This is a genomic window from Streptomyces sp. NPDC058674, assembly GCF_042716505.1.
Taxonomy (GTDB): domain Bacteria; phylum Actinomycetota; class Actinomycetes; order Streptomycetales; family Streptomycetaceae; genus Streptomyces.
The window spans coordinates 1-56915 of sequence record NZ_JBHXSC010000018.1 but is presented as its reverse complement, the minus strand read 5'-3'; the positions used below and the strand labels follow the sequence as shown (position 1 = coordinate 56915).

Genomic DNA, 56915 nt, shown 5'->3' with positions numbered 1-56915 from the left:
TGACGCTTTCCCTCATGCCTGTCGTACGTGATCTGCGCGTACTCCTGCGCCTGAGGGACTTCCGCAACCTGCTCGCCGTACGGCTGTTCTCCCAGGCGGCCGACGGCGTCTACCAGGTCGCTCTCGCCACCTACGTGGTCTTCTCCCCGGAGAAGCAGACCTCGGCGGCCGCCATCGCCTCGGCCATGGCGGTGCTGCTGCTGCCCTACTCCCTCGTGGGCCCCTTCGCGGGAGTGCTGCTCGACCGCTGGCGCCGCCGCCAGGTCTTCCTCTACGGCAACCTGCTGCGGACCCTGCTCGCCTGCGTCACCGGGATGCTGATCGTCGCGCACGCGCCCGAATGGCTCTTCTACGCCTCGGCGCTGTCCGTGACCGCCGTCAACCGCTTCGTCCTGGCCGGTCTCGCCGCGTCGCTGCCCCACGTCGTGGAACCCGGCCGGCTGGTCACCGCGAACGCCCTCTCACCCACCGCCGGCACGCTCGCGGCGGTCGCCGGCGGGGGACTGGCCGTCCTGGTGCGCGTGCTGGCATCCGACTCGGACGCCCTCGTCGTACTGCTGGGCGCGGGCCTCTACCTGTGCGCGGCCCTCGTCTCCCTGCGCCTGGCCATCGGCCTGCTCGGACCCGACCACCCACCCGGCCGGCGCCACCCGTCGGTCGCCGAGGGAATCCTGCTCACCGTGCGGGGGATGACCGAGGGCCTGCGGCACCTGGCCGCACGGCGCGAGGCGGCCAGGGCCCTCACCGCCATGACCCTGATGCGGTTCTGCTACGGGGCCCTCTTCGTGATGCTGCTCATGCTGTGCCGCTACTCCTGGTCGGCGGACGAGGCCGAGGGGCTGGCCCTCCTGGGCATCGCGGTCGGCGTCTCCGGCGCCGGATTCTTCGCCGCGGCCGTCATCACCCCCTGGCTGGTGGGCCGGCTGGGCACGCTGGGCACGATCACCGTCTGCGCCCTCGGCGCCGCGGTCCTGGTTCCGGCCCTCGGCCTGTTCTTCACACCCGGACCGATGCTGATCGCCGCATTCGTGCTCGGCCTCGCCACCCAGGGTGCCAAGATCTCCACCGACACCGTCGTGCAGTCACGGGTGGACGACGACTACCGCGGCCGGGTCTTCGCCGTCTACGACGTGCTGTTCAACATCGCCTTCGTCGCAGCGGCGGCGGTGGCCTCGCTCATACTCCCCGCCGACGGGCGCTCCGTGCCCCTGGTCCTCGGCGTCGCCGCCCTCTACGCCGCGACCGCGGCCCTGCTGGAGCGGCAGGGGCGACGTTTCACGTGAAACACCGCGCCCACCGGTCCGGCGCACCCGGTTCCGCGTGGGTGTTTCACGTGAAACACCCACGCCGTCCCGCCCTACTCAGGACTGCGCGGCCCACCACTGCCTGAGCGCGGCGACAGCGGCGTCCGGCTCCATCGGACCGTTCTCCAGCCGCAGCTCCAGCAGGAAGGCGTATGCCTTGCCGATGACCGGTCCGGGGCCGACGTCCAGCACCCGCATGATCTCGTTGCCGTCCAGATCGGGCCGGATCGCGTCCAGCTCCTCCCGCTCCTGCAACTGCGCGATGCGCTCCTCCAGGCCGTCGTAGGTCCGGGAGAGGGCATTGGCCTTGCGCTTGTTGCGCGTGGTGCAGTCCGACCGGGTCAGCTTGTGCAGCCGCTCCAGCAGCGGGCCCGCGTCGCGGACGTAGCGCCGCACCGCGGAGTCGGTCCATTCGCCGTCCCCGTAGCCGTGGAAGCGCAGGTGCAGCTCCACCAGCCGGGACACGTCCTTGATCATCTCGTTCGAGTACTTCAGCGCGGTCAGGCGCTTCTTGGTCATCTTCGCGCCGACCACCTCGTGGTGGTGGAAGGAGACCCGGCCGTCGCTCTCGAACCGGCGCGTGCGGGGCTTGCCGATGTCGTGCAGCAGGGCGGCGAGCCGCAGCACCAGGTCGGGGCCGTCCTCCTCCAGGGCGATCGCCTGCTCCAGCACGATCAGGGAGTGGTCGTAGACGTCCTTGTGCCGGTGGTGTTCGTCACGCTCCAGACGCAGCGCCGGCAGCTCCGGGAGCACCCGGTCCGCAAGACCCGTGTCCACGAGCAGGCCCAGACCCTTGCGCGGGTGGGCGGACAGGATCAGCTTGTTCAGCTCGCCCTGCACCCGCTCCGCCGAGACGATCTCGATCCGGTCGGACATGGCCTTCATCGCCGTCACGACCTCCGGGGCGACCTCGAAGTCGAGCTGCGCCGCGAAGCGGGCCGCGCGGAGCATGCGCAGCGGGTCGTCCGAGAAGGAGTCCTCGGGGGTACCGGGCGTGCGGAGCACCCCCGCGGCCAGGTCCTCCAGGCCGCCGTGCGGGTCGATGAACCGCTGCTCCGGAAGGGCCAGGGCCATGGCGTTGACCGTGAAGTCGCGCCGGACCAGGTCCTCCTCGATGGAGTCGCCGTAGGAGACCTCGGGCTTGCGGGACGTGCGGTCGTAGGCCTCCGAGCGGTAGGTGGTCACCTCGATCTGGAAACCGTCCCGCTGCGCGCCGACGGTGCCGAAGGCGATGCCGACGTCCCACACGGAGTCCGCCCACGGCCGGACGATCTTGAGTACGTCCTCGGGGCGGGCGTCGGTGGTGAAGTCGAGATCGTTGCCGAGACGCTCCAGCAGGGCGTCGCGGACGGACCCGCCGACCAGGGCGAGGCGGAATCCCGCCTTCTGGAACCGGCGGCCGAGCTCGTCGGCGACAGGGGCGATCCGCAGCAGTTCGCTCACCGCGCGGCGCTGCACCTGACTCAGGGCACTGGGGCTGTCTTCGTTGGCATTCGGCACAACAGAAAAGGGTACGTGCCCGGCCCGGCGCGGGCTTCCGCGTTTTACGGCCCCCGGTACACGGCCGTCCCGGGGCGGAGCCGATCATGTGGAGCAAGGCGCGGCACTCGCGCACAGCGGGCCTCGTTACCATGCGTGGACGCAAAGACGACGACCACTGACACTTCGAGGGACGGGCTAGCGCGTGGCCGAGGCGGCAGACATCCAGGGGGCGTCGCCCGCCCCTGTCCGGCGCCGCTGGCTGCGACGCGCGGTGATCCTGATCGCCGGGACCCCCGTACTCGCCGGCCTGGTCTACTCCCCCGCACCCGAGGCCCAGGCCGCCCCCGCCTCCCCCGTCGACGTCCAGCTGACGTCGCTGGCGCCGGCCGCCCCGGTCAAGGGGGACACCCTCACCATCTCCGGCACCGTGGTCAACACGGGTGCCGACACGGTCAAGGACGCCCATGTGGGACTGCGGGTCGGACCCGCGCTGACGGACCGGGCCTCCATCGACGAGGCCGCGGACCGCAGCGGCTTCCGGGCCGGCACGGACCCGGGCGAGATCGACGCGGCCCACGCCGTGAAGATCCCGCCGCTGCCCGCGAGGGCGTCCCGGGAGTTCACCCTCACGGTTCCGGTGGACAAGCTGGAGCTGGACAAGGACGGCGTCTACCAGCTCGGCGTCTCCCTGTCGGGGGCGACCGACAGCAGGCCCTCCGAGCAGGTCCTGGGCATCGAGCGGACCTTCCTGCCCTGGCAGCCGGAGGCCGCCGCCAAGCGGTCCCAGCTGACCTTCGTGTGGCCGCTGATCTCCCACACCCGGGTGAGCGCGGAGACGGGCTCGGACGAGCTGCAGACCCCGGTCTTCCTCGACGACTCCCTCGCCGAGGAGCTGAAGCCCGGAGGCCGTCTGGGCCAGATGGTCTCCCTCGGCAAGGACCTGCCCGTCACCTGGGTCATCGACCCCGACCTGCTCTCCACGGTCGACGCGATGACCAAGGGCTACCGGGTCCGGGGACCCGACGGCAAGCCCGTCGAGGGCAGGAACAAGGCCGTCGCCGAGCAGTGGCTGAACTCGCTGGAGGCCGCCGTCCAGGGCAAGAAGGTCGTCGCCCTGCCCTTCGCCGACCCCGACATCGCCTCCCTCGCCCACCAGGGCAAGGACGTCTCCGGCTCCCTGGGGCAGCTGCGGCCGGCCACCGACAAGGCCAAGCAGGCCGTCGAGACGGTCCTGCACGTCCCGGCCTCCACCGACTTCTCCTGGCCGGTGGACGGGGCGATCGACCCGTCGATCGTGAACGTCGCCACCTCGGCCGGCGCCCACAACATCCTCACCAGCAGCGACAGCCTCCCGGAAACCGGTGCCCTGGGCTACACCCCGTCGGCGGCCCGGCCCATCGGCGCGGGCACCACGGCGGTCGTGGCGGACTCCCAGCTCTCCGACGCCTTCGAGGGCGACATGCTGAACGCCGAGAGCTCCACCCTCGCCGTGCAGCAGTTCCTCGCCCAGAGCCTGGCGCTCAACCTGCAGAAGACCGACGAGCAGCGCAGCTTCGTGGTCGCCCCGCAGCGGATGCCCTCCACCAGCCAGGCGAACTCAATGGCCACCGCCCTACGGAGCCTGCAGGCGGGACGCTGGACCCAGCCCGGCGACCTCGAAGCCGCGGCCGCCGCCAAGCCCGACCCCGGCGCCGCCACCCAGGTACCGGGTGCGGGCCAGTACCCGGAGGCCCTGCGCAAGCAGGAGCTGCCCGTCTCGGCCTTCGAGAAGATCCGCACCACCCAGAACACCCTCGACCACTTCAAGGTGATCCTCGCCGCACCCGACCGCGTGGAGATCCCCTTCGGCAACACCACCAACCGGGAGATGTCCACCTCCTGGCGCGGCCGGCCCGACGAGGCGCGGCTCTACCGGGACCAGGTGCAGGAGTACCTGATCGGCCTGACCGAGAAGGTCAAGGTCATCCCCAAGTCCGACGCGACCCTGTCCGGTCACAGCGCCACGATCCCCGTCAGCGTGCAGAACAGCCTGGTCCAGGACGTCCACAACCTCGTGCTGCGGGTGAAGTCGGCCAACCCGACCCGCCTAATGTTCGGGGACGGCGGCCAGGCCGAGCAGGAGGTCACCGTCCAGGGCGGGCACAGCCAGACCGTGAAGTTCACCGCCAACGCCACCGCGAGCGGTCCGGTCGAGGTCTCCGCGCAGCTCTTCACCAAGGACGGCGTCCCCTACGGCAAGGAGCGGACGTTCACCGTCGAGGCCACCGAGATCACCCCCACCGTGATGCTCGTCATCGCGGGCGGAGTGCTCCTCCTCGTCCTCGCGGGCATCAAGATGTACGCGAGCCGCAAGCGCGTGGCGGCTCGCGCGGCCGCCGGGGAGAGCACGCAGCCGAGTGACGAGTCCCCGGACACCGGACCGCAAAGCACCGGCGCGTCCGGCGCGGGTGAGACAGTGGACCGTTGAGCGACGCCGTGGCCGGTCGGCCTGGGGACGATGAGGTGGGGTTTCGATGAACGCGCCGTACGAAGGCGACCGCGCGCAGGGCACTGGCGGGTCCGCGCCCGGCCAGGGCACTGCACCGGGCACCCCGGTGCCCGGGCAGGTTCCCGCGCCCGCACCCGCGCCGGACCGCGACCCGTATGTCCAGGACGCCTACGACTACGACCCGTACCGGTCGCAGGACCTGTCGGCCCAGGACCCCGTCGCCGAGGTCCTGTACGACCGGGCCTCGCACCCCCCGCCGCCTCCCGGCACCTACCAGGAGCCGGGCCCCCTGTACGCGGCCCCGTCCGCGCCCGCCTACGCCCCCGACCCGCGCGTCTGGGCCCAGACGCCGCCGCCCGAGCCGGACGGTCCCTCCCGCCACATGCCGTACGGCGACCGCGCCAGCACCACCCAGTTCGTCGGGGTGGACTCCCTGGTGACCGGGGCCGCCGACCAGCAGCCCGAACCGGACGCCTTCGCGCACCTCTACCGGGACCAGGAGGCGGCTCCCCGCACGCCCGTCGTGGAGCCCCCCGCGGCCGCCCCGGCGCCGGCCAAGCCCGCGGGCCGCGCCTCCAGCCTGCTCAAGTCCAGCGCGCTGATGGCCGCCGGCACGATCGTCTCCCGCATCACCGGATTCCTGAGGACCCTGGTCATCGCCGGCGCCATCGGCGTCGGCACCTTCAACGACACGTACCAGATCGCCAACACCCTGCCCACGATGATCTACGTGCTGGTCGGCGGCGGCGCCCTCAACGCCGTCTTCATCCCGCAGCTGGTCCGGGCCATGAAGAACGACAGCGACGGCGGCCAGGCCTACGCCAACCGGCTGCTGACCCTCGTGGTGGTCCTGCTCGCCGCCATCACCACCGTCTGCGTGATCGCCGCACCGGTGTTCATCACGATGATGTCGCCGAAGATCGCTTCGAATCCGCAGCAGATGGACGTCGCGGTCGCCTTCGCCCGCTACTGCCTGCCCACGATGTTCTTCATGGGCGTGCACGTGGTCCTCGGTCAGATCCTCAACGCCCGCGGCCGCTTCGGCGCCATGATGTGGACCCCGGTCCTCAACAACATCGTCGTCATCGCCACCTTCGGTGCCTTCATCTGGGCGTTCGGCGGCTTCACCACCTCCGGTGTCAACGCCACCACCGTCACCTCCGACGGCGTCCGCCTGCTGGGCCTGGGCACCCTGCTGGGGCTCACCGTCCAGGCCCTGGCGATGCTGCCCTACCTGCGCGAGGCCGGGTTCACGCCCCGTCTGCGCTTCGACTGGAAGGGCCACGGGCTCGGAAAGGCCGCCCGCCTGGCCAAGTGGACGTTCTTCTTCGTCCTCGCCAACCAGATCGGCCTCGTCGTCGTGACCCAGCTCGCCACGTGGGCCGGCTCCGTCGCCGAGCAGCAGGGCCACCCGGGTACCGGCATCACCGCCTACAACTACGCGCTGCTGCTCTGGCAGATGCCGCAGGCGATCATCACGGTCTCCGTCATGACGGCCGTACTGCCCCGCATCTCCCGCTCCGCCCACGACGGGGACGCCGCCGCGGTCCGCGACGACATCTCCTACGGGCTGCGCACCTCGGCCGTCGCGATCGTGCCCTGCGCCTTCGCGTTCCTCGCGCTCGGCGTCCCCATGGCCACCCTGCTCTACGCCGGGTCGGGTGCCGGCGCCCAGAACATCGGCTACGTCCTGATGGCCTTCGGCCTCGGGCTGATCCCGTACTCCGTCCAGTACGTCGTCCTGCGCGGCTTCTACGCCTACGAGGACACCCGGACGCCCTTCTACAACACCGTCATCGTCGCCGCCGTCAACGCGACGGTCTCGGCCGCCTCCTTCTTCGTGCTCCCGGCCCGCTGGGCGGTCGTCGGCATGGCCGGCGCCTACGGCCTCGGGTACGCCGTCGGCGTCGGTGTCGCCTGGCGCCGCCTGCGCACCCGGCTCGGCGGAGACCTGGACGGCGCGCACGTGATGCGCACCTACGCCCGCCTCACGGGCGCGTGCGTCCCCGCGGCCGCCGTGGGAGGCGCCGCCGCCTACGGTGTCACCCAGTGGCTCGGCAGCGGAGTCACCGGCTCCGCCGCCGCCCTGGTGGCCGGCGGAATCGCCCTCGCGGCCGTGTTCCTCATCGCCGCCAAGCGGATGCGGATCGAAGAGCTCAACGCGATGGTCGGGATGGTCCGCGGACGTTTGGGGCGCTGATGCGCACAACCGTCGGGCCCCATCGCGTGTCGTGCATAGCGTCGGACTGTGGGCACAATTGGCATGGCTTCGCAGACTGGCCTACAGCGCGCAACGGATGGGGAGGCGGGACCGACGGTGGCGGAACGTAGTACGGCTGCCGTCGACGTGGCCGACAACAGCGGCGACGAGCCGCTGGCCGCAGCAGCGGCCAAGGCCACGGCCGACGGGGTGGACACGCAGAACGGACGAACCGCGGACGGACCTGTGCCCGACAAGGACGGCGACCGGAGCCCGGCGGCCCCCGCGACCGCGCCCGAACTCCACAGCGGCCACAAGCTCGCCAGACGCTACCGCCTCGAGGAGTGCGTCACCCGTGTGGACGGCTTCAGCAGCTGGCGTGCGATGGACGAGAAGCTGCGCCGGGCCGTGGGTGTCCACCTGCTGCCCGCCGACCACCCGCGGGCCCGTTCCGTCCTGGCCGCCGCCCGCTCCTCGGCCCTCCTCGGCGACCCCCGCTTCGTCCAGGTCCTCGACGCCGTGGAGGAGAACGACCTCGTCTACGTCGTCCACGAGTGGCTGCCCGACGCCACCGAGCTCACCGCGCTCCTCGCCGCCGGTCCGCTGGAGGCCCACGAGGCCTACCAGCTCGTCAGCCAGGTCTCGCAGGCGATGGCCGCCGCACACCGCGAAGGCCTCGCCCACCTGCGGCTGACGCCCAGCGCCATACTGCGCACCTCCTCGGGCCAGTACCGGATCCGCGGCCTCGCCGTGAACGCCGCCCTGCGCGGCATCACCAGCGATACCCCGCAGCAGGCCGACACCGAGGCCATCGGCGCGCTCCTGTACGCCGCCCTCACCCAGCGCTGGCCGTACGAGAGCGATGCCTACGGCCTCACCGGCCTGCCCAAGGGGGTGGGCCTGATCGCCCCCGACCAAGTGCGCGCCGGGGTGCACCGCGGGCTGGGTGAGCTCGCCATGCGCGCGCTCGCCAACGACGGGGCCACCGCCTCCCGCCAGGAGCCCGCCTGCGCCACCCCGGAGGAGCTGGCCAAGGCCGTCGCCGCGATGCCCCGCATCCGGCCGCCGGAGCCCGCGTTCACGGCGCCCCCGGAGTACCAGCACACCACCTACCAGCAGGGCATCTACGGCCGTCCCACGCCCCCCGGCATGGGTCCCGCCCAGTCGGCCCCGGTCGTCCCCCCGCCGGCCCCGCTGCAGAGCCGCACCGGACGCGCCCTCAAGTGGGGCGTCGCCGCCCTGCTGATCGCCGCCCTCGGCCTGGGCAGCTGGCAGCTCGCGGACACCCTGCTCGACCACGGCAACCAGGGCGACAGCGGCACCAACCAGACGCCGGCCGGCCCCCAGGACGCCCCGAAGAACCCGGCACCGGCCGAACCCCTGAAGATCAAACGGGCCTCCGCCCTCGCGGCCGTGAGCTCGCAGCGCGCCGCAGCGAGCGTCGACGGCAATCCCGACACGGCCTGGTACACCCCCCAGTACTTCAACTACGCGAAGTTCGGAAACCTGCTGGACGACGGCAGCGGCATCATCGTCGACCTCGGCAGCGCCCAGGACGTGACCGGCGTCAACCTCGACCTGTACGCGGCGGGACAGACACTCGAAGTCCGCGCGGCGCCCGCGGAGGCGTCCGCGCCCGACTCCGTCCGCGACTTCGGCCAGGTCATCAGCAAGCTGGACACGGCCGGCCGGAAGTTCGAGACCACGCTCCCCCTCGCGGTCCACACCAGGTACGTCCTCATCCACATCACCGAGCTGCCCTCCGACGGTGAGGGCGGCTACCGGGGCGGGATCAACGAAGTAAAGATCCTCGGCACGCCGTCCTAGGTCCTGTCGTCAAAGTCCCGCCTGGCCCGCGGCGCCCGGCACGGCGGGCCCTCGTCATTCCCCCGACCAGGCCGTAATCTCCCTCCGGGAGGCGAGGTGTGATGCACGACGCGACCACCGGCGACGACAGCGACGCGGAACTGCTGGCCCGGCATGCCGGCGGGGACGCCGAGGCCTTCGGCGAGCTCGTGCGGCGGCACCGCGACCGGCTGTGGGCCGTGGCCCTGCGCACGCTGGGGGACCGCGAGGAGGCGGCCGACGCCGTCCAGGACGCCCTGGTCTCCGCCTATCGGGCGGCCCACACCTTCCGGGGGGAGTCCGCCGTCACCACCTGGCTGCACCGCATCACCGTCAACGCCTGTCTGGACCGCGCCCGCAAGACCGCCTCCCGCCGGACCTCACCCCTCGACGACACGGACCGCCTGGAGCGGCTCCTGGAGCCCCACGAGTCCGCCGAGGCCCCGGCGGAGCGCCAGGACCTGCACCGCGAGCTCCTGGCCGCCCTGCGCACGCTGCCGGCCGAACAGCGGGCCGCGCTCGTCCTCGTCGACATGCAGGGATACCCCGTGGCCGAGGCCGCCCGCATCCTCGACGTCCCCACCGGCACCGTGAAGAGCCGCTGTGCACGCGGCCGGGCCAAACTCGTCCCGCTCCTCACTCATCTGCGCACGAATGCCGGGGATAACACGGTCGCCCAGCGGGGAGGGAACCGGACGCCGGGTCCACCCGTCCCACCCGCGGCAGAACCCAGGCATCCAGACCCAGACGCTGTGAAGGGCGGAGGTGGACGACCGTGAACCGCACGACCGGCACGACCGGCACGATCGGGCACCCGGACGTCTCGGAGATCTCCGACCTGGCCGAAGGCCTGCTCTCCCCCGCCCGTGCCGCCGAGGTGCGCGCCCACCTCGGCGGCTGCGCCCTGTGCGCCGACGTCCGCGCCTCCCTCGACGAGATCCGCGGCCTTCTGGGCACCCTCCCGGGCCCCGCCCGGATGCCCGTGGACATCTCCGGCCGCATCGACGCCGCACTCGCCGCCGAGGCCCTCCTCGACGCCACGCACCCCGCCCGCCCCTCCACGGCCGGCCCCCGGCCCGGTCCGGAGCGCGGTGTTTCACGTGAAACACCCGCCTCCACTCCGGGCGGAGCGGGCGCCGAGCGGCCCTCCGGTCACCCGGCCGGCCCATCCGGGCCCGGCCGCCGTCGCGCCCGACGCCGGATCGCCGTCCTCACGGGCCTGGCCGGAGCCGGCGCCTGTGCCCTCGGGGTCTTCCTGTTCGCCGACTTCTCGGGGCCGCCCGCGCACGACACCACCGCCCGCAGCGATGCCGCGAGCTCCAGCGCGCAGCCGCCGGCCGCGAACGGCGCGTACACCCGGCAGGGCCTCCAGGGCAGCGTCCGGCAGCTCCTGGCCTCCGGGCCGGGCGCGAAGACCGCCCCGGGGGAGCAGAACACCTACGGGCTGGAGAACACCGCTCCGGGCCCCGGGCTCGCTCCCGGCGACGACCGCGCGGCCGCCCGGGTCCCCTCCTGCGTCCAGGACGGCACCGGCCGGACCGAAAGCCCCCTCGCCGCCGAACGCGGCAGCTACCAGGGCGCCGCCGTCTACCTCCTCGTCCTGCCGCATCCGGGCAACGCGACCCGGGTGGACGCCTACGTCGTCGACAGCGCCTGCGCGTCCGCCGCCTCCGGGACCCCCGGAAAGCTCCTGCTCACGAGCACCCACCCGCGGGGCTGACACCCCGGCGCCACCGGGCGAACGGCCGGGGAATGCACGCGCCGTAGGATCGGTTGGGTGGGGTGAGAGTCCGCACCGGCCCCCGGTAGACAGCAGGCAGTCCGCAGAAACGAGGAAGAAACCCGTGAGCGACGTTCGAAACGTGATCATCATCGGCTCCGGGCCGGCCGGTTACACGGCCGCCCTGTACACCGCACGTGCCTCGCTCAAGCCCCTGGTCTTCGAAGGTGCCGTCACCGCCGGCGGCGCCCTGATGAACACCACCGAGGTGGAGAACTTCCCCGGTTTCCAGGACGGCATCATGGGCCCGGACCTCATGGACAACATGCGCGGCCAGGCCGAGCGCTTCGGCGCCGAGCTGGTCCCCGACGACGTGGTGTCCGTGGACCTCACCGGCGAGATCAAGACCGTCACCGACACCGCCGGCACGGTGCACCGCGCCAAGGCCGTGATCGTCACGACCGGCTCCCAGCACCGCAAGCTCGGCCTGCCCAACGAGGACGCCCTCTCCGGCCGCGGCGTCTCCTGGTGTGCCACCTGTGACGGGTTCTTCTTCAAGGACCACGACATCGCCGTCGTCGGCGGGGGTGACACCGCGATCGAGGAAGCGACCTTCCTCTCCCGGTTCGCCAAGTCGGTCACGATCGTCCACCGCCGCGACAGCCTGCGCGCCTCGAAGGCCATGCAGGACCGCGCCTTCGCCGACCCGAAGATCACCTTTGCCTGGGACAGCGAGGTCGCCGAGATCCACGGCGAGCAGAAGCTCTCCGGCCTCACCCTGCGCAACACCAAGACCGGTGAGACCTCCGAGCTGCCCGTGACCGGCCTCTTCATCGCCGTCGGCCACGACCCGCGCACCGAGCTCTTCAAGGACCAGCTGGAGCTCGACGACGAGGGCTACCTCAAGGTCGCCGCCCCGTCCACGCGGACGAACGTCACCGGCGTCTTCGGAGCCGGCGACGTCGTGGACCACACCTACCGTCAGGCCATCACCGCCGCGGGCACCGGATGCTCCGCCGCCCTCGACGCCGAGCGCTTCCTCGCCGTCCTCGCGGATGCCGAGAAGGCCCACGCGACCGTCTGACACTCGCACCCGCCCCCACCCAACACCCCGCAGGAATTAAGGAGGCCGCTGTGGCCGGCACCCTCAAGAACGTGACCGACGCTGACTTCGACGCCGAGGTCCTCAGGAGCGACAAGCCCGTACTGGTGGACTTCTGGGCCGCCTGGTGCGGACCGTGCCGCCAGATCGCGCCGTCCCTCGAGGCCATCGCCGCCGAGTACGGCGACCAGATCGAGATCGTCAAGCTGAACATCGACGAGAACCCGGCCACGGCCGCCAAGTACGGCGTCATGTCCATCCCGACCCTGAACGTCTACCAGGGCGGCGAGGTCGCCAAGACCATCGTCGGCGCCAAGCCGAAGGCGGCCATCCTGCGCGACCTGGCCGACTTCGTCCAGGCCAAGGCCGTCTGAGCCGAGGTCAGGGCCGTCTGACGGCCATGGTGTTCCACGTGAAACGGGGCCGCCCTCCGGGCGGCCCCGTTCTGCGCGTCCGGATCACAGCGGGCGCAGGGCCGGCTCCTTGCGCGCCCCGCCCAGCAGCCGGTCCAAGGCGAGCTCCACGTCCTCCTTCCACGACAACGCGGAGCGCAGCGCCAGCCGCAGCCGTGGATGCACCGGGTGCGGCCGTACCGTCTTGAATCCCACCGCAAGGAGATGGTCGGCCGGGAGCAGACAGGCCGGACCGTCCCACCGGGCGTCTCCGAACGCCTCGATCGCCCGGAATCCCCGCCGCAGCAGGTCTTTCACCACCGTCTGGACCACGACCCGGCCGAGACCCTGGCCCTGGTACTCCGGCAGGATCAATGCCGTGATGAGCTGCACCGCATCCGGGGAGACCGGACTGGTCGGGAACGCGGTGGCCCGCGGCACGTACGCCGGCGGCGCGTACAGCACGAACCCGACCGGCACCTCGTCCACGTAGACCACGCGGCCGCACGATCCCCACTCCAGGAGGACGGCCGAGATCCACGCCTCCTTCTCCTGCTGGGGAGTTCCCGCCTTCACCGCGGCCGCCCCGCTGACCGGGTCCAGCTCCCAGAACACGCAGGACCGGCACCGCAGGGGCAGGTCCGCGAGGTTGTCCAGCGTGAGCGGTACCAGCCGACGACCCATGACCGCATCGTATCGAGTGGCCGTTCCTTCCACGACAGCGCAGCGCCCGCGCCGGGCACGGCGAAGGGGCGGACCGCGCCCGTTCACACCGGCACGCTCCGCCCCTCGCGGCCGGGGTCACTCCCCGGCGGAACCCTGCTCCAGCACCCGGCCCTCGCCCGGCGCCAGTGTTCCCAGAATCCGCTCCAGATCCTCCATCGAGGCGAACTCGACGGTGATCTTTCCCTTCCTCTGGCCCAGATCCACCTTCACCCTGGTCTCGAAGCGGTCCGAGAGGCGCGTCGCCAACTGGCTCAGTGCCGGAGCGACCCGCCCGCCGGCCCGCGGCCCCTTCGGCTTCACCGGGCTGGAGGGATCTGAGGCCATCAGCGTCACGATCTCCTCCACCGCCCGCACCGAGAGGCCCTCGGCCACGATCCGGTGGGCCAGCCGGTCCTGCTGCTCGGAATCGTCCACCGACAGCAGGGCACGTGCGTGTCCCGCCGACAGCACCCCCGCGGCCACCCGGCGCTGGACCGACGGCGACAGCTTCAGCAGTCGCAGCGTGTTGGACACCTGCGGGCGCGAACGCCCGATCCGGTCCGCCAGCTGGTCGTGCGTGCAGTGGAAGTCCTGGAGCAGCTGGTCGTACGCGGCCGCCTCCTCCAGCGGATTCAGCTGCGCCCGGTGCAGGTTCTCCAGCAGGGCGTCCAGCAGCAGCTTCTCGTCGTCCGTCGCCCGGATGATCGCCGGGATGGTCTCCAGACCGGCCTCGCGGCACGCCCTCCAGCGGCGCTCGCCCATGATCAGCTCGTAGCGCCCGGAGGCCGCCGGCCGCACGACCACCGGCTGGAGCAGACCCACCTCCTGGATGGAGGTCACGAGCTCGGCGAGGGCGTCCTCGTCGAACACCTCGCGGGGCTGCCGGGGGTTGGGCGTGATCGCGTCCATCGGAAGCTCCGCGAACGTCGCCCCCGCCACCGCACCGGCCTCCGGAGTGGCCTGCTCCGGCAGCCGCACCACTGCGTCCGCCCCCGATGTTTCACGTGAAACATCCGCCTGGACGAGCGAAGCCAGCTTCGCCGCCGCGATTCCGCGCTCCGACGTCAGCACCGGTACCGCCGACGGTGATGCGGACGGCGAGGCCGAACCGCTGATCACCGGCGGCGTCTTCTCCTGCGGCGCCGCGGGGATCAGCGCACCGAGACCCCGCCCCAGACCCCTACGTCGCTCACTCACTGGATCCCCTCCGCCACACTCTGCGTGCTGTTCATGCCCGCGCCCGGGTGGGCGTGCTGGGCTTCGTACTGCATTCCGACCCCGCGGTAGGCCATCTCGCGCGCCGCCTCCAGGTAGGAGAGCGCGCCGCTGGAACCAGGGTCGTAGGTGAGAACCGTCTGCCCGTAGCTCGGCGCCTCGGAGATGCGCACCGACCGCGGGATGCTCGTGCGCAGCACCTCCTTGCCGAAGTGGGTGCGCACCTCCTCCGCCACCTGCGACGCCAGCCGGGTCCGGCCGTCGTACATCGTCAGCAGGATCGTCGATACGTGCAGCGCGGGATTCAGGTGGGCCCGCACCAGGTCGACGTTGCGCAGCAGCTGTCCCAGTCCCTCCAGCGCGTAGTACTCGCACTGGATCGGGATCAGCACCTCCGCACCCGCCACCATGGCGTTCACCGTCAGCAGCCCCAGTGAAGGCGGGCAGTCGATCAGGATGTAGTCGAGCGGCTGCTCGTACGCCTGGATCGCCCGCTGGAGGCGGCTCTCCCGCGCCACGAGCGACACCAGCTCGATCTCGGCGCCGGCCAGGTCGATGGTGGCGGGAGCACAGAACAGGCCCTCCACGTCCGTCACCGGCTGGACCACCTCCAGCAGCGGCCGGCTGTCGACGAGCACGTCGTAGATCGACGGCACATCGGCGTGGTGGTCGATGCCCAGCGCGGTGGACGCATTGCCCTGCGGGTCGAGGTCGACCACCAGGACACGCGCCCCGTGCAGCGCCAGCGAGGCCGCCAGGTTCACGGTCGTGGTGGTCTTGCCCACGCCGCCCTTCTGGTTGGCGACCACGATGACCCGGGTCTGCTCCGGCCGGGGGAGCCGGTCACCGGTGCGCCCCAGCGCCTCGACCGCCTGCTGGGCGGCCCGGCCGATGGGGGTGTCGTTGTCTACAAGGGGCGGAGGCGATGTTTCACGTGAAACATCCCCGCTCGCCGATTCAGAGCGGGGACCGGGGACCGGGTCGGCCATCGGCCCCGCGAGGTTGGCGTCGGACCGCACGGTGGCACTCTCCTCGACATCGGACTCGCGATGGACAGAGCCTGCCATGTCACCCGGGTCGCGAACCAGCGGGGCCCGTACTCCTGTGGATGAATCCACCGTTGTGGACAACTCCGTCCCCCTCTCGTCCTTGCGGTGGCGGGAGGACGTGGCCGAGCGACCGCGGCTGATGATTCCGTGCAGCAGTGAGGGACGTTTCACGTGAAACACGATGCCCGGACCATGTCTCCCGGCCCCTGCGACACTCCGAAATCCAGCCCTATGCCAACACGGACGAAACACCTCTGCGGATCTTCCGAACCGTCTCCGTCAGCGGCGGCGGCGGACCCGTCCCACCCGGGCAGCCTTGGCACGCTTGGCCGCGAACCTCACCCCACCGGGGCTTTCGCCGACCTCCACCCGCACCACCGTCGACAGCGGATCCACGACGCCCTCACCCACCTGGAGCACCGACGTCTTCACCACACCGAGCTTCGTCAGCGCGGTCTTCGCCGCCACCAGCTCCTCCTCGGCCGTGTCGCCCTTGAGCGCCAGCATCTCCCCGTACGGACGCAGCAGGGGCACGCCCCAGCCGGCCAGCCGGTCCAGCGGAGCAACCGCCCGCGCCGTCACCACGTGCACGGGCTGGAACTTGCCCAGGACCTCCTCGGCCCGCCCCCGCACCACCGTCACGTGGTCCAGGCCGAGCAGCTCCACGGCCTCCTGGAGGAAGTTCGTCCTGCGCAGCAGCGGCTCCAGCAGCGTGATCTTGAGATCGCGGCGCACCAGGGCCAGCGGGATGCCGGGCAGACCCGCGCCCGAGCCCACATCACACACGGTGACGTTCTGGGGCACCACTTCCGACAGCACGGCGCAGTTCAGCAGGTGCCGCTCCCACAGCCGCGGTACCTCGCGCGGCCCGATCAGGCCCCGCTTGACTCCCGCATCGGCCAGCAGCTCCGCGTACCGCACAGCTTCCGGGAAAAACTCACCGAACACCGCGCGCGCCTCTTCGGGCGCCGGGGGAAGCTCAGCTGCCTCCGTCACGGGGACCGTCCTTCCTTACCGCATGGTTCTTGGGAACCACGTCTTCACGATGGGGCGTCGTTCACATGCCAGGCTGACAAACATCGGCCCCGCCTGCGACACAGACGGGGCCGAGCACGCGTACTGCGGTCAGGCGGGGAGCACGACGACGAAGCGCTGCGGCTCCTCGCCCTCGGACTCGCTGCGCAGACCCGCGGCCGCCACCGCGTCGTGGACGACCTTCCGCTCGAACGGGGTCATCGGAGCCAGCTTCAGGGGCTCGCCGGACGCCTTCACGTCCGAGGCCGCCTGGGCGCCAAGGACCGCCAGCTCCTCGCGCTTCTTCGCCCGGAACCCGGCGATGTCCAGCATCAGCCGGCTGCGGTCCCCGGTCTCGCGGAGCACGGCGAGACGGGTCAGCTCCTGCAGGGCCTCCAGGACCTCACCGTCGCGCCCCACGAGCTTGCTCAGGTCACGGCCGGCCAAGTCGCTGACGATCGACACCGCGGCCCGGTCGGCCTCGACGTCCATGTCGATGTCGCCGTCCAGGTCGGCGATGTCCAGCAGACCTTCGAGGTAGTCGGCCGCGATCTCGCCCTCCTGCTCCAGGCGGGTCAGGGTGTCGCCACCCTCAGCGGCGGCGGTGGTGGTGCCTTCCGTCACGGGAGGGGCTCCTTCTTACTTCTTGGATGAGGGCTTGCTGGGCGTCTGGCGCTGCGACTTCGACTGCCGCTTCGGCTGCTGCCGCTTCGCGGCACCACCGCTCGCCGCATCCGACTCCGCCGTGGCTTCGGAACTCTTGATCACGGAGCCGTCCGCCTGGGCCGCCAAGCCCTGCTTCGTCAAAGCCGTGATGAACTTGCGCTCGTTGTCGTTGCGGTCCGGGCCCTTGGCCACGATCGCCGCGACGACCTTCTTCTTGCCCCGGCCCCTGACGTCTCCGTGCGAGCTGATGTGCTTCAGCAGGCGCGTCAGGTACTGGTCCTGCGCCTTGCTGCCCGGCGTCGGGTTCTGGTTGATCACGTACATCTGCTGACCCATGGTCCAGACGTTCGTGGTCAGCCAGTAGACGAGGACACCGACGGGGAAGTTGATGCCCATCACCGCGAAGATCAGCGGGAAGATGTACATCAGCATCTTCTGCTGCTGCATGAACGGCGTCTTGACCGACAGGTCGACGTTCTTCTGCATCAACTGGCGCTGCGTGTAGAACTGCGACAGCGACATCAGGATGATCATGATGGCGGTGACGATGCGCACGTCGGTGATCGAGGCGTCCAGCGCCGCGACCTTCTCCGCACTGTCCGTGAACTTGGCCGCGAGCGGGGCTCCGAAGATGTGCGCCTGGCGGGCGCTCTCCAGCAGCGGCTGGTCGATGACACCGACGGTCTTACCGCTGGCGATGCTCGACAGCACGTGGTAGAGCGCGAAGAAGAACGGGGACTGCGCCAGGATGGGAAGGCACGAGGAGAGCGGGTTGGTACCCGTCTCCTTGTACAGCTTCATCATCTCTTCGGACTGGCGCTGCTTGTCGTTCTTGTAGCGCTCCTGGATCGCCTTCATCTTCGGCTGGAGCGCCTGCATGCCACGCGTCGACTTGATCTGCTTCACGAAGAGCGGGATCAGGCAGATACGGATCAAGATCACCAAGGACACGATGGACAGGCCCCAGGCCCACCCACTGTCCGCACCGAAGGCCGCGCCGTAGATGCTGTGGAATTGGACGATGATCCACGAGACGGGTGTGGTGATAAAGCTGAACAGACCGGCAATCGTGTCCACTAATCAGGCTCCTTGAGCATTGCGAGATCTACGCAACGCACTGCGCAGCTGCTCGTGCCAACGCGGGCGTTTACGGGGTGGGACGTGATCCACACCGCCCGGGGACCACGGATTGCACCGCAGGATCCGCCAGGCGGTCAGGACCGTCCCCTTCACCGCACCATGCCGGTCGATGGCCGCGTACCCGTAGTGCGAGCACGACGGGTAGTAACGGCACACCGGGCCGAGCAGCGGACTGATGGTCCACTGGTACAGCTTGATCAAAGCGAGCAGCGGGTACTTCATCGAGCCACGCCTCCCAGGAGCCGCGTCAGAGCGGCATCCAGGTCCCGGGCCAGTTCCTCGGGGCCGGCGTCACCCGCTCCGGGCAACGCACGTACCACCACCAGGCTACCGGGGGGCAGCTGGGTGAGCCGGTCCCGGATGAGATGGCGCAGACGGCGCTTCACCTTGTTGCGGACGACGGCGATGCCGACGGCCTTGCTGACGACGAAACCCGCACGCGTCGAGGGATCGATCTCCCCCGGCTCGTGCGGGTCCGTTGCACCGCTTGTACGTAGGTGAACGACGAGGAGCGGGCGACCGGCCCGGCGCCCTCGGCGTACCGCGCTCGCGAAGTCCTCGCGCCGCCTCAGCCGATTTTCGGGAGACAGCACGACGTCACGACCTGCGTTGTTGGTTACGCGGAAAGGGCTGCGCGGCCCTTGCCACGGCGGTTCGCCAGGATCGCGCGACCGGCACGGGTACGCATCCGGAGACGGAAGCCGTGGGTCTTGGCACGACGGCGGTTGTTCGGCTGGAAGGTGCGCTTGCTCACTCGGGGGCTCCAGAGAATGAATCGTTGTGGCGGGACATCGCCTGGCTGTCACCGTGCGCCCACGAGGAAACTCGCGTGTACGCCCGAGTGGCACCGCTACATGACCACGATCAGTGATCTTCGCCCATCGGTAGGCAGGCGGCAGCAGCCATCGACAACTCGACCTCGTTACGGTACGCGCGGCTACGCCATCCGGTCAAACCGAGCCGACGGTGCCCCACACTGTGCACAGGCTGTGGACAACGACTTGAACCGTACCCGTCGCCCTGACTACCGTTGTCCGACCCCGGATTTTTTGTCCCGACCGTCCCAAAGAACCACACATTCGTGGGACCCCCTGTGAGAGAGCGTGCTCTGTGGCTGACGTACCTGCCGATCTTGCCGCAGTGTGGCCAAGGGTGCTCGAAAAGCTCCTCGGGGAGGGACAGCCGGGCATCGAGCCCAAGGACAAGCAGTGGGTGGAGCGCTGCCAGCCCCTCGCGCTCGTCGCCGACACCGCGCTGCTGGCCGTCCCCAACGAGTGGGGGAAGCGGGTCCTCGAGGGCCGGCTCGCCCCGCTGATCAGTGATGCGCTCAGCCGGGAGTGCGGCCGCCCCATCCGGATCGCCATCACCGTGGACGACTCCGCCGGCGAGCCCTCGCACCCGGCCCCGCCCGCCCAGCAGCGCGACGCGTACGAGCCCTACGGCGGCCAGCGCCCCGGCGGCGGCCCCTCCGACGACCAGCTCCCCACGGCCCGCCCCGCCTACCCGGACTACCAGCAGCCGCGCCCCGAGCCCGGCTCCTGGCCCCGGGGCGGCCAGCAGGACGACTACGGCTGGCAGCAGCCCCGCCTCGGGGGCTTTCCCGAGCGCGACCCGTACGCCTCCCCGCAGCCGGGCTACCTCCAGCAGCCGGAGCCGTCCGGGTACGACCAGGGCTCCTACGAGCAGCAGAAGTACGAGCAGTCCCCGTACGAGTCCCAGCAGCCTCACCAGTCCCGTCAGTACGAGCAGCAGAAGTACGAGCAGCCCCAGCAGCGCCAGGCCCCGGGCCGGCCCGCGGCGCCGCCGTCCGGCGGCTCGTCCTCGGGCCCGCCGGAGCCGACCGCCCGGCTGAACCCCAAGTACCTCTTCGACACCTTCGTCATCGGCGCCTCCAACCGCTTCGCCCACGCCGCCGCGGTCGCCGTCGCCGAGGCCCCCGCCAAGGCGTACAACCCGCTCTTCATCTACGGGGAGTCCGGCCTCGGCAAGACGCACCTGCTGCACGCCATCGGGCACTACGCCCGGAGCCTGTACCCCGGCACCCGCGTGCGGTACGTGAGCTCCGAGGAGTTCACCAACGAGTTCATCAACTCCATCCGCGACGGCAAGGGCGACGCCTTCCGCAAGCGCTACCGCGAGATGGACATCCTGCTGGTCGACGACATCCAGTTCCTCGCGAGCAAGGAGTCGACGCAGGAGGAGTTCTTCCACACCTTCAACACGCTCCACAACGCCAACAAGCAGATCGTCCTCTCCTCGGACCGGCCGCCCAAGCAGCTGGTCACCCTGGAGGACCGGCTGCGCAACCGCTTCGAGTGGGGCCTGATCACCGACGTCCAGCCCCCGGAGCTGGAGACCCGGATCGCGATCCTGCGCAAGAAGGCCGTCCAGGAGCAGCTGAACGCCCCGCCGGAGGTACTGGAGTTCATCGCCTCCCGCATCTCGCGCAACATCCGCGAGCTGGAGGGGGCGCTGATCCGGGTGACGGCCTTCGCGAGCCTGAACCGGCAGCCGGTCGACCTGGGCCTCACCGAGGACGTCCTCAAGAACCTCATCCCCGGCGGCGAGGACAGCGCTCCCGAGATCACGGCCTCCGACATCATGGCGGCCACCGCGGACTACTTCGGCCTGACCGTCGACGACCTCTGCGGGTCCTCCCGCAGCCGGGTCCTGGTCACCGCCCGGCAGATCGCCATGTACCTGTGCCGGGAGCTGACCGACCTGTCGCTGCCCAAGATCGGGGCCCAGTTCGGCGGCCGGGACCACACCACCGTCATGCACGCGGACCGCAAGATCCGCGCCCTGATGGCCGAACGGCGCTCCATCTACAACCAGGTCACGGAGCTCACCAACCGCATCAAGAACGCCTGAGCCGGCCCGTCAGGGGCCGCTTCAGGACCCCTTCACACGCACGCAGAGGGCGCTCCCGGTCCACAACGGGGGCGCCCTTCTTCGGTCGCACGCCCCTGACCTGTTCGAATACGCCCCCCGCGGAGCAAGTCATCCACAGATTCCCGGACTTTCTTCCGTCCACAGCCTGGGGACGCGTTCCTTCACCCACAATCTGTCCACAGGGGTGCCGGGTGAGGGTCCATCAGGGCAGGTCAGCCCCCTGTGGAATTGTGCGCAACCCCTGTCCACAGGCTGTGGACAGATATTTCGTCCACAGGGCTGTGCACGCCTCTGTCCACCGGCAGCCCACAGGTTCGCACCCCCTGTGCACAGGTTCCGAGGACTTCTCCACACCGTTGTCCACTGTTCGGCAACGCGCCACCCCCCGTCACCGCCGCGAGTGAAAGCGGTCACACGGAAGTAGACGTTTGGGTTGTGGAGTACCGGGGGAAAGCTGGGGACACACCTGTGGAGTAGTCGGGGTCTCCTGGGGACGGGCTGTGCAGAACTTTTCGTTCTCCACAGCGACACCGTGTTGTCCACCGGTGCCGCCCACAGGCGCGGTGGATAAAAAACGCGGGCTGACCTGCCCATACGGTGTTATCCACTGTATCCACAGGCCCTACTACTACCCCCATAGAGAGTTAGCTCGGATTCGGTTTTCAAGCAGGTCCTGTGCACAACTCGGTGGGCGGCCTCTCCGCCGCCTCGCTCCCGACTTGACCGCCGACCGCAGCGACTGTCGGCGCCGTACGTCAGACTGGTCCCCGGCATCGGTCGAGGCATCGACGAGCCGACGACGAAGGCCGGCAGACGAGCGAGCAACAGCAGGAGGCGGTTCCGGTGAAGATCCGGGTGGAGCGCGACGTACTCGCGGAGGCGGTGGCTTGGGCGGCCCGCAGCCTCCCGGCCCGGCCGCCGGTGCCCGTCCTCGCGGGCCTGCTGCTGAAGGCCGAGGAGGGCAAGCTGAGCCTCTCCGGCTTCGACTACGAGGTCTCGGCCCGGGTCTCCGTCGAGGCCGACGTCGAGGAGGACGGCACCGTCCTGGTCTCCGGCCGGCTGCTCGCCGACATCTGCCGCGCCCTGCCCAACCGCCCGGTGGAGATTTCCACAGACGGTGTACGGGCGACCGTGGTCTGCGGCTCCTCGCGGTTCACACTCCACACCCTGCCTGTGGAGGAGTACCCGGCGCTGCCGCAGATGCCGACCGCGACCGGCACCGTGCCCGGTGAGGTCTTCGCCTCCGCCGCCGCCCAGGTCGCCATCGCCGCTGGCCGCGACGACACGCTGCCCGTGCTGACCGGTGTCCGCATCGAGATCGAGGGCGACCGCGTCACCCTCGCTTCCACCGACCGCTACCGCTTCGCCGTCCGCGAGTTCCTGTGGAAGCCCGAGGACCCCGCGGCCTCCGCCGTGGCCCTGGTGCCCGCGAAGACCCTGCTGGACACCGCCAAGTCCCTGACCAGCGGTGACACCGTCACCCTGGCCCTGTCCGGCTCCGGCCAGGGTGAGGGCCTGATCGGTTTCGAGGGCGCCGGCCGCCGCACCACCACCCGCCTCCTGGAAGGCGACCTGCCCAAGTACCGCACGCTCTTCCCGACCGAGTTCAACTCCGTCGCGGTGATCGAGACCGCCCCGTTCGTCGAGGCCGTCAAGCGCGTGGCCCTGGTCGCCGAGCGCAACACCCCGGTCCGGCTGAGCTTCGAGCAGGGCGTGCTGATCCTGGAGGCCGGCTCCAGCGACGACGCACAGGCTGTGGAGCGCGTCGACGCCACGCTGGAGGGCGACGACATCTCGATCGCCTTCAACCCGACCTTCCTGCTGGACGGGCTGAGCGCGATCGACTCGCCCGCCGCCCAGCTCAGCTTCACCACGTCGACCAAGCCGGCGCTGCTCAGCGGCCGTCCCGCGGTGGACGCCGAAGCGGACGAGGCCTACAAGTACCTGATCATGCCCGTCCGCCTCTCCGGCTGACCCCTCGCAGCTCAGGCCCGGTTTCGCGGTTCGCGGAGCCGGGCCCGTCCGCGTCGGGCGCCCCACGCGCCCCGTGGAGCCGGGCCGCGGCTCCCGGCGTAGGCTCGGGGGCCTGGGGTGTCTCGGGGAAGCAGGAGACCCCCGGCACAGACGGCCACAACGCTTAAGGAACCACCTGATGGAGCTTGGTCTCGTCGGTCTCGGCAAGATGGGCGGCAACATGCGCGAGCGCATTCGCCGCGCAGGCCACACCGTCATCGGATACGACCGCAACCCGGACCTCGCCGACGTCCACAGCCTGCGGGAACTCGTGGACAGCCTGCAGGCCCCCCGCGTGGTGTGGGTGATGGTCCCGGCGGGCGCGGCGACCCAGTCCACCGTCGACGAGCTCGCGGAGCTCCTCGCGCCGGGCGACGTCGTCGTCGACGGCGGCAACTCGCGCTGGACCGACGACGAGAAGCACGCGGGCGAGCTCGCCGCCAAGGGCATCGGCTTCGTCGACTGCGGCGTCTCCGGCGGCGTCTGGGGCCTGGAGAACGGCTACGCCCTCATGTACGGCGGCGCGGCGGACGACGTGGCCCGCGTCCAGCCGGTCTTCGACGCCCTCAAGCCCGAGGGCGACTTCGGCGCCGTGCACGCCGGCAAGGTCGGCGCCGGGCACTTCGCGAAGATGGTCCACAACGGCATCGAGTACGCCATGATGCAGGCCTACGCCGAGGGCTGGGAGCTGCTGGAGAAGGTGGACTCGGTGACCGACGTCCGCGAGGTCTTCCGCTCCTGGCAGGAGGGGACGGTCATCCGCTCCTGGCTGCTGGACCTGGCCGTGAACGCCCTCGACGAGGACGAGCACCTGGAGCGGCTGCGGGGCTTCGCGCAGGACTCGGGCGAGGGCCGCTGGACGGTGGAGGCCGCGATCGACAACGCCGTGCCGCTGCCGGCGATCACCGCTTCCCTCTTTGCGCGGTTCGCGTCGCGCCAGGACGACTCCCCGCAGATGAAGATGATCGCGGCCCTGCGCAACCAGTTCGGCGGCCACGCGGTCGAGAAGAAGTAGCCCCGCAGCACCACAGCACCACAGAGCAGCAGGAAGCCGGGGGAGGTCGGCGCCGTATGCATGTCTCGCATCTCTCGCTGGCCGACTTCCGCTCGTACGCCCGGGCCGAGGTGCCCCTCGACCCGGGCGTCACCGCCTTCGTGGGCCCCAACGGTCAGGGCAAGACCAATCTCGTCGAGGCGATCGGCTACCTGTCGACGCTCGGCAGCCACCGGGTCTCCTCCGACGCCCCGCTCGTCCGCATGGGCGCGGACCGGGCGATCATCCGCGCGGCCCTCACCCAGGGCGAGCGGCAGCAGCTGGTGGAGCTGGAACTGAACCCCGGGCGGGCCAACCGGGCCCGGATCAACCGCTCCTCGCAGGTCCGGCCGCGGGACGTGCTGGGGATCGTACGGACGGTGCTGTTCGCGCCGGAGGACCTGGCCCTGGTGAAGGGCGACCCGGGCGAGCGGCGCCGCTTCCTGGACGAGCTGGTCACGGCGCGCTCGCCCCGGATGGCGGCCGTCCGCTCCGACTACGAACGGGTGCTCAAGCAGCGGAACACCCTGCTCAAGTCGGCGGCCATGGCCCGCCGGCACGGCGGCCGCTCCATGGACCTGTCCACCCTCGACGTGTGGGACCAGCACCTGGCGCGCGCGGGCGCGGAGCTGCTGGCGCAGCGCCTGGACCTGATCGCGACGCTGCTGCCGCTGGCCGACAAGGCGTACGAGCAGCTCGCGCCCGGCGGCGGCCCGCTCGGCCTGGCGTACAGGTCCTCGGCGGGCGAGCCGGTGGACAGCGGCGCCGCGCGCACCCGCGAGGCGCTGTACGAGGTGCTCCTCGCGGCCCTGGCCGAGGTGCGCAAGCAGGAGATCGAGCGCGGGGTGACGCTGGTCGGCCCGCACCGCGACGACGTGCTGCTGCGCCTGGGCGAGCTCCCGGCGAAGGGCTACGCGAGCCACGGGGAGTCGTGGTCGTACGCGCTGGCCCTGCGGCTGGCCTCCTACGAGCTGTTGCGCTCCGAGGGGGCCGAGCCGGTGCTCATCCTCGACGACGTCTTCGCGGAGCTGGACACCCGGCGCCGGGAGCGGCTGGCGGAGCTGGTGGCCCCGGGTGAGCAGGTACTGGTGACGGCGGCTGTGGACGATGACGTTCCGGGCGTGCTGGTGGGAGCGCGGTTCGGAGTGTCCGGCGGTGAGGTGACCCGGTTGTGAACGATCAGGTGAAGGGCCCCGGTCCCGGAGAGGGCCGGGAGCCGCGCAGGCCCGCGGAGTCCTCCGGTGTGGACCTGGCCCGCCAGGCGCTGGCGGCGGCGCGGGAGCAGGCGCGGGCCCGGGGCAACGCGGCGGGCGGCGGCCGCAGGCGGCAGCAGCAGCCGGGGCTGCGCTCGGGCGCCCGGGCGGACGGGCGGGACCCGATGCCGTTGATGGCGGCGCTGGACCGGCTGCGGACGGAGCGCGGCTGGGAGATGCCGATGGCGGTCGCGGGCGTGATGGAGCGCTGGCCGGAGATCGTCGGGCCGGAGATCGCGGCGCACTGTGAACCGGAGCGGTACGAGGACCGTGAACTGGTCGTGCGGTGCGACTCCTCGGCGTGGGCGGCGCAGCTGAAGCTGCTGGCCCCGCAGCTGGTCGCGCGGTTGAACGCGGACCTCGGGCAGGGCACGGTACGGATGATCAAGGTGCAGGGCCCGGGCGGGCGGCCGAAGCGGTACGGGGCGTGGCGCGCGCCGGGCAGTACGGGGCCGGGAGACACGTACGGCTGATCCGGGGCCGGTGGGGGCGGGCTGCCGGTCGGCGGGCGCCGTGCGGGCAGCCCGGCCGAGCCGGCACCCGGGCTCCGCCCCGGACCCCGCGCCCCGCACGCCGGCGGGACTGGAGCCGCCCGTGCCCCGCCGGGCCCCGGAGGCGGGCGGGGCCGGAGTCGCCCGGGGTCCGGCCGGGGCGGAGTCGCGGTGGCCGTGGGTGGTGTCCCTCACGGTAGCGGGAGGTTGACAGGCCGAAGCGCTGGGTGCCCGCGTGAGCCTCTTTGGGCCCCTCTCCGGATATGGGGAGTCGGAGAGAGGAGGTTCAGGGCGGCACATGCGGACTCAGGTACCGGCAAACCCCCATTCATGTCGGCGGTACCGGTAGACTGAAGCGAATCCCGCCCGTTTGCGGGATCTGCTTTACCCACGCTGACAACGCAGATTCGACGCAGCCGCTCCCGCTTGCATGCCTGCTGGCCCGGAGTACGGCCTGTGCTGTGCCAGAAAGGGCGCTTCGTGGCCGATTCCGGCAACCCCAACGACAAGAACGAGTCCACAGTCGGCGGCGCGGCCGACGAGGCAGGTGCGTCTTCGTATACCGGCAGCAACATCCAGGTCCTGGAGGGCCTGGACGCGGTCCGCAAGCGGCCCGGCATGTACATCGGATCGACGGGTGAGCGCGGCCTGCACCACCTCGTCTACGAGGTCGTCGACAACTCCGTCGACGAGGCGCTGGCCGGCCACGCGGACACCATCGACGTGACGATCCTCGCCGACGGCGGGGTCAAGGTCGTCGACAACGGCCGGGGCATCCCGGTCGACATCGTCCCGTCCGAGGGCAAGCCGGCCGTCGAGGTCGTGCTGACCGTCCTGCACGCGGGCGGAAAGTTCGGCGGCGGCGGCTACGCCGTCTCCGGCGGCCTGCACGGCGTGGGCGTCTCCGTGGTGAACGCCCTGTCGACGAGGGTCGGGGTCGAGGTCCGGCGTGACGGCTTCCGCTGGACCCAGGAGTACAAGCTCGGCGCCCCGACGGCGGCCCTCGCCAAGAACGAGGAGACGGCCGAGACCGGCACCTCGGTCACGTTCTGGGCCGACCCGGACATCTTCGAGACGACCGAGTACTCCTTCGAGACGCTGTCGCGCCGCTTCCAGGAGATGGCCTTCCTCAACAAGGGCCTGACCCTGACGCTGACGGACGAGCGCGAGTCGGCGAAGGCCACCGTCGGCGCCGACGACCCGGACGCCGACGCGGCCGAGCCCCCCGCGCGCACGGTGAAGTACCACTACGAGGGCGGCATCGTCGACTTCGTGAAGTACCTGAACTCGCGCAAGGGCGAGCTCATCCACCCGACCGTCATCGACGTCGAGGCCGAGGACAAGGAGCGCATGCTCTCGGTCCAGATCGCGATGCAGTGGAACTCGCAGTACACGGAGGGGGTCTACTCCTTCGCGAACACGATCCACACGCACGAGGGCGGTACCCACGAGGAGGGCTTCCGCGCGGCGATGACCGGTCTGGTCAACCGCTACGCGCGCGAGAAGAAGTTCCTGCGGGAGAAGGACGACAACCTCGCCGGCGAGGACATCCGCGAGGGTCTGACGGCGATCATCTCGGTGAAGCTCGGCGAGCCGCAGTTCGAGGGCCAGACGAAGACCAAGCTGGGCAACACGGAGGCCAAGACCTTCGTGCAGAAGGTCGTGCACGAGCACCTGAACGACTGGTTCGACCGCAACCCGAACGAGGCCGCGGACATCATCCGCAAGTCGATCCAGGCGGCCACGGCGCGCGTCGCGGCCCGCAAGGCCCGCGACCTCACGCGCCGCAAGGGCCTGCTGGAGAGCGCCTCGCTGCCGGGCAAGCTGTCCGACTGCCAGTCGAACGACCCGACCAAGTGCGAGATCTTCATCGTCGAGGGCGACTCGGCCGGCGGCTCCGCGAAGTCCGGCCGCAACCCGATGTACCAGGCCATCCTGCCCATCCGCGGCAAGATCCTGAACGTCGAGAAGGCCCGCATCGACAAGATCCTCCAGAACACCGAGGTCCAGGCGCTGATCAGCGCCTTCGGCACGGGCGTGCACGAGGACTTCGACATCGAGAAGCTCCGCTATCACAAGATCATCCTGATGGCGGACGCCGACGTCGACGGCCAGCACATCAACACCCTGCTGCTGACCTTCCTGTTCCGCTTCATGCGGCCGCTGGTCGAGGCCGGGCACGTGTACCTGTCGCGCCCCCCGCTCTACAAGATCAAGTGGGGCCGCGACGACTTCGAGTACGCCTACTCCGACCGTGAGCGCGACGCCCTGGTGGAGCTCGGCAAGCAGAACGGCAAGCGGATCAAGGAAGACTCGATCCAGCGCTTCAAGGGTCTGGGCGAGATGAACGCCGAGGAACTGCGCATCACCACCATGGACGTGGACCACCGCGTGCTCGGCCAGGTCACCCTGGACGACGCGGCGCAGGCCGACGACCTGTTCTCGGTGCTGATGGGTGAGGACGTCGAGGCCCGGCGCTCCTTCATCCAGCGCAACGCCAAGGACGTCCGCTTCCTCGACATCTGAGTCGGCTCAGCTGACTGCTTGAAAGGACTTCTGACCAGCAATGGCCGACGAAACCACTCCCACCGCCGAGAATTCCGCGGAGGAGCAGCCGGTGATGCGGATCGAGCCCGTCGGGCTCGAGACGGAGATGCAGCGCTCCTACCTCGACTACGCGATGTCCGTCATCGTCTCGCGCGCCCTGCCCGACGTGCGGGACGGCCTCAAGCCGGTCCACCGCCGGGTGCTGTACGCGATGTACGACGGCGGGTACCGGCCCGAGAAGGGCTTCTACAAGTGTGCCCGCGTCGTCGGCGACGTCATGGGCACCTACCACCCGCACGGCGACTCCTCGATCTACGACGCCCTGGTCCGCCTGGCCCAGCCGTGGTCGCTGCGCATGCCGCTGGTGGACAGCAACGGCAACTTCGGCTCCCCGGGCAACGACCCGGCCGCCGCGATGCGCTACACCGAGTGCAAGCTGATGCCGCTGGCCATGGAGATGCTCCGGGACATCGACGAGGAGACCGTCGACTTCACGGACAACTACGACGGCCGCAACCAGGAGCCGACGGTCCTGCCGGCGCGCTTCCCGAACCTGCTGGTCAACGGCAGCGCCGGCATCGCGGTCGGCATGGCCACCAACATCCCGCCGCACAACCTCCGCGAGGTCGCGGCCGGCGCCCAGTGGGCGCTGGAGCACCCGCAGGCCTCGCACGAGGAGCTCCAGGACGCGCTCATCGAGCGGATCAAGGGCCCCGACTTCCCCTCGGGCGCCCTCGTCGTGGGCCGCAAGGGCATCGAGGAGGCGTACCGGACCGGGCGCGGCTCCATCACGATGCGCGCGGTGGTGGAGGTCGAGGAGATCCAGAACCGCCAGTGCCTGGTGGTCACGGAGCTCCCGTACCAGACCAACCCCGACAACCTCGCGCAGAAGATCGCGGACCTCGTCAAGGACGGCAAGGTCGGCGGGATCGCCGACGTCCGCGACGAGACGTCCTCGCGGACGGGCCAGCGGCTGGTCATCGTCCTCAAGCGGGACGCGGTCGCCAAGGTCGTGCTGAACAACCTGTACAAGCACACCGACCTGCAGACGAACTTCGGCGCGAACATGCTGGCGCTGGTCGACGGCGTGCCGCGCACGCTGTCGATCGACGCCTTCATCCGCCACTGGGTGACGCACCAGATCGAGGTCATCGTCCGGCGCACCAAGTTCCGCCTGCGCAAGGCGGAGGAGCGCGCGCACATCCTGCGCGGTCTGCTCAAGGCGCTGGACGCGATCGACGAGGTCATCGCGCTGATCCGGCGCAGCAACACGGTCGAGATCGCCCGTGAGGGCCTGATGGGCCTGCTGTCGATCGACGAGATCCAGGCGAACGCGATCCTGGAGATGCAGCTGCGGCGCCTGGCGGCACTGGAGCGGCAGAAGATCGTCGCCGAGCACGACGAGCTCCAGGCCAAGATCAACGAGTACAACGCGATCCTGGCCTCCGAGGAGCGCCAGCGCCAGATCGTCAGCGAGGAACTGGCCGCGATCGTCGAGAAGTTCGGCGACGACCGGCGCTCCAAGCTGGTCCCCTTCGACGGCGACATGTCCATGGAGGACCTGATCGCCGAAGAGGACATCGTCGTCACGATCACCCACGGCGGCTACGTCAAGCGGACCAAGACCGAGGACTACCGCTCGCAGAAGCGCGGCGGCAAGGGCGTGCGCGGCACGAAGCTGAAGCAGGACGACCTGGTCGACCACTTCTTCGTCTCCACCACGCACCACTGGCTGCTCTTCTTCACGAACAAGGGCCGCGTCTACCGGTCCAAGGCGTACGAGCTGCCGGACGCCGGCCGCGACGCGCGCGGGCAGCACGTGGCGAACCTGCTGGCCTTCCAGCCGGACGAGAAGATCGCCCAGATCCTCGCGATCCGCGACTACGAGGCGGCGCCCTACCTGATCCTGGCCACCAAGGGCGGCCTGGTGAAGAAGACGGCGCTCAAGGACTACGACTCGCCCCGTTCGGGTGGTGTGATCGCCATCAACCTCCGCGAGACGGAGGACGGCGGCGACGACGAGCTGATCGGTGCCGAGCTGGTGTCCGCCGAGGACGACCTGCTGCTGATCAGCAAGAAGGCGCAGTCGATCCGCTTCACGGCGACCGACGACGCGCTGCGCCCGATGGGCCGCGCCACCTCGGGCGTCAAGGGCATGAGTTTCCGGGCGGGCGACGAGCTGCTGTCCATGAGCGTGGTCCGTACCGGTACGTTCGTCTTCACCGCGACCGACGGCGGCTACGCCAAGCGGACGCCGGTCGACGAGTACCGCGTCCAGGGTCGTGGTGGTCTGGGCATCAAGGCCGCGAAGATCGTGGAGGACCGCGGGTCGCTCGTGGGAGCGCTCGTGGTGGACGAAACGGACGAGATTCTCGCCATCACGCTCAGCGGTGGTGTGATTCGTACGCGCGTCAACGAAGTCAGGGAGACCGGTCGTGACACCATGGGCGTCCAGCTGATCAACCTGGGCAAGCGCGATGCCGTCGTCGGCATCGCTCGGAACGCCGAGGCCGGTCAGGAAGCTGACGAGGTCGACGAGATCGAGACAGAGATCGAGGCCGGGGCAGCCGATGGACAGGCAGCCGAGGCTGCCGGGGGCATGGAGCCCTCGGCCGGGGAGCACGAGGAGTAAGTCGTGAGTGGAGCCACGGGCGCCGGACCGGCCAAGACTGGAGCGAACGGTGCCCCTGGCCCCGCCGCGGACTCCCAGGGGGGAACCGTGACGGACACCCGAGGACCGCAGCCCAAGGGCGCCGGGCCGGGCACCGGCACCGCCGGGACCGCAGCCGGCCAGGAGCGGACCGCACAGCCCTACCAGCCGCCGCAGGCCTACGCGGCCCCCTCGGCGCCCTCGGGCCCGGGGGCGCCGCGGGGCGGCGGGGGCGCCGCGCCGCAGCGGGCGCCGCGTACGGGGACGCGTACGGCGCCCAGGACGCGCAAGGCGCGGCTGCGGGTGGCCAAGGCCGACCCGTGGTCGGTGATGAAGGTCAGCTTCCTGCTGTCGATCGCGCTGGGCGTCTGCACGGTCGTGGCCGCGGTGGTGCTGTGGATGGTCATGGACGCCATGGGCGTCTTCTCGACCGTTGGCGGCACGATCAGCGAGGCGACCGGGTCGAACGAGAGCAACGGCTTCGACCTCCAGTCGTTCCTGTCGCTGCCGCGCGTCCTGGTCTTCACGTCGGTGATCGCGGTCATCAACGTGGTGCTGGCGACGGCGCTGGCGACGCTCGGCTCGTTCATCTACAACCTGTCGGCGGGCTTCGTCGGCGGTGTGGAGCTGACGCTCGCCGAAGACGAGTGACCTGCGCAGACGCCCGGTCAGAACCGATTTTGGAGCTACCGCGTCTGTGCGCTAATCTTCAGGAGTCAGCGCGCAGCGCGGATGGGGCTATAGCTCAGTTGGTTAGAGCGCATCCCTGATAAGGATGAGGCCACAGGTTCAAATCCTGTTAGCCCCACCAGCACAAAGGCCCCCAACCGATCATGGTTGGGGGCCTTTGACATCTGCGGCTGACATCAGCCGATGAGTGGATCTTCCAGCAGATCCGCGAGAAGGCCGGCAGCCTCGCGCTGATCCTCATCCACCACGTGTGTGTCGATGTCCATCGTCATGCTGATCTGACTGTGCCGAAGGATCGCCTGAGCGACCTTGGGATGCACCTTCAGCGAAGCCAGCAGCGGTTCCGCCCGTGTGCCTGGCCAACCGCACCGTGACCGGCCGCACACCAGCCCGCTTCACCAGGGCTTCGAACGTCCGGGAGAAGCCCCGCGGCTCGATCATCCCTCCGTGAGCCGATGAAAAGACCAGGTCCGCATCCGGCGCCTGCCTCCAGTCGGCGCCTGCCTGCTTGCGTTCCAGGCTCTGGAGGTATCGCCGCTCTTCGAGAGCGTCGGCGCAAACTCCGGCAAGGGCAGCACGGCTTTAGAGGACTCTGCCTTGAGATCCTTCAGGACCAGCTTGCCCTCTGCCCGCTGCACCTGATTGGCCGGCGTGAACTGTACGGCCTCGAAGTCGACGTCCTGCCAGCGCAGCCCCAGCACCTCGCTCCGGCGCAGCCCTAAGAACCAGCACCAGGACGCAGCCGCGTAGAGCCGGTGGGCCCGCGCGGTGCGCAGGAAGACAATCGCCTCCCGCGCGGTCCATGGTTTGCGCTCCTGTTTCTTGACCGCAGCCATGTCCACCAGGTCAGCGACATTGCGCATCACGATCTCCTCGCGGCGCGCCCGGTTCAGGGCGTTGCGCAGTACACGTAGTGACTCGAACCGAGCCGAGGGCGGGACCTTCTCGCGAACCAGGGCAGCCAGGAAGAGGCGGACCTGTGCCGGGGTCAGCTTGGTCAGCGGCTTCCTTCCCAGATGGGGCACCGGGTAGAGTCTGACCTTGGACTCGTATTTGACGTACGTGTTGAACTCGCGGTTGGGCTTGACGATGTGCTCCAGCCAGTAGGCGAGCCATCGCCCCACGGTCCAGGAGCGCGAGGGCACGGGCACCCCGTTGCGCTCCTGGTCTTGCAGCTTGCCGAGCTTCTCCGCCGCTTCGTCGTACGTCACTCCATAGACGATTTTCCGCACCCGGCGGCCATCGGTGTCCGTGACGTAGGCGGCGCCCTGGTACCTGCCGTCCGTCCGCTTCGTGATCGTCCCTCCGCCGTGTGGGCGTCGCTTGGCCATCAGGCAGCCTCCTCGATTCACTTCCATGCGGATGGAAGAAGGCACGATCCGCGGCCTCACGCTCCACTTGGACCGCCTGGTGCGAGACTGCCGGATCGTCTTCGGCGTGGAACTGGACCGTGAACAGACGCTGAGGTACATCCGAAAAGCAGCTGAGGGTGTGACCGGGGTCGCGGATTCCGTGTCACCGTTTTCGACCCCGCTTTGGACATGGGGACCCCCAGCGCGGCCAAAGATCCTCACATCCTGGTAACCCGGCGCCCGGCCGGCGCAATGCCGCCGCCTGCACTCAAGGCAAAGGCGTTCACCTTCACCCGCGACAACGCCGAGGTGAAGCACATCGGTCTGCACCCGCAGCTCCGGCTCCGTCGTGAAGCGCAGCTTGCTGAGTTCGACGACGCGCGTTCATCGAGCCAGACGGCCGACTCTCCGAGGGCGGTACGTGGAATCTCGGGTTGGTTGACCGCGAAGGAACAGTCGTCTGGCCGGAGGCTCCCGTGCTGCCCGGTACTACGATGCTGCTCCTCCAGGCACTAGATGCACCGAAGCAGATCACTGCCCCGGTACGCGTCAGCGACGTACCGAACATGGCCGCAGCCTTTGCAACGAACGTTTCGATCGGTGTGCGCTCCATCAGCGCACTGGATGACGTGAGTTGCCGCAGGACCACCCCGTACTCGCCGCACTGCGCAGCGCCTACTCCGAGATCCCCGGCGAACGCCTGGAGACGCGCGCCGTCGCTTCCTCCGCGGTACCGCCACTCCATCGAGGTAGCCCATGCCACTCGTGACCAAATGGACTGGACGGGAGGTAAGAGCACTGCGTGAGGCTGTGCGAATGAGCCTTGTGGAGTTCGCCGCGAAACTGGGGGTATCCGATCGGAGCGTTTCCGAGTGGGAGCAAGCCGGTGTGACGGCCGCCTCGCGGATGGTGAACCAAGCGGCGTTGGACACGCTGCTGGCTAAGGCTGATAAGGATGCTCAGGGTCGGTTCGTGGGCATCCTGGCGACAGACGACGTGCGGGTCCACGCCGTCATCGAGCCCGATGAATCCGAGACTAGTAGCGGTGAGTACGTGCAGCATCCCGGTGACGGGAGGCTGATGGCGTACGTTCCGGAGGGGATGTACCTTGCCGGGCAGGAAGACGAACCGGTGTGGGTGGACACATTCCACATCGACACGTTCCCGACGACCAACGCAGATTACGCAAGGTTCTGTGCAGCCACGCGACACCCCGTTCCAGAGCACTGGGAGAACGGCCGCTGCCCCCGGGACCTGTACGACCATCCCGTCGTGCACGTGACATGGCGGGATGCGAATGTCTACGCGGCTTGGCCTGGGAACTCACTGCCCACCGCTGAGCAGTGGGAGAAGGCGGCCCGCGGCACATCAGGTCGAACATTCCCGTGGGGAGACCAGCGGACCGCCGCCAAGTGCAACGTCCGGGAGACAGCGGTAGAGCGCACTACGTCAGTTTCCCGGTATCACAGCGGCGTCTCCCCAAACGGCGTCTACGACATGGTGGGCAATGTCTGGGAATGGTGTGCGACGGCGTCCCGCCCGGTCCGATACGAGCCAAAGGGAAGTGCCTTCACGAGCCCTCTGTTCCGGGGTGTGCCAGCGATCTTCAACGATGCCGACGGCACGATGCACGATGACGACACGGGATTTCGCTGTGCGGCAACGCCGGCGAAGATGGAGCCGCGAAAGAGCTGACGGTGCGGGTGGACCGGGGTGTCATACCTATCGGTCGGCCACGGTTGGTCGTACTGCTTCGGTGGTTGAACCTGGCCAGTCCCGGCGGTTGGCAAGCTCGCTCGTTTGCTGCAGCAGCCGCGGAGGCCCGCAGGCTGCTCACCCGATTCGCTCTTTACCGCTCCAAAATGTGCAATTGGGTACCCTCTGCCCCCAATGGAAGTTCCCCACCCACGGATGCCCGGCGATTTCCCTTTTGAGTTTCTTCGTATCGACTTCCGCTGGCCAGCAGGTAAGCGGGTTGACGGCCGCGCCCATGTAGCTAGTCTCTACTCCATTGACGATTGCGTGGGTGAAGTTCGCGCCGTGCAGCTTGGCCCCTTCAAGGTGAGCGCCCCTCAAATCTGCTTCAAAGAAGTTTGCTCCAACTAGGTTCGCACCTTGCATCTTGGCGTTTCTTAGGTCGGCCCCTCTCAGGTCGGTATCCCGAAGTTGGGCGCCCCGTAGCTCGGCTCCATTGAGATCCGCGTTACGCAACGACTTACCGCTGAAGTTAAGTCCTTTTATATTTCGGTCTCCTGGCGTGAACCCGGGTATGCTGTCGGCAATTTCAACGTTCGCACGCCAGGTTGCATATTTATGGCTTACTTCGAGGGACTGTTCCAGAAAGAGAGCCGAGATCCCTACGGCGATACCGGTAATCAACCCGCCGCCAATACCGGCCAGTACCTCAATCCTCGGTTCGCGCTCTGGTTCCCTTAAAGCCATCCGCCATGCGAAAATTGCACCCGCCGCACCGAGAACGCCGAGTAGTCCCATCACCGAGAGTAGAAGCTGACCTGACATAGGCATGGGGGCATCCCCCATATGCGTGGACCGGGGAAGAGTTCCTCACTTCCTATCTACCCTTAGCCTCACGTGATCGCAAACGCTGCGTTCAGCGACTTGAATCAGTGAGGTCGGTGTGATGGTGACTGGCAGTTGTCCATAGTCAGGCCAGTCCGTGAGGCATCCGTGGACCAGGTGGCAAGGGCAGCCGGAGTGTGCGCCGCACTCGCCTCCCGGTGCTCGTCCCCGGTTTTTCCGCATGATCGAGCTGATAAGGATGAGGCCACAGGTTCAGATCCTGTTAGCCCCACAGTGTCGAAGACCCCCAGGCCCCAGGCCCGGGGGTCTTCTGCGTGGGGCCAGTTGGCGGGTTGCCAGGTCACCGATCGGTATCGGTCGGTGTGTATTGTTGGGCGCCAGAAGTCCCCTACGTCAACGAAAGACGAGGTCGCGCGGTGAAGAAGCTGCTCCTGGTCGCACTGGCCGCCATCGGCGGGCTCCTCGTGTACCGCCAGATCCAGGCGGACCGCGCCGAGCAGGACCTGTGGACGGAGGCAACTGACTCCGTGCCCTCTGGTTCCGGTGTGTGAGACCCACGGTTGATCACATGAAGCCCCGGTTGCCGCTGCGGCCGGGGCTTTGTGCTGTTCTGTGATGAAAAATTACGCTAAGCAAATATTTGCCTTGCGCTAGCAAAACACGGGGTGGATGCGATGGGTCGGGTACGGAGAACTGCGCGCGTGGCGGCGGCGGCCCTGGCTCTCGCGGCCGGTGCACCGGCCGCGGCGGCGTACGCCGAGGGGGCGACTCCGGGGCCCGTGCCGACCTACCGGACCGCGGACGGGGCCAAGGCGGTCGCGGGCAGGCCCTCCACTGCGGACGCCCCGCTCCTGGAGCCGGGGAACGTCTACCGGGACGTGCTCGCGCCCGGAGAGCGCGTCTACCGGCTGGTCCTGGAGCAGGACCGGTCCGACGTGTACGTCTCCGCCGTGGTGCGGCCCGGACCGGGCGCCGTGGTGGGCTACGGCGACGGCATCGAGGTCGAGGTCATGACCACCGCCGGGCGGGCCTGCCCCGGCGGCACCGGCAGGGCCGGCTTCGGTTACGACCCGGTGCCCCTCGGCGCCGCGGGGGTCCGCCGGGGCGCCGAGGACGCCGACTGCGCGCCGGGCGGGGTCTACTACGCGAAGGTGACCCGGACCGCGGCCAAGGGGTCGGACCGGAGCCCGTGGCCGCTCGAACTGCGGGTCCAGCGCGAACCCGGCCTCGGCGCCGGCGGCCCGACGGCCGCGCCGGGCGCGTGGCCCTCGGGGACGCCCGCCCTGCCCGGCGGCGAGCCGGTGCCCCGCTCCGGTGGCACCGGCTTCAACGACGCCCGGGCGCTGGGCGCCGGGGTGTGGCGCGACGAGCTGCGGCCGGGGCAGACCCGTTTCTACCGGGTCCCGCTCGACTGGGGACAGCAGCTGGGGGTCGGTGCCGAGCTGGCCGCGGCCCGGCTGACCAAGGCGTACGGCTCGGCCTCCAACGGGCTCACCGTCTCGCTCTACAGCCCGTACCGGCAGCTGATCTCGTCCGAGGGCGCCTCGTACGACGGCAAGCAGACCGGGCTCACGCTGGAGAAGACCCCGCCCGTCGCCTACGGCAACCGCCACTCCTCCGACCGGGACGTGCAGCACGTGGGGATCGCGGGCTGGTACTACCTCGCCGTCACGATGGGCGGCAAGGTCGCCGAGTTCACCGAGGATGCGGTGCCCGTGCCGCTGACCCTGCGGACGGACCTCGTCGGGGCCCCGGGCAAGGCGCCCGCCTACCGGGAGCCGCTGGGCGCCGGCGGGTTCGGGGTCGGCGCCGGGGACCGGGCCGCGGCCGCCGACGGGCTGACCGCGCCGGAGGCGGCCGAGGCCGCCGAGGAGGGCTCCGCGATGCGGCTGGTGGCCGGGGCGGGCTTCGGCACCGGGACGCTGCTGCTGCTCGTCCTGGGCGGCTGGGTGCTGCTGGCCCGGCGCGGGCGCACGGCTACAGCCGGCTGAGGGCCCAGACGCCCACCGAGAAGCAGAGCAGCGCCGCGAGGAGGAAGCCGGCGGCCACCCCCGCGGGGGGAGGGGCGATGCGGCCCCCGGTGCGGGGGGCGGGGGCCGGTCCGGCGGGCGCCGCGGGGACCGGCGGCGCGAGGTGGAAGCTGCCGGTCTCCGGGGGGCCGAACACCCCGGCGGGCGCGGCCGGATGCGGCGCCGCGGCGTCCGGGGGCGCGGGGGCCGGGAAGGGGGCGTCCCCGCCGCCCGCGGGCGGGACCGCGCTGCCGGGGGTCGCACGGCTCGGGGCCGCGCTGCCGTGGGCCGCGGTGTCCGTGAGGGCGCTGGCCGGGCGGGCGGCGGGCGGGGAGGTGGCGGCCGGTGAGGCGGTGGACACGGGGGCGGTGGACATGGGGGCGGTGGTGCGCGGATCGGATCGGGCGGGCTTCGCGGCGTCGCCGGCGGACGCCGACACCGCCGCGGAGGGGTGCGCCCGGTCGCCCGGCGCGGCCGCGGCGACCGTCGGGGCACCGGGGGTCACGGCCGAGGTGGTCATCGGGCCCCGGGGGTCGAAACCGGCCGGAAGCGGGCCGAGTTGGTCGAACACCTCCACCGGGTCCTCGTCCGTGCCGGACGGCAGCAGCAGGACGGCCTCGGCAAGGGCCTTGCGCGCCCCCGTGGCGGTGCGGAACCGGCTGCGGGGGTCGGGCTGCAGCAGGGCGGCGATGACGTCCCAGAGCGGCACGGGCACGCCCTCGGGGGCGCCGGGGGTGCCGTGGGCGAGGAAGTGCTCCACCAGGCCCTGGGAGTCGGGCTTGCGGCCCCGGAGCAGGTACAGGGCGACCAGCCCCACGGCGAAGAGGTCGGCCGGGAAGTCGGGCTCGGCGCCCAGCATCTGTTCCGGGGCGAAGTAGCCGGGCGTGCCGACGACGTAGTCGGTCTCGGTCAGCCGCGGCTCGCCCTTGCGCATGGAGATGCCGAAGTCGGACAGCCGCAGGTGCGGCCGCCCGGTTCCGGTGGCCTCCATCAGGATGTTGGCCGGCTTGATGTCGCGGTGCACGACGCCCTCCGCGTGCACGGCCGCCAGCCCCGACAGGAGCTGGTCGAGCAGCGTGCACACGAAACGGGGCGGGAGCGGCCCGTAGTCCCCGATCACATGGGCGAGGGAGCCGCCGCCGACCAGGTCCATCGTGAAGAGGACCTTGTCGTCGTCGGCCGCCCAACTGGCCGGGGCGAGCACGTGCGGGTGGTCGATGCGCAGGGCCTGCTCCCGCACGAAGCGCAGGAGCGTGTGCGCGTCGCTCTGCAGCAGAACCTTCGCGGCGACGTACCGGCGGCGGCGGTGGTCCCAGGCGCGCCAGACGGCCCCGGCTCCACCGCGTCCGATCGGATCGACCAACTCGTACCGACCGGCGAAGACCTCACCCATCGCTGTGCCCGTCCCCCGTCACCCGTTGTCCGTCACGCGGTGTCCGTGCCGCAGTGTCCGTCCGGCAGTGTCCGCCGCCGCGACGCGTCAGTTCTGGTGCGCCTCGTAGTGGGCCACCGCGTCCGCGGTGCGGCCCGCCCCGTACACCCGGAGGAACTCTGCCAGTTCCGGATGGCTGGGGGCGAGGGTGTCCGCCGCATCGATGATGTCGCCGGCCGCCGAGACCGAGCGCAGCAGCGACTGGATCTCGCGGACGACCCGCTTGACGGTGGGGGCGCCGGAGCCGGTGGCGCTCTGGCCGCTGCTGCTGAGGACGGAGCCGCCCTGGGTCTTCTTGATCTCGTCCATCCGCCCGGTGGCCTCCGCGGCGCTGACGCTTCCGTCGGACACCTGGGCGGCGAGGTCCTGGAGAGCCTGGACCCGCTGCACCACGGCCGGGTTGCCGATCTTGGCCCGCTGGCCGCTCATCAGCTGGGACAGCATGGGCGCCGACAGTCCGAGGACGGCAGCGAGGCGGGCCTGGTTCAAGCCGAGGTCATCTATGAGCCGGCGGAAGAGCGCTCCGAGGGGCTCCCCGTACCAACTGCGCTGAAGCTCCCTGGCTCTGGCCGTGGCCTCTTGTTGTACTGCGTCCACTCGACTACTCCCCTTCGCTGGTGCGAACCTCGCGAGCATCTTACGGAGAGTGGTCGCGGGGCGGGAGTCCCTATCATTTTGCGGGATGAGGGGGTACACCCGGTACTCTGTTCTGCGGAACGACCGCTCCTCGCACGGGGGACGGGCGCGTCCATTTTCCTGGGGCCTTAGCTCAGTTGGTAGAGCGCTGCCTTTGCAAGGCAGATGTCAGGAGTTCGAATCTCCTAGGCTCCACCTCCTCAGACCCCTCTGACCTGCGAAAATGCAGGCAGGGGGGTCTTTTTTCATGCTGGTTTCCCGTGCTGAAGGGTCAGCACGGTGGTGCTCGCGAGATCCCCGCAGGACGCGTGTGTTCTCGGGGTTCGGAGCGGCTCTCGCTCCTCCGGCTGCGAGCAGGCGCGGGGGCCGGCGGGAGGCTTCCGCGGTTCCGGGGGCCCGTTCTCGCGGGGCCGCTCGGTGCGGCGGGCGCTTGCGACCACGTCTGCGCCCAGGAGGCACATCGCCCACGGCCACCGCCCAACCCCCGGACTTGCTCATCCCGTGCGATCGACGCAGCGGTCACCACCGTCGGCGAGCTCCCGCCGCGGACGGCTGCCAAGAAAGCATGGGAGCCCTTTAATTGGGAAACGACCTGCCCGAGAATGCGTTTGGCCAGGTCAGGGGCTGCATGGGGCGGGAGGGGGAAGCCACTTGGACGCTGGGCCAACTTCCACCGGGAGTCCTGATGAAGATCGTCTGATCGTTAGGGTCCAGCGGTATGGCCCTTCCCTCAGCAGCGCCGCCGGTGACGGCGCCGTCTCTCAATCACGCCCCTCCCGCGATCAGCATCCGGAACCTGCGGATGCGCTACGGATCACGCGATGTGCTCCACGGAGTGAACTTGGAGGTGCGGCGCGGGGAGGTGCTAGCGCTGCTGGGGCCCAACGGGGCCGGCAAGAGCACCACCATCGAGATCCTCGAGGGGTTCCGCCGCCGCTCCAGCGGTGACGTCAGCGTGCTGGGTACCGATCCCGAGCACGCCGACGACGCCTGGCGGGCCCGGCTGGGCATCGTCATGCAGTCGTGGCGCGACCATGCGCGTTGGCGCGTGGGGGAGCTGGTCGAGCACTTCGCGCGGTACTACCCCGACCCCCGCGACCCGGGCGAACTGCTGGAGACCGTCGGGCTGGCCGAGCAGGCCGGGCAGGAATGCCAGAAGCTCTCCGGCGGCCAACGGCGGCGCCTGGACGTCGCGCTGGGCATCATCGGGCGGCCGGAACTGCTCTTCCTGGACGAGCCGACCACCGGGTTCGACCCGGAGGCACGCCGCGACTTCCACACGCTGGTGGAGCGGCTCAGCGAGGTCGAAGGCATGACGGTCCTGCTCACCACCCACGACCTCGCCGAGGCCGAACGCCTGGCCGACCGCATCGCGGTGCTGGTCGGGGGCCGGCTCATCGCCGCGGGGTCCATCGACCAACTGGCCGCACAGATCCAGGCCGACGCCGAGGTGCGCTGGTCCGAGGCCGGCCGGCGGCGCCAGCAGCACACCAAGGACCCCTCCGCCCTGGTGTGGGACCTCCACGCCCGGCTCGGCGGCCCCATCCCTGACCTGGAGGTGCGCCGGCCCACGCTGGAAGACACCTATCTGGGCATGCTCCGCCAGGAGGAAATGTGATCAGCCCTCTGTCCCTGGCCGTTGGACTGCACCGGGGAACGACCGAACTGAGGCAGACCGCGCGCACCCCGCGCGAGTACATCGGCCATCTCTCCAACCCGGCGATGTTCCTGCTCACCGCGTCGTTCCAGACCGGCACCATCCCCGGCAGCCCGGTGCCGTCCTCCCGCATGGTGATCGCCGGGAGCGTCGCCGCGCTCCTTGTCATGATCGCGATGGTGTGGTTGCCGCAACAACTGGCCACCGAACGCGAGGACGGCACGCTGCTGCGCCTGCGCGGCACGCCCGGGGGGATGGCCGCCTACCTCGTGGGGAAGACCGTGATGGTCATCGCGATCGCCGTCCTGAGCACCGTGCTGCTGTTGGTCGGCGGCGCGCTCACCACCGACTCCGGGTTCCCCCGGCGTGTGGACCAGTGGTGCACCCTGCTGTGGGTGATCACCTTGGGCCTGATCGCGCTGTCCCTGCTCGGCGCGGCGATCGGCGCGGTACTGCCCAATCCGCGCCAGGCACTGGCCTGGGTGATGATCCCCTTGCTCGGGCTGCTCTTCATCTCGGGGATCTTCTTCCCGGTCACGAGCATGCCGCAGTGGCTGCAGATCACCGGCCAGGTCTTCCCGCTGAAGTGGATCGCCCAGGGCATCCGGTCCGCCCTGCTGCCCGACAGTGCGCTGGTCGCCGAGACCGGCCAGAGCTGGCAGCACTGGGAGACCCTCGGCGTACTCGGCGCCTGGACCCTGCTCGGGCTGCTGCTCGCTCCGCGGCTCCTGCTCAAGTCCTCGCGCCGGGAATCCGGAAGCCGCCTGGCGGCCCGCCGTGAACTCGTCGGCCAACGTTCCTACTAAGGGGTGATCTTGTGGCCGCCACACACAACACCAGCATCATGTACCCGATCCAGCCCACGAACACCGGGCAGATCCTTCCCTTCGCCCGGCTGCTGCAACGCCGGGGCGCAGGGCGGCTATGGCTGGGGCAGTCCCTGCGCCTGGACACCCATCAGCTCTTCGCGGCCCTGGCCGGTATGGGCTACCGCATCCCGATGGGCAGCGGCGTCACCCTCGCACCCCTGCGCCACCCCTACGACGCCGCCGTGCAGGCGCGCTCGGTGGCCGCCCTGACCGGCGCCCCCTACGTGGCCGGCATCGGCCCTGCTGCTCCGGAGTTCCAGGACTCCCTGCTGCCCGAGCGCTATGCCAAGCCCCTCACCGCGATGCGGGAGTACATGACCTCCATGCGCGAGCTGCTCGACGGCAAGCTCGCCCAACGCGACGGTGCCTACCACTCCATCGACGCCCAGCTCATCGCCCTGGACGCCCCGCCGGTCGAACTCGGCCTGGGCGTCCTGCGCCCGCGGATGGCCAAGATGGCCGGCGCAGTCGCCGACGTGGCCGTCACCTGGATGACCCCGGCCGACTACATCGCCGACACCCTGGTGCCGGCCCTGGCCGAGGGCGCAGCCGAAGCAGGCCGCAGGCCGCCGCGGGTGGCCACTGTGGTCCATGTCGCCGTTGCCCGCCCCGGCCGCGACATCCGCCTGGCGGCCCGCCGCGGCGCCGGCGCCCACCTCAGCGCCGCCCACTACACCGACATGCTGCGTCGCGCCGGAATCCCGGCCTATGCGCACGACCCGGACGCGGGCGCGGACGCCCTGGTGGAGGCAGGGGTGTTCGTCGCCGGAACGCCCGACGAGATCGCCGCCGAGCTGAACCGCTACCGCAACAGCGGCGTCGACGAGGTCGTACTCAATCCCGCCGGCGTGATGCACATCGAAGGGCTGGGCGCCGTCATGACCGACCTCCAGGACATCCTCGCTGCTCAGGACCGGCTCCATGGCTGAGATCGCACCCCCGCCCGAAGGTCCGGCCCCGAGCTTCGGCGCGGGCAGAGTGCTCTTCGTGGGCACCGGCTCCATCGGGGTGATGTTCATGCCGATGTGGCTCAACTGGCTGCGGACCGCCTATCCGGACACCGAGGTGCGCACCATGCTCACCCGTTCCGCGCAACGGTTCGTCACCCGCGACGCACTGACCGCGTTCGCGGGCGGGACCGTCCTGCAGGACGTCTGGCCGGACGAGCCCGAGCAAGGCGCCACCCACGTCGAGGTGGCCCAGTGGCCGGACGCGATCGTCGTCCACCCGGCGACCTTCCACTTCGTCAGCCGCCTGGCCCTGGGCTCCGCCGACACGCCCCTGCTGCTCGCCCTGCAGTGCACCCGGGCACCCATCGCCATCGCCCCCGCCCTGCCCCCCGGCGGTGCGGAATCCTTCGCCTACCGGCAGCACGTCGCGGCACTGGCGGCGCGCCCCAACGTGACCGTGGTGCCCCCGCAGCCGGGCTACAGCGTGACGACAGGCCGCCCCGGCGCCACCGTCGCCACGCCCCTGCCCGCCGTCATCCCCGCCCTGGAACGGCTCCGCGCGCAGCTGGCGGCCACCCCCTCCCACAGCAAGGAGCAGCGATGACGCTCCCGACCGCCCCGGCGGTGGAGGAATTCGCCACCGGCTTCCTGCGCACCGCCATTCACCCCCACGGCCCGGAGTACGTGTGGATCCGCCGCCCGGGCGCCGACCGCCCCACCCCGCTGGGCCCGCCCAGTGCGCCGGTCCGCGCCGCGCTCACCGCGCTGCGCCCAGAACGCCTGCGCCTGGCGCTCCCGGATGCGGTGGGTGACGCTCTGCACTACCGGGTGCCCGGCCCCGTCTCCGCCGCCAAGCTCTGCGTGGGCCGCGACCCGCGCCTGACCCCGGACCTGGTGGCCGGGGCCCTGTCCGGGACGGGCGCGGCGCTGCGCCGGCTGCACACAGCGGTCCCGGCGTCCCTGGCGGCCGCCGGTCCGCCGGGACCGGCCCGGCTGGCGGCCTGGATGAACGACGGCCACGGGCCACGGGCCGCGACGACCTTCCATTCCGTCGTACGCCGGCAACTCGGCACGGCCCGGTGGAACCGGGCGCAGGACTGGTGTCAGTCCCTGGCCACCGACCTGACCGGCGGCGTCTTCCTGCACGGCGCCCCCAGTTTGGGCTCGGTCATCGTGGGGCGCGAAGCAGACGGCGGCTGCCTGCTGGCCGGTGAGGACGTGGCCCGCGGGCCGGCCGACTTCGATTTCGGCTGGCTGCTGGGGGAGTTCGTCGAATGGCGGATGGCCCTGCTGCGCCGAACGCCGGGCCTGGACCTGGACCCGGGCGACTTCCACGCCGCCCTGGCCGCCCTGGCGCGGGCCTACGGCGCGCCGGCCGATCCGGTGGCGGCCGGGCGGGCGGCGGTGCTGCGGGTCTTCACCCACGCCCATGACTTCTCCGCGTACATGGGATGGCATCCCGAACTGCTTGAGTACGCGGTGAAGATCGCGGAGCTGGTCGACGACGAGGGTGCGCAGGCCCTGCCCGAGGTGCTGGCGCAGGTGTGAGGACCGACGCCGGACAGGACGGTGCCCCTGGCAGCGATCGCTGCCAGGGGCACCGTGTCATCCGCGGATCATCTCGCGCTCAGCTGTACCGGCCGCACGCGAGGGCGCGTGATTCATCTTCCAGCGCGTGTAGGTGCGGCGGGGGATTCCCAGGATCTCGCAGTACCTCGAGACATTGATCCTGGCATCCTCTCGGATAGCCTCGAGGTCTGAAAAGGGACCGAGCGGTACTCGCCCGACTTTCGTCGCACCCGCAGCTGGACGTATGCCTCACCCAATGCGGTCTTCAGTTCCGTGATTTCAGAGAGAAGATCGCGTTCACGCTGGGCATTGCGTGACGTTCCGCCTTCGAGGCCGGATCGGCCCCCCTCGAGGAACTGACGTTTCCAATTCCCTACGGACTGTTCGGATACGTTGGCGCGGCGTGCGGCCTCGGCGATCGTCTGGGTTCCTGACAACACCCCGAGGACGATCTTCAGTTTTTCGGCAGCTGGCATTACCGGAGGGCGTGACATCGCCTCTCGTCTCCAATTTTCATAACGCGCGGGGCTTTCGCGGCAGAGCCTGCGTCCCGCGGCAGATCTGGCGGGGAGCCGGGCGGAGCAGAGGTCATCCCGCTCCGCCGGCGTATCCCGCGTGAGTTGCGGCTCCTGTGAGTCCAAGTCCAGACCGGACGGCCTGAAAACCCGTCTCAAACAGGCTTCGGGCAAGTCACGAAAGTGCGTGGGAACCGAAATGCCTGCGGCGGACGGTGTCCGGGTAGGCGGGTGCTGGTCGGTCTTCTGATATCTCCACTGTTTCCCCCTTGAAAAACAAGTCAGGTCTTTCCCGTGAACTCGTACCCGTCGTGCCGGTCTTCGGCTGTGGTGGGCTTCACACCCACGCTGCGAAACGGTGTTCGAACCCGCCGGGAATGGCCTTCAATAGGAAGATCATATCTCTGGCTCACTGTGGGGGGCAAAAAACTTGGGCCGTATTTGAGGTTCTACATTCCGGGCGAACTGCCCCATACGGGATGTGTTGATTTCCGCCCCGGACCGACCGCGAGAACGGGGCGGAACGCCGGGTCCGGCAGCCGTGGGGAAGCCGGACCCGGCCGCTCAGGACTGCGCGGCAGCCTCCGCGATCTCGACCCCGCCCACCGCGCGCAGCCCAGGGGCCAGCCGGTCCGCGTCCCCGACGATGACGCCGCTGAACGCATCGGGATCGAAGAAGTCCCGGGCCGCCCGGACGACCTGGCCGCGGGTGACGCTCCGCAGCAGCTCGGGAAAGGCCGTCACCCGTTCCGGCTCGTGCCCCAGGCACACCGCGGTGGCCACACTGGTGGCAAACCCGGCCTGGGACGCCAGGGTGAGCATCGCCATACCGATCGTGTACTCACGCGCCGCGTCGAGCTCCGCAGCGGACGGTGCCGCCGACGCCAGGCGTCCCAGCTCGGCCCGGATCTCCTGGTAAGCACGCACCGTCGCCTGCGTGGCGGTGTCCGCGTCGACGGTGAGCACCAACTGGTCCAGGTGGTCCTCGAACCCCGCCTCCGCGCGGTAGGCCAGCCCCTTCCCCTCCCGGATATTGGTCACCAGCCGGGAGGAGAAATAGCCCCCGAACACCAACGTGGCCAGGCTCAGGGCTGGGAAGCGGTCATCGGAGCGCGCCACCGCGGGACGAACCAACCTGATCTGGGACTGCACCGCGTCGGGCCGTGGCACCAGAGCCACCCGTCCGGCGCCCAGTGACGGCAGCGGGAGGGGCGGCGGCACCGGCCCGCCCTCGCCCCAGGCGCTGGTGGCCCCGGCCACCAGCGCCACCGCCCGTTCCGGATCGAGATCGCCCACCAGCACCAGCACCGTGCCATGGGGGCGCAGCCGTTCCTGGTGCAGCGCCCGGACCGCCGCGCCGGTGACTGCGGCGACCGGCGCGGGGAAGGGCACCTCCTGCAGGCCGGGCACCGTGCCATAGCAGTGCGCCACCAGGGCCTCCTTCGCGACCACCTGCGGCTGCGCGCGGATCATCGCGATCTGTCGCACCATCCGCTCGCGCGCCGGACGGATCTGCGCCTCGTCCGCGCACCCGTGGGTGACCGCGTCGGCAAGCGCGCCCACCAAGGTGTCCAGCGCACGGCCGGGCGCGGACCCGGACAGCTGCAGCCACCGGGAGGAGCGGTGGGCGGCCAGAGTGACGCCGTGCCGGGCCATCGCGGCCTCCCGGTCCGCGCCCCCGGCCCGCCCGCCCCGGAGAAGGACGGTGGCCAGGACTTCGGCCGTGGCCGCGTGCGCGAAGGTGGCGCCGGCGAAAGGCACCGACATCCGCAGCTCGACCATCGGGATGGACGGCTGCCGGGCGGCGATCACCCGCAGGCCGTTGGGCAGTACGGTGTCAGCCATCGCCGGCAGGCGGTGGCTGCGACGGGCCTCCAGCGGCGGCAATGCGCGCGGCCCGGCCGCGGTGCGGCCGATCTGCGCAGCGCTGCGATGTGCACGGGCGGGCTCCCCCGCGGGGGCGGGGACGAAAGACGTGGCGGTCACGGATCAGCTTCCTGACGGGCTCGGGTGGAGGGCCGCTGACGCTGTGGGGCGCAGGCTCAGCACGGCGCGGGCATCGGGCCGCAGCGACGCGGCGGCCCGCGCCAGGTCCTGCGCGCTCACGCGGGCAAGCCGGCCGGGTAGCTCGTCCACGAGCTCGGCCTTGCCGAAGAGGACCTCCTGCGCGCCCAGCGCGCGGGTGCGGGTCAGCAAGGTGTCGTACTTGCGGTGCATCCCCACGCTGCTGAGCGCCGTGGCGCGCTCCAGTTCCTCCTCGGTGGGGCCCTTCGCCGCCAGCGCCGCCAGTTCCTGGTCCAGTACCTCCAGGACCTGGTCGGTCGAGGTCTCCCGCGGATGCGTCGCCACGCACAGGAACGTCTCGGGGTCCCTGGCCTCCAACGCGCCGAACAGCCCGCAGCCGGTGCTCACATCCGTCACCAGCGGGGTGGCGCCGTGGATCAGGGCGCGCCGCAGCCTCGCGGACTCGCCCGCACCGGTGAGCACCACGCACAGCACCATGTGTGCCAGGTAGGCGTCCAGGTCGGTGCTCGGGTCCGGCATGCGGTAGCCGACCGCGGTTGCCGGCATCGGCGCATGCGGGTCGGCATGGTCGCCGCGCAGTTCGCGGTCCGGCGCCGGCTCGCTCAGGTCAACGGGTGCCGGCAGGCGTCGCACCGGGACGTCGTGGAAGTGCCGGTGGACGAGCTCGGCCGCCCGGCCCGGGTCGATGTCGCCGGCGATGGTCAATACCGCATTGCCCGGCGCGTAGTGGGTGTCGAAAAACGCGGCGCATTCCTCGACTGTGGCCTGCCCCAAGTCGGTGAAATCGCCGTACCCGTTGTGCGCATTGGGATAGGTCTGGAACAGCAGGCCGGGCAGTACGGTCCAGGGGAAGCCGCCATAGGGTTTGTTCAACACATTGAGGCGGATTTCCTCCTTGACCACGCTCACTTGTGTTCGCAGGTTCTCGTCCGTGAGTTTCGGAGCACGCATCCGATCAGCTTCCAGGAACAAAATGCGTTCCAGCGCCGCAGACGGAACTACCTGGTAGAAATCGGTGTAGTCCTGGTGTGTCGACCCATTGGCAGTACCGCCAGCCGCCTGGACATGCCCGAAGTGCTCCAGCCGGTCCACGCTTTCGCTGCCCTGGAACATCAGATGCTCGAAGAGATGGGCGAAGCCGGTACGTCCTCGGGGCTCGGACCGGAACCCGACGTCGTAGTGGACACTGACGCCGACCGCCGGAACTCCGGATATCGGATAGAGGACGACCCGCAGGCCATTGGGCAGCGTGAAGCGCTGCAGGATCGCAGGGGACATACCGCGTACCTTAGGGGATCGGAGCGGCGGCAAGAAGGCCACAGAAAACCCGTTAGTTTGGTCCTACAAGCCCCCGCATACCGCCGCTGACCTCGAGTCCCCCCGGCCCGGCAGCCCGCCCCCACCTAACAATGCCGCGATAGTGAGCCATCTATTGTCGGCCCCGCACGCGTTTCCTACGCTCCGTGATCGTGATTACAGATCAAGAATCGAAGTCCCCCCCGACCCGTGTCCGCTTCGACCCGGTCCGCTTGGACAAGGCCCCCGAAGTCGAGGCCTTCCTCGACCGGCTCGGACTGGGCGGCTTCGACGAGGACACCGTCGTCGCCCACATCGGCCGCAACGACAACTGGGCCGGCACCACCACCACCGGCGCGAAGGTCTTCGTCAAGCGGGTCGGCGGCGGGGACCCGGCCGACGTCCTGCGGCGCTTCCACCGCATCATGGCCTTCGAATCGGTCGCGTCACGCCTGAGCGGCAGCGAACTCCAGGGTCCCCAACTGCTGGGCTCCGACGAAGAACACCGCTTGGTCGCCTTTACGCGCCTGGAGGACGCCCAGTCCGGCTTCGAACTGTCGGCCGACGACGCCTTCGACGACGGCCTGTGCCGCCGCGCCGGCCGCATCCTGGGCATCCTGCACACCCTGCCGGTCGAGCCCGCCGCCCTGGACCGCGACCCCCACCCCTCCCCGTCGATGGACCACTTCGACGCTCTGTCGCTGCCCGTCTTCATCCACTCCGCCTTCGCCGAGATCGAATCGTGGTCGCTGCTTCAGTCGGACGCCGAACTGACCGCCGCCCTGCATGAGCTGCGCCGCCGCGAGGCGGCCGCGCCGCAGGTGCCCGCGCACTGTGACATCCGCCTTGACCAGTACCTCCTGGCCGGAGACGACCTGTACCTGACCGACTGGGAGGAGTTCCGCTTCGGTGACGCCGCCCGCGACATCGGCGGATTCGTCGGCGAGTGGCTCTACCGGGTGATCCAGGGCATCCCGAAGTCCATCAGCGAGGACCCCGACCACGCCTTCGGCCGCGAAGCCACCCACGAAGACATCCTCGCCCACGGCGCCCGCGAGATCGACCGCCTGCGCCCGCGCATCGAAGCCTTCTGGGCCGGGTACCGCGAGACGCGCCCCGCCTTCGAGGAAGGCTTCACCACCCGCGTCGCCGCCTTCGTCGGCTGGCACATGATCGACCGCATGCTCGCCGGCGCCAAATTCGGCACCCGGCTGTCGGCCAGCGACCGCGCGGCCTCCGGCATCGGACGCACGGTCCTGCTGGCCCCGCAGAACTTCACCTCCGTTCTTGGCCTGGAAGGCACCTCATGACGACCGCCCTTGGCCTCATCGCCCCCGAGATCTCGGCCGTCCTGGCCCAGACCGAGGTCGCCGACGGCGGCCTGACCGCCGTCGTCGGCGACCAGGAACTGGACGCCAAGACCCCCGGCGCCCTCGCCAAACAGCTCGGCGGCGTCTTCTACCAGGACCTGCACGCCGGGATGGACGAACAGGACGACACCACCCGGCAACGCAGCCTGCGCGACGACGACTTCGACCAGCGGCTCTACGCCGCGATGCCGCACCGCACCACCCTCGTCCCGGCCACCGTGCTCGGTGACGGCCCCGCGGCGGGCAGCGTGGTCGTCAGCCTCGACGGCCTGCGCGTCAACGTTCCCCGCGACAGCATCACCAACCGCCGACCGGGCGACACCTCCCCGCAGGTGTCCCTCCGCATTCCCGCCCCGCGCCCCTCCCTGTCCACAGGCTTCTTCCTGACCGACGGCTCCCGCGGACGCGTCACCGGCTCCCCGATGCTGCGCCTGTACTTCCACCTGACCCAGGCCGAGGCGGCCCCCGAGGCCTGGGGCACGGTGCTGTCGCGGATGGAGGCGCTGCAGCTGCGCTACCGGGCCAAGGTCACCTCGTCGCTGAAGCACTTCCCGCGCCGGGACGCCCTGGTGGTGTACCTCGGCTCGGACGCCTGGCATGCGGCCGCCGACGTCGCCGCTTCGGTCCGGGGCCTACCCGGCATGGGCACAACCACCTCCCCGTTCGTCCGCCGGATCGCCGACGGGGTCGGTGCCGCATGGGAACCGGACGACCCGCGGCCGGGCAAGGGCAAGGGCAAGCTGAGCTTCGGCGAACACCGCTGCCAGATCCTGGCCGAGGCCCTGGTGGGACACGCCGTGCGGGCCGACGGCACCTCCCGCGAGGCCGTAGTCGCCGAGGCGTATCTCAACGCCGGCGCGGACCCGCTGATGCCCGCCCGGAACCTGGACTCTCCCGTACTGCCGGGAATCGGCCTGGCATGACCACCGGTCGGTGAGCCGATGGACCACACCACCCAACCCACACCCCCGGCACTGTCGGCCGAGGACAAAGCAGGCATCGTCCTGAGCGTGCTGTCGGGTCGCGAAACCGTCGCCGAAGCCGCCGGGCGGCGCAGCGACATTCCCGAACGGTGCCTCGAAGACTGGCTGGAGGCATTCCTCGAAGGCGGGCTGCGCGGACTCCAGGGGACCGCAGCCCTCCGGCCGCCGCCGCGCGAGAGCCAGCTCGAGGCCGATGCGGCCGAGCTGAAGACCGCACTGGGCGAGGTCTGCCTCGAACTGAACGTTTGGCAGGCCATCAGGACGTACCTGCGGCGCAGTCCCGAGATCCGATGACCCCCGCCCGCACACCGCGGACGGGAAGCCCCCACCCTCACGGTGGGGGCTTCCCGCATTCCCCGGGACGATCTCATCGAATACCGCCATCACCATCTTTGCAGTGGCCGGATTGTGAGCCAATTCCTGTGGGATGGGCGGAGAATGTCCAGGTCGCGCAGGTGGAGACAAAGTCTCTCGTTACTTTTTCGTGGCGCTCACGCCCGTGTGTGCGGTCGAATAAGTGCAGAGCGGGAAAGCCCCCGCTCTGCACCTCACTCAGTGAAGGAACGTCATGAACGCTGCAGACCAGCTCCTCACCGGCTACACCGCCTACACCAACGCCGAGGACTTCGGCGCCAGCGCGGACGCCCAGGCCCCGGCGGCGACGCCCACCATCACCACCGTCTCCTCCCCTGAGTGCATCTACTTCTCCCTTGGTGCGGCCGCGGGCAGCCTGGCCAGCACCAAGGCGTGGGGCTGCTGACCCGCACCGCTGCTTGACCCAAGTGGGTGTCCGCCTGAAAGGGCGGGCACCCACTTTTCTGTTGTCTGCAGCCGTGGGAGAACGGCGCCCAAAACTTTCCCGCCCTGATGTGTGGGCAACGAGGTTGGGGTCCGCCAGGGAAAGTGCAGGTCAGGGCGGCGGGATTGTCAAATATCGATAAAATGTCCGTGGTCATGGGGTCGGTGATGTGGTCGAATTGAGTTCGGGCAGGAAAGATCCAGCCCATCTCGTTGGATTTCAGTGAAGGAATCTCATGAACACCGCAGACCAGCTCCTCGCCGGCTACACCGCCTACACCAACGCCGAGGAGTTCGGCGCAGGCGTCTCGGCTGACGCCCCGGCCATCACCCCGACCATCCTCAGCTTCATCGGTGGCTCCAGCGGCGGCTGCGGCGCGGCTGTCAGCGCCATCTCCGGCGCCGGCGTCTCCGCCACGGCGCACTACGGCTGCTGACCCACCTGCCTGCTCGCAGGTAGCACCCATACCGCTGGGCGCCCGTCCACCTCCCGGGCGCCCAGCGGTGCTGCTATGTCCGCTCCGCGTCCGCGCCGCCGCCCGGCGTGTCGGCTCCGGCCCGGTGGGCGGCTCCGGCCAGTGCCTCGAGCGCGGCCAGGTGCGCGGCGAGTGCCGTCCGACCGGGTGAGGTGAGCGCCACCCAGGTGCGGGGCCGCTTGCCGAAGTAGCCCTTGCGAACCGTCACATAGCCGGCCTTCTCCAGTGCGGCGACCGTCTTGCTCATCACGGAGTCCGTGACTCCGCAGTAGTCCCGCACGATGCCGAACTCGGCCTCCGCGCAGCTGGAGAGGAACGCTGCCACCGTCAGTCGGGTCGGGTGGTGGATCTCCTTGTCCAGGCCGGGCACGTTCGCGCGGGTCACGACGCCTCCCGGGCACCGGCGCGCTCGCGCCCGGCCTGCATCCAGGACGCCGCGCCGGCCACCACGCCGAACCCGACGAACCATCCGGCCGCGCCGTAGAAGACCGCCACCAGGAGGCCTGCGGCGAAGGGGATCAGTGGCAGGCCCCAGGCGCGCCACGATGTTCCCCGCCCGCGCCGGGCGAACCACGGCGCGACCCCGGAGGTGTGCAGCGCCATCCAGGTCACGGCGAGGAAGCCGACCGAGCACACCAGCGCGGCCGCGAGGAACCATTCCTGCCACTGGGGCCACATCCGCGCCAGGCCGAAGCCGCTGACGCCGGCGGCCAGCAGCAAGCCGTGGGTGGCGGGGTACCAGGCGGGCACCGCCCGCAGTCGCCGGGCCGCGCTCTCGGCGGTCCGCGCGCTGCGCAGCGCCGCCGCGGCGGACTCGGCGCTCGGCTGCATCGCTCCTGAAGTGTTCATGGGTTCTCCGGCTTCCGTGCAGACGAGGAATCTTGCGTATGCAAGGCTGGCACATACTTTCCAGACTGGCAAGTACTTTCCACCGGGGCGGGGATGCGCGAGAGCCCCACCGGGACCCGGTGGGGCTCTCGCAAACGCCGCAGGCGGAGGTCACGCACCCTGGGCGAGCTTCGCCTCCCGCGCCAACTCGGTGGCGGCCGTCAGGCTCAACCCGGGCAGCTCCTGGCGCAGCGCCCGTATCGCCGCCACCTCATGGCTGACGGGGTCCACCCCGTCGCGCTCCAGGATCCCCCGGGCCCACCGCACCCGCGGCTCCCCGCCCCGCTCCGCCAGACCGTCCAGGATCTGCGCGGCCCGACGCAGCCCGGGAACTTCCTCACCGGGGGCATCCGACAATGCCCGGCGCACCGCATCACGGGCGTCGCCGAGATCGCTGAGCGCAATCAGGTGCACTTCCCTCTTGTTGAACATGTCCGTTCCCTCTCGCTCGCCGACCGCCCGCAATCGCCATCCAGCGATAAGGGCGAATGACCGATCTCGCGGTCACGCTACAGGGCGCCTTGGGCGCCCCTGCCGCGGTCCGGAAGAATCCCGCCGGCGATGCCAACTTTGCAGCCTTCGAACCTGAGCCAAACTCTTGGCGCCCGGAAGTATTGCCGCAGATCGGTCCCTGCAGGCAAAGGATAGGAGTTACTTTGCCGCGCGAGCGTGTGGTGGACTGGCTCAGGCCTGAGCGCGGGACGACGGAAACGAGGAATTGGTGAATCACGAGAACGATCCGGGATTGCGTCCGATCCTGACCTGGAAGGACGGTCTCACACTCGTTGTGGCCGCCGTTGTCGGCATATCGTCCATAGCGGTGAAAGCACGCCTTCCGCTGATCCTGGGACTACGTCACAGTTCCAGGATTCCGGACAGCAGGACACTGCACCGCTGAATACGATGTCTTCTCACACGAGGTGGAACAAGCGAATGTCAGTCGCCCGCAACAAAACTGCCCCAGGCCTGCGGCTGGGCGCCGACCTCATCAACGGCGCCCGCCTCCAGTTGGCCGTCGCAGCCCTGCTCGCGCTGATATCCACCGCCGCGACACTGGCCGTGCCCCTGATGGTCAGAGACCTCGTGGAAGCCCTGTCCGGAACCGGTGGACTCATCTGGCCGGTCACCTCGATGGCCGCCGTCGCCATCGTCGGCGCCCTCACCGCCACCGTCTCGGGCTACCTGCTCGCCCGCATCGGCGAAAAGATGATCCTGCGCCTGCGCTCCCGCGTCATGGAACACACCATGCGCCTCCCCCTGCGCGAAGTGCGCACCCAAGGCCCGGGCAACCTCGTCACACGCGTCACATCCGACGCCATGATGCTCCGCTCCGTCATCGACGTCGGGGCGATCCAACTGCCGCTGTCCACGATCACCGTCGTGGCCACCCTGGTCGTCATGAGCATCCTGGACTGGGTCCTCGTGCTCATCACCGTGGGATCCTTCGCGCTGGCCGGCGCCGCCATCGGCCTGGTCATCGTCCGCGTACGCCGCAGCATCGACACCCAGCAGACCGCCCTGGGTGAACTCGCCCAGCGCTTCACCGCCACCCTGGCCTCCCTGCCCACCATCAAGGCCTACCGCGCCGAGGACCGCGCCACCCAGGCCCTGACCCAAGACGCCTCCGACCTGACCGACTCCACCCTCTACAGCGCCCGCCTGCAGTCCCTCATCGGACCCGTCATGGGCCTGGGACAGCAGATCGCCCTGGTCAGCATCATCCTCGGCGGCGGCGCCCGCATGGCCGCCGGCGACCTGACCATGCCGGACTTCATCGCCTTCCTCCTCTTCCTGCTCCAGCTCGTCGCCCCGGTCGCCGTCGTCGCCTCCAGCATCAGCCAGCTCCAGGCCGGTCTCGCCGCACGCTCACGGTTCGACGAACTGCTCTCCCTGCCCCAGGAATCCGCCGGTACGGCCACCACCAGCCCCGTCCCCGTCCAGGACGCCCCCGGTGTCGAGTTCACCAACGTGACCTTCGCCTACGACGACGAGCCCATCCTGGGAAACCTGACCTTCTGCGCCCCCCGCCGCGGCCTCACCGCACTTGTCGGGCACTCAGGCGCCGGAAAGTCCACCGTCCTGACTCTGATCGAACGCTTCATGCACGCCGACCAGGGCACCATCCGCCTCCTCGGCCACAACCTGCACGACTGGCCGCTGGACGACCTGCGCCGCCGCGTCGCCTACGTCGACCAGACCTTCACCCTGCTCGAGGGCACCGTCCGCGACAACCTGCTGCTGGGCAGCGACTCCGCCCTCAGCGACGACGCACTCCTCGACGCACTCGACGCCGTGGCACTGCGCGACGAGGTCCTGCGGCTCCCCGGCGGCCTCGACACCGTCCTCGGGCGCGGCACTGATCTCTCGGGCGGACAGCGCCAACGCCTGGCCCTGGCCCGCGTGCTGCTCACCGACGCCGACGTGGTCCTGCTGGACGAACCGACGTCCCAGCTGGACAGCATCAACGAACAGCGCCTGCGCGATCTGGTCACCCGGCTCGCCCAGAACCGTGCCGTGGTGGTCGTGGCGCACCGACTGTCCACCGTCCAGCACGCCGACCACGTACTCATCATGCAGTCCGGCCACGCGCTGGATGCCGGAACGCACCAGGAACTGCTGTCACGCTGCCCGGAGTACCAAGACCTCGTCCGCAACCAGCAGTGGTCGGCGGACGGGCACGTGGTTCTGCAGGACGTCCTCGCGTAGCGCATGCGCAGCGCGGCGGCCCGGCTCATTGTGTACCGCCGATGACAGGCCGGCACGGCGCCCCTGGGCGAAACCCATGAGGAGGGGCTCCGCCATTCAAGCCGATTGCCGGCCGGGCAGGCGGTATCCGGAAAGGCCTACTCGTTGAGCGACGTTGCATCCTCCACGATCCGGGTGCTCCTGGTCGATGCTGATCTGCACCTTCGAACTGTCCTGGCTCAGCTGCTGGACATCCAGGAGGGCCTGCAGATCGTGGCCACCGCCGCTTCCCGGCAGGAAGCACTGGACGAGGCACGGCAGCACCGCCCGGAGGTCGTGGTGCTTGCCTCGCGTGTCCAAGGGGGTGACAGCCTGTCACTGCTCTCGGCTCTTCAGGAGCAGTTGCCGAACTGCGCGGCCGTATTCCTGACCGCCGACGCCGACGGCATCCCCCTGGCAGACGCTCTGTCCGCAAAGGCCCGGGCCGTCCTACCGAGAGGGTCGCCCGGGCAACAGGTGGCAGAGGGCATCCGTACCGTGCATACCGGAGGCCGCTACATCGACGGGCAGTGTGTCGCTGACGCCATAGGGGCGGGTCACACGATCTCGTGAAGGTGGCCCGAAGTAGTTCCCGCAGCAGCCACGGCGGGCGGGAGACGCCGCGCACCAGCTCCGGACTCGCCCGCCACCCCGCCGTGGGTGAGCCGGGCGCCTTCGGCGTCCCCCGGACGGACCGGCCGCGGGGCCGGCGGGCGCCCGGTGGCCGAGAGTGGGGGGAGGCACCGTGCCCAGGGGGCGACACCACGCCGGAGGCGTACAGACATGGGACTCTTCGACTTTTTGAAGTCAGACAGGAAGAAGCGGCAGGAGGGCGCCGGGAAGGCGCAGGAGCAGGTCGAGCAGCGGGCGCCGGGCCCCGCAGCCCCCCCACCCGACCCCCCCCCCCCCCCCCCCGCCCCCCACGCACAGAATA

Annotated in this window: 51 protein-coding genes, 2 tRNA genes and 2 pseudogenes; 35 read left to right on the top strand and 20 right to left on the bottom strand. The window is 70.1% G+C overall.

Going from position 1 to position 56915, the window contains the following annotated elements:
* The first annotated feature begins 14 nt into the window (after positions 1 to 14).
* Complete coding sequence (locus tag ACFWU6_RS12380; RefSeq protein WP_383980735.1) at positions 15 to 1283, top strand: MFS transporter; 1269 nt, start codon at positions 15 to 17, stop codon at positions 1281 to 1283.
* A gap of 78 nt (positions 1284 to 1361) precedes the next feature.
* Here the strand turns inward: ACFWU6_RS12380 and ACFWU6_RS12375 are convergent, their stop codons facing one another.
* Positions 1362 to 2804 (bottom strand): CCA tRNA nucleotidyltransferase, encoded by a 1443-nt coding sequence (locus tag ACFWU6_RS12375; protein WP_383980733.1) that lies wholly within the window; start codon positions 2802 to 2804, stop codon positions 1362 to 1364.
* Positions 2805 to 2988: 184 nt separating this feature from the next.
* Between ACFWU6_RS12375 and ACFWU6_RS12370 the strand changes: the two genes are divergently transcribed.
* From ACFWU6_RS12370 to trxA, 7 genes are all read left to right on the top strand, one after another.
* The gene (locus ACFWU6_RS12370) at positions 2989 to 5253 is read left to right on the top strand and encodes a DUF6049 family protein (protein ID WP_383980731.1); all 2265 of its coding nucleotides are present in this window, start codon (positions 2989 to 2991) and stop codon (positions 5251 to 5253) included.
* 46 nt (positions 5254 to 5299) lie between these two features.
* Complete coding sequence (gene murJ / locus ACFWU6_RS12365; protein WP_383980729.1) at positions 5300 to 7474, top strand: murein biosynthesis integral membrane protein MurJ; 2175 nt, start codon at positions 5300 to 5302, stop codon at positions 7472 to 7474.
* A 117-nt stretch (positions 7475 to 7591) separates the two neighbouring features.
* Complete coding sequence (locus ACFWU6_RS12360; protein ID WP_383980727.1) at positions 7592 to 9301, top strand: protein kinase family protein; 1710 nt, start codon at positions 7592 to 7594, stop codon at positions 9299 to 9301.
* 101 nt (positions 9302 to 9402) lie between these two features.
* Positions 9403 to 10098, top strand: coding sequence for an RNA polymerase sigma factor SigM (sigM, locus tag ACFWU6_RS12355; RefSeq protein WP_383980725.1), 696 nt, complete (start codon positions 9403 to 9405; stop codon positions 10096 to 10098).
* Positions 10095 to 11039 carry a zf-HC2 domain-containing protein gene (locus ACFWU6_RS12350; protein ID WP_383980723.1) on the top strand — a complete coding sequence of 315 codons (945 nt, stop codon included), beginning with the start codon at positions 10095 to 10097 and terminating at the stop codon, positions 11037 to 11039. Before sigM ends, ACFWU6_RS12350 begins: the two co-directional genes overlap by 4 nt.
* A 124-nt stretch (positions 11040 to 11163) precedes the next feature.
* Positions 11164 to 12123, top strand: a complete 960-nt coding sequence (gene trxB, locus ACFWU6_RS12345) for a thioredoxin-disulfide reductase (RefSeq protein ID WP_383800749.1) — start codon at positions 11164 to 11166, stop codon at positions 12121 to 12123.
* Positions 12124 to 12173: 50 nt separating this feature from the next.
* Complete coding sequence (gene trxA, locus ACFWU6_RS12340) at positions 12174 to 12515, top strand: thioredoxin (RefSeq protein ID WP_383800752.1); 342 nt, start codon at positions 12174 to 12176, stop codon at positions 12513 to 12515.
* A gap of 84 nt (positions 12516 to 12599) precedes the next feature.
* Here trxA and ACFWU6_RS12335 read toward each other — a convergent pair whose 3' ends face one another.
* The 9 genes from ACFWU6_RS12335 to rpmH all read right to left on the bottom strand — a co-directional run bounded on the left by ACFWU6_RS12335 (position 12600) and on the right by rpmH (position 19076).
* A complete protein-coding gene (locus ACFWU6_RS12335; protein ID WP_383980721.1) occupies positions 12600 to 13217 on the bottom strand; it encodes a GNAT family N-acetyltransferase in 618 nt (205 codons plus the stop codon).
* Between the two features lie 117 nt (positions 13218 to 13334).
* Positions 13335 to 14435, bottom strand: a complete 1101-nt coding sequence (locus tag ACFWU6_RS12330; RefSeq protein ID WP_383980719.1) for a ParB/RepB/Spo0J family partition protein — start codon at positions 14433 to 14435, stop codon at positions 13335 to 13337.
* On the bottom strand, positions 14432 to 15520 hold the full coding sequence (locus tag ACFWU6_RS12325) for a ParA family protein (protein WP_383800761.1): 1089 nt from the start codon (positions 15518 to 15520) through the stop codon (positions 14432 to 14434). Before ACFWU6_RS12325 ends, ACFWU6_RS12330 begins: the two co-directional genes overlap by 4 nt.
* 261 nt (positions 15521 to 15781) lie before the next feature.
* Entirely contained in the window at positions 15782 to 16498 is a 717-nt protein-coding gene (rsmG, locus tag ACFWU6_RS12320; protein WP_383980717.1) for a 16S rRNA (guanine(527)-N(7))-methyltransferase RsmG, read from the bottom strand.
* 129 nt (positions 16499 to 16627) lie between these two features.
* Positions 16628 to 17140, bottom strand: coding sequence for a protein jag (locus ACFWU6_RS12315; protein ID WP_383980715.1), 513 nt, complete (start codon positions 17138 to 17140; stop codon positions 16628 to 16630).
* A 15-nt stretch (positions 17141 to 17155) separates the two neighbouring features.
* Positions 17156 to 18259 carry a membrane protein insertase YidC gene (yidC, locus tag ACFWU6_RS12310; protein ID WP_383980713.1) on the bottom strand — a complete coding sequence of 368 codons (1104 nt, stop codon included), beginning with the start codon at positions 18257 to 18259 and terminating at the stop codon, positions 17156 to 17158.
* A 3-nt stretch (positions 18260 to 18262) separates the two neighbouring features.
* Positions 18263 to 18544 carry a membrane protein insertion efficiency factor YidD gene (gene yidD / locus ACFWU6_RS12305; protein WP_078904056.1) on the bottom strand — a complete coding sequence of 94 codons (282 nt, stop codon included), beginning with the start codon at positions 18542 to 18544 and terminating at the stop codon, positions 18263 to 18265.
* Positions 18541 to 18915: a ribonuclease P protein component gene (gene rnpA, locus ACFWU6_RS12300; RefSeq protein WP_383980711.1), complete on the bottom strand. Its 375-nt coding sequence runs from the start codon at positions 18913 to 18915 to the stop codon at positions 18541 to 18543. The genes yidD and rnpA overlap by 4 nt, the downstream gene beginning before the upstream one ends.
* 23 nt (positions 18916 to 18938) lie before the next feature.
* Positions 18939 to 19076 carry a 50S ribosomal protein L34 gene (rpmH, locus tag ACFWU6_RS12295; protein WP_008741645.1) on the bottom strand — a complete coding sequence of 46 codons (138 nt, stop codon included), beginning with the start codon at positions 19074 to 19076 and terminating at the stop codon, positions 18939 to 18941.
* Between the two features lie 356 nt (positions 19077 to 19432).
* Here rpmH and dnaA (ACFWU6_RS12290) point away from each other — a divergent pair.
* The 10 genes and pseudogenes from dnaA (ACFWU6_RS12290) to ACFWU6_RS12245 all read left to right on the top strand — a co-directional run.
* Positions 19433 to 20014, top strand: a pseudogene (dnaA, locus tag ACFWU6_RS12290) (chromosomal replication initiator protein DnaA); the annotation flags it as partial.
* A 90-nt stretch (positions 20015 to 20104) separates the two neighbouring features.
* Positions 20105 to 21193, top strand: a pseudogene (gene dnaA / locus ACFWU6_RS12285) (chromosomal replication initiator protein DnaA); the annotation flags it as partial.
* Positions 21194 to 22057: 864 nt separating this feature from the next.
* Positions 22058 to 23188 carry a DNA polymerase III subunit beta gene (dnaN, locus tag ACFWU6_RS12280; protein WP_383800778.1) on the top strand — a complete coding sequence of 377 codons (1131 nt, stop codon included), beginning with the start codon at positions 22058 to 22060 and terminating at the stop codon, positions 23186 to 23188.
* A gap of 178 nt (positions 23189 to 23366) precedes the next feature.
* Positions 23367 to 24242 (top strand): phosphogluconate dehydrogenase (NAD(+)-dependent, decarboxylating), encoded by an 876-nt coding sequence (gene gnd, locus ACFWU6_RS12275; RefSeq protein ID WP_383800780.1) that lies wholly within the window; start codon positions 23367 to 23369, stop codon positions 24240 to 24242.
* Between the two features lie 56 nt (positions 24243 to 24298).
* Positions 24299 to 25435, top strand: a complete 1137-nt coding sequence (gene recF / locus ACFWU6_RS12270) for a DNA replication/repair protein RecF (protein ID WP_383980709.1) — start codon at positions 24299 to 24301, stop codon at positions 25433 to 25435.
* Positions 25432 to 25986 carry a DUF721 domain-containing protein gene (locus ACFWU6_RS12265; RefSeq protein WP_383800785.1) on the top strand — a complete coding sequence of 185 codons (555 nt, stop codon included), beginning with the start codon at positions 25432 to 25434 and terminating at the stop codon, positions 25984 to 25986. The genes recF and ACFWU6_RS12265 overlap by 4 nt, the downstream gene beginning before the upstream one ends.
* A 474-nt stretch (positions 25987 to 26460) precedes the next feature.
* Entirely contained in the window at positions 26461 to 28530 is a 2070-nt protein-coding gene (gene gyrB / locus ACFWU6_RS12260) for a DNA topoisomerase (ATP-hydrolyzing) subunit B (protein WP_383800788.1), read from the top strand.
* A gap of 40 nt (positions 28531 to 28570) precedes the next feature.
* The gene (gene gyrA / locus ACFWU6_RS12255; protein WP_383800790.1) at positions 28571 to 31183 is read left to right on the top strand and encodes a DNA gyrase subunit A; all 2613 of its coding nucleotides are present in this window, start codon (positions 28571 to 28573) and stop codon (positions 31181 to 31183) included.
* Between the two features lie 87 nt (positions 31184 to 31270).
* Positions 31271 to 31852, top strand: coding sequence for a DUF3566 domain-containing protein (locus tag ACFWU6_RS12250; protein WP_383980707.1), 582 nt, complete (start codon positions 31271 to 31273; stop codon positions 31850 to 31852).
* A gap of 83 nt (positions 31853 to 31935) precedes the next feature.
* Positions 31936 to 32012 (top strand) — tRNA-Ile (locus ACFWU6_RS12245).
* A gap of 316 nt (positions 32013 to 32328) precedes the next feature.
* Here ACFWU6_RS12245 and xerC read toward each other — a convergent pair.
* Positions 32329 to 33222, bottom strand: coding sequence for a tyrosine recombinase XerC (gene xerC, locus ACFWU6_RS12240; protein ID WP_383980705.1), 894 nt, complete (start codon positions 33220 to 33222; stop codon positions 32329 to 32331).
* 455 nt (positions 33223 to 33677) lie between these two features.
* On the opposite strand from xerC, the gene ACFWU6_RS12235 reads away from it, so the two are divergent.
* Positions 33678 to 34049, top strand: a complete 372-nt coding sequence (locus ACFWU6_RS12235) for a hypothetical protein (RefSeq protein ID WP_383800801.1) — start codon at positions 33678 to 33680, stop codon at positions 34047 to 34049.
* Positions 34000 to 34938, top strand: a complete 939-nt coding sequence (locus ACFWU6_RS12230; RefSeq protein WP_383800804.1) for an SUMF1/EgtB/PvdO family nonheme iron enzyme — start codon at positions 34000 to 34002, stop codon at positions 34936 to 34938. The genes ACFWU6_RS12235 and ACFWU6_RS12230 overlap by 50 nt, the downstream gene beginning before the upstream one ends.
* 138 nt (positions 34939 to 35076) lie before the next feature.
* Here the strand turns inward: ACFWU6_RS12230 and ACFWU6_RS12225 are convergent, their stop codons facing one another.
* Positions 35077 to 35769, bottom strand: a complete 693-nt coding sequence (locus tag ACFWU6_RS12225; RefSeq protein ID WP_383980703.1) for a pentapeptide repeat-containing protein — start codon at positions 35767 to 35769, stop codon at positions 35077 to 35079.
* A 431-nt stretch (positions 35770 to 36200) separates the two neighbouring features.
* Between ACFWU6_RS12225 and ACFWU6_RS12220 the strand changes: the two genes are divergently transcribed.
* Positions 36201 to 36335, top strand: a complete 135-nt coding sequence (locus ACFWU6_RS12220; RefSeq protein ID WP_208809277.1) for a DLW-39 family protein — start codon at positions 36201 to 36203, stop codon at positions 36333 to 36335.
* Positions 36336 to 36485: 150 nt separating this feature from the next.
* Complete coding sequence (locus tag ACFWU6_RS12215; RefSeq protein ID WP_383800810.1) at positions 36486 to 37775, top strand: hypothetical protein; 1290 nt, start codon at positions 36486 to 36488, stop codon at positions 37773 to 37775.
* Here ACFWU6_RS12215 and ACFWU6_RS12210 read toward each other — a convergent pair.
* The gene (locus ACFWU6_RS12210) at positions 37762 to 39186 is read right to left on the bottom strand and encodes a protein kinase (protein ID WP_383800813.1); all 1425 of its coding nucleotides are present in this window, start codon (positions 39184 to 39186) and stop codon (positions 37762 to 37764) included. The two genes, ACFWU6_RS12215 and ACFWU6_RS12210, sit on opposite strands and share 14 nt — an antisense overlap.
* An 87-nt stretch (positions 39187 to 39273) precedes the next feature.
* Complete coding sequence (locus ACFWU6_RS12205; RefSeq protein WP_383800816.1) at positions 39274 to 39822, bottom strand: helix-turn-helix domain-containing protein; 549 nt, start codon at positions 39820 to 39822, stop codon at positions 39274 to 39276.
* Between the two features lie 161 nt (positions 39823 to 39983).
* Between ACFWU6_RS12205 and ACFWU6_RS12200 the strand changes: the two genes are divergently transcribed.
* From ACFWU6_RS12200 to ACFWU6_RS12175, 6 genes are all read left to right on the top strand, one after another.
* Positions 39984 to 40056: transfer RNA gene (locus tag ACFWU6_RS12200), tRNA-Ala, on the top strand.
* 607 nt (positions 40057 to 40663) lie between these two features.
* Positions 40664 to 41479 carry an ABC transporter ATP-binding protein gene (locus ACFWU6_RS12195; protein WP_383980701.1) on the top strand — a complete coding sequence of 272 codons (816 nt, stop codon included), beginning with the start codon at positions 40664 to 40666 and terminating at the stop codon, positions 41477 to 41479.
* A complete protein-coding gene (locus tag ACFWU6_RS12190; RefSeq protein ID WP_383980699.1) occupies positions 41476 to 42324 on the top strand; it encodes an ABC transporter permease in 849 nt (282 codons plus the stop codon). Before ACFWU6_RS12195 ends, ACFWU6_RS12190 begins: the two co-directional genes overlap by 4 nt.
* A gap of 11 nt (positions 42325 to 42335) precedes the next feature.
* Positions 42336 to 43316, top strand: a complete 981-nt coding sequence (locus tag ACFWU6_RS12185) for an LLM class flavin-dependent oxidoreductase (protein WP_383980697.1) — start codon at positions 42336 to 42338, stop codon at positions 43314 to 43316.
* Entirely contained in the window at positions 43309 to 43941 is a 633-nt protein-coding gene (locus tag ACFWU6_RS12180) for a flavoprotein (RefSeq protein ID WP_383980695.1), read from the top strand. The genes ACFWU6_RS12185 and ACFWU6_RS12180 overlap by 8 nt, the downstream gene beginning before the upstream one ends.
* On the top strand, positions 43938 to 44885 hold the full coding sequence (locus ACFWU6_RS12175) for a hypothetical protein (protein ID WP_383980693.1): 948 nt from the start codon (positions 43938 to 43940) through the stop codon (positions 44883 to 44885). The genes ACFWU6_RS12180 and ACFWU6_RS12175 overlap by 4 nt, the downstream gene beginning before the upstream one ends.
* A 113-nt stretch (positions 44886 to 44998) precedes the next feature.
* On the opposite strand, the gene ACFWU6_RS12170 is transcribed toward ACFWU6_RS12175, so the two are convergent.
* From ACFWU6_RS12170 to ACFWU6_RS12160, 3 genes are all read right to left on the bottom strand, one after another.
* Positions 44999 to 45382 carry a transposase gene (locus tag ACFWU6_RS12170; protein WP_383980691.1) on the bottom strand — a complete coding sequence of 128 codons (384 nt, stop codon included), beginning with the start codon at positions 45380 to 45382 and terminating at the stop codon, positions 44999 to 45001.
* Between the two features lie 603 nt (positions 45383 to 45985).
* The gene (locus ACFWU6_RS12165; RefSeq protein ID WP_383980689.1) at positions 45986 to 47266 is read right to left on the bottom strand and encodes a M16 family metallopeptidase; all 1281 of its coding nucleotides are present in this window, start codon (positions 47264 to 47266) and stop codon (positions 45986 to 45988) included.
* Between the two features lie 144 nt (positions 47267 to 47410).
* The gene (locus ACFWU6_RS12160) at positions 47411 to 48724 is read right to left on the bottom strand and encodes a M16 family metallopeptidase (protein ID WP_383980687.1); all 1314 of its coding nucleotides are present in this window, start codon (positions 48722 to 48724) and stop codon (positions 47411 to 47413) included.
* A gap of 191 nt (positions 48725 to 48915) precedes the next feature.
* On the opposite strand from ACFWU6_RS12160, the gene lxmK reads away from it, so the two are divergent.
* The 5 genes from lxmK (at position 48916) to ACFWU6_RS12135 (ending at position 52330) form a co-directional block, all read left to right on the top strand.
* Positions 48916 to 50052, top strand: coding sequence for a class V lanthionine synthetase subunit LxmK (gene lxmK / locus ACFWU6_RS12155; protein ID WP_383980685.1), 1137 nt, complete (start codon positions 48916 to 48918; stop codon positions 50050 to 50052).
* Positions 50049 to 51035: a T3SS effector HopA1 family protein gene (locus tag ACFWU6_RS12150; protein ID WP_383980683.1), complete on the top strand. Its 987-nt coding sequence runs from the start codon at positions 50049 to 50051 to the stop codon at positions 51033 to 51035. The genes lxmK and ACFWU6_RS12150 overlap by 4 nt, the downstream gene beginning before the upstream one ends.
* Positions 51036 to 51053: 18 nt before the next feature.
* Positions 51054 to 51389 carry a transposase gene (locus ACFWU6_RS12145; protein WP_383980681.1) on the top strand — a complete coding sequence of 112 codons (336 nt, stop codon included), beginning with the start codon at positions 51054 to 51056 and terminating at the stop codon, positions 51387 to 51389.
* Positions 51390 to 51663: 274 nt separating this feature from the next.
* Complete coding sequence (locus ACFWU6_RS12140) at positions 51664 to 51855, top strand: LxmA leader domain family RiPP (RefSeq protein WP_383980679.1); 192 nt, start codon at positions 51664 to 51666, stop codon at positions 51853 to 51855.
* 274 nt (positions 51856 to 52129) lie between these two features.
* Positions 52130 to 52330: an LxmA leader domain family RiPP gene (locus ACFWU6_RS12135; RefSeq protein WP_383980677.1), complete on the top strand. Its 201-nt coding sequence runs from the start codon at positions 52130 to 52132 to the stop codon at positions 52328 to 52330.
* A 73-nt stretch (positions 52331 to 52403) separates the two neighbouring features.
* On the opposite strand, the gene ACFWU6_RS12130 is transcribed toward ACFWU6_RS12135, so the two are convergent.
* The 3 genes from ACFWU6_RS12130 to ACFWU6_RS12120 all read right to left on the bottom strand — a co-directional run bounded on the left by ACFWU6_RS12130 (position 52404) and on the right by ACFWU6_RS12120 (position 53689).
* Positions 52404 to 52754 carry a transcriptional regulator gene (locus tag ACFWU6_RS12130; protein WP_383980675.1) on the bottom strand — a complete coding sequence of 117 codons (351 nt, stop codon included), beginning with the start codon at positions 52752 to 52754 and terminating at the stop codon, positions 52404 to 52406.
* The gene (locus ACFWU6_RS12125; RefSeq protein ID WP_383980674.1) at positions 52751 to 53218 is read right to left on the bottom strand and encodes a hypothetical protein; all 468 of its coding nucleotides are present in this window, start codon (positions 53216 to 53218) and stop codon (positions 52751 to 52753) included. Before ACFWU6_RS12125 ends, ACFWU6_RS12130 begins: the two co-directional genes overlap by 4 nt.
* Before the next feature lie 150 nt (positions 53219 to 53368).
* Entirely contained in the window at positions 53369 to 53689 is a 321-nt protein-coding gene (locus ACFWU6_RS12120) for a hypothetical protein (protein ID WP_383980672.1), read from the bottom strand.
* A 501-nt stretch (positions 53690 to 54190) separates the two neighbouring features.
* Here ACFWU6_RS12120 and ACFWU6_RS12115 point away from each other — a divergent pair.
* Positions 54191 to 55963 (top strand): ABC transporter ATP-binding protein, encoded by a 1773-nt coding sequence (locus ACFWU6_RS12115; RefSeq protein WP_383980670.1) that lies wholly within the window; start codon positions 54191 to 54193, stop codon positions 55961 to 55963.
* A gap of 144 nt (positions 55964 to 56107) precedes the next feature.
* Complete coding sequence (locus tag ACFWU6_RS12110; RefSeq protein ID WP_383980668.1) at positions 56108 to 56554, top strand: response regulator; 447 nt, start codon at positions 56108 to 56110, stop codon at positions 56552 to 56554.
* The last annotated feature ends 361 nt before the right edge of the window (positions 56555 to 56915 follow it).

Excerpts from the sequence above, each read along its gene's own strand:
- ACFWU6_RS12175 (WP_383980693.1), top strand. The coding sequence starts at position 43,938 with ATGACGCTCCCGACCGCCCCGGCGGTGGAGGAATTCGCCACCGGCTTC.
- ACFWU6_RS12225 (WP_383980703.1), bottom strand. The coding sequence starts at position 35,769 with ATGCCTATGTCAGGTCAGCTTCTACTCTCGGTGATGGGACTACTCGGC.
- ACFWU6_RS12120 (WP_383980672.1), bottom strand. The coding sequence starts at position 53,689 with ATGTTCAACAAGAGGGAAGTGCACCTGATTGCGCTCAGCGATCTCGGC.
- ACFWU6_RS12170 (WP_383980691.1), bottom strand. The coding sequence starts at position 45,382 with ATGCCAGCTGCCGAAAAACTGAAGATCGTCCTCGGGGTGTTGTCAGGA.
- sigM (WP_383980725.1), top strand. The coding sequence starts at position 9,403 with ATGCACGACGCGACCACCGGCGACGACAGCGACGCGGAACTGCTGGCC.
- ACFWU6_RS12125 (WP_383980674.1), bottom strand. The coding sequence starts at position 53,218 with ATGAACACTTCAGGAGCGATGCAGCCGAGCGCCGAGTCCGCCGCGGCG.
- gyrA (WP_383800790.1), top strand. The coding sequence starts at position 28,571 with ATGGCCGACGAAACCACTCCCACCGCCGAGAATTCCGCGGAGGAGCAG.
- xerC (WP_383980705.1), bottom strand. The coding sequence starts at position 33,222 with ATGGCCAAGCGACGCCCACACGGCGGAGGGACGATCACGAAGCGGACG.
- ACFWU6_RS12325 (WP_383800761.1), bottom strand. The coding sequence starts at position 15,520 with ATGGCAGGCTCTGTCCATCGCGAGTCCGATGTCGAGGAGAGTGCCACC.
- ACFWU6_RS12210 (WP_383800813.1), bottom strand. The coding sequence starts at position 39,186 with ATGGGTGAGGTCTTCGCCGGTCGGTACGAGTTGGTCGATCCGATCGGA.
- ACFWU6_RS12180 (WP_383980695.1), top strand. The coding sequence starts at position 43,309 with ATGGCTGAGATCGCACCCCCGCCCGAAGGTCCGGCCCCGAGCTTCGGC.
- ACFWU6_RS12160 (WP_383980687.1), bottom strand. The coding sequence starts at position 48,724 with ATGTCCCCTGCGATCCTGCAGCGCTTCACGCTGCCCAATGGCCTGCGG.
- yidD (WP_078904056.1), bottom strand. The coding sequence starts at position 18,544 with ATGAAGTACCCGCTGCTCGCTTTGATCAAGCTGTACCAGTGGACCATC.
- ACFWU6_RS12165 (WP_383980689.1), bottom strand. The coding sequence starts at position 47,266 with ATGGCTGACACCGTACTGCCCAACGGCCTGCGGGTGATCGCCGCCCGG.
- ACFWU6_RS12380 (WP_383980735.1), top strand. The coding sequence starts at position 15 with ATGCCTGTCGTACGTGATCTGCGCGTACTCCTGCGCCTGAGGGACTTC.
- recF (WP_383980709.1), top strand. The coding sequence starts at position 24,299 with ATGCATGTCTCGCATCTCTCGCTGGCCGACTTCCGCTCGTACGCCCGG.
- ACFWU6_RS12115 (WP_383980670.1), top strand. The coding sequence starts at position 54,191 with ATGTCAGTCGCCCGCAACAAAACTGCCCCAGGCCTGCGGCTGGGCGCC.
- gnd (WP_383800780.1), top strand. The coding sequence starts at position 23,367 with ATGGAGCTTGGTCTCGTCGGTCTCGGCAAGATGGGCGGCAACATGCGC.
- ACFWU6_RS12135 (WP_383980677.1), top strand. The coding sequence starts at position 52,130 with ATGAACACCGCAGACCAGCTCCTCGCCGGCTACACCGCCTACACCAAC.
- ACFWU6_RS12145 (WP_383980681.1), top strand. The coding sequence starts at position 51,054 with ATGGACCACACCACCCAACCCACACCCCCGGCACTGTCGGCCGAGGAC.
- ACFWU6_RS12230 (WP_383800804.1), top strand. The coding sequence starts at position 34,000 with ATGCCACTCGTGACCAAATGGACTGGACGGGAGGTAAGAGCACTGCGT.
- ACFWU6_RS12195 (WP_383980701.1), top strand. The coding sequence starts at position 40,664 with ATGCGCTACGGATCACGCGATGTGCTCCACGGAGTGAACTTGGAGGTG.
- ACFWU6_RS12140 (WP_383980679.1), top strand. The coding sequence starts at position 51,664 with ATGAACGCTGCAGACCAGCTCCTCACCGGCTACACCGCCTACACCAAC.
- murJ (WP_383980729.1), top strand. The coding sequence starts at position 5,300 with ATGAACGCGCCGTACGAAGGCGACCGCGCGCAGGGCACTGGCGGGTCC.
- ACFWU6_RS12150 (WP_383980683.1), top strand. The coding sequence starts at position 50,049 with ATGACGACCGCCCTTGGCCTCATCGCCCCCGAGATCTCGGCCGTCCTG.
- ACFWU6_RS12335 (WP_383980721.1), bottom strand. The coding sequence starts at position 13,217 with ATGGGTCGTCGGCTGGTACCGCTCACGCTGGACAACCTCGCGGACCTG.